Genomic DNA, 57,671 nt, shown 5'->3' with positions numbered 1-57,671 from the left:
TGGTGGGCGTCTTCGAGGAGGTCCTGCCGAAGTACGGGCTGACCATCGACCCGCACGGCTTCGAGCCCCGCGTCAAGGAGCGGCTCGACGTGGCCGACGAGGACGTGTACCTGGGCACGTTCGAGATCGGCGAGAACCACGGCCGGCCGCGCCAGGAGCCGGTGGAGCTGTACGTGCAGGCCCACGAGGACCGCGTGGCCGGGCTGCCCGGCGGCCTGTACCGGTACCGCGGCGGCGCGCTGGAGCCCCTGGGCGCCGACGTCGTGGAGAAGCGCCACGTCATCGCCATCAACCAGGGCGTGTACGACCGGTCCGCCTTCGGTGTCAGCGCGGTGTCCCGGACCGACGAGGAGTGGCTGCGCTACGTGGTGCTGGGCACCGCGCTGCACCGCCTCCAGCGCGTCCCGGGCATCGGCCTGATGTCCTCCGGCTACTCCTCCAAGACCGGCAACCCGCTGCCCGCCTCGCGCCGTCTGGACGACCTGCTGGCCGCCGCCGGCGAACCGGCCGCCGACGCCTCGTACTTCTTCGTGGGCGGCCGGGTCAGCGCCGAGCAGAGCGCCCACGAGGGCATGAACGAGGACGCGGTCCACACCAAGGGCCCGGCCGAGATCGTCCGCGACGACCTCGCGCGGTTCCTGCCCGACTACATGATCCCCGCGCGGGTGGTGGTGGTGCACGAGCTGCCGCTCACCGCGAACGGCAAGATCGACGCCAAGGCCACCGCGCTGCTGCCGGAGGTCTCCCAGGCCCGCACCTCGGCGCCGTACGTGGCGCCCGCGACGCCCACCGAGCAGTGGCTGGCCGTCGAGTGGGGCCGGGCGCTGAAGTACGACGACGTCTCCACGCAGGACGAGTTCTTCGCCTCCGGCGGCAACTCGCTGCACGCGGTGGCGCTGGTGAACCGGATCAACCGGGAGTTCGGGACGAACCTGCCGCTCCAGGTGGTCTTCGAGGCGCCGAGGCTGGCCGACCTCGCCGCCCGCGTCGACGGGGGCACCCCCCGCCGCGTGTCGCGCCTGGTGCCGCTGCACCCGGGCGCCGGCGAGCGGCCGGTGTTCTGCTGGCCGGGCCTCGGCGGCTACCCGATGAACCTGCGGCTGCTGGGCCGCGAGGCGGCGGGCGAGCGGCCCTTCTTCGGCATCCAGGCGCAGGGCATCAACGCCGGTGAGGAGCCGTACGGCACGATCCGCGAGATGGCCATGGCCGACGTGGCGGAGATCCGCCGGGTCCAGCCGTCCGGCCCGTACACCCTGTGGGGCTACTCCTTCGGCGCCCGCGTGGCGTTCGAGGCGGCCTGGCAGCTGGAGCAGTTCGGCGAGAAGGTCGACCGCCTGCTGCTGATCTGCCCGGGCAACCCCCGCGTGCGCACCGCCGACGGCCGCCAGTGGGGCCGCGAGTCCTCCTACGCCAACCCCGCCTACGTGACCATCCTGTTCTCCGTGTTCATGGGCACGATCAGCGGGCCCGAACTGGACGAGTGCCTGGAGCGGGCGGTCGACGAGGACGCGTTCGTGGAGTACGTGCACACGCTGCTCCCCCAGCTGGACGCGGAGACGATCCGCCGCATCACCCGGATCGTCGGCGGCACCTACGAGTTCGAGTACAGCTTCAACGAGCTGCGCGAACGCCGGATCGAGGCCCCCGTCACGATCTTCAAGGCGCGCGGCGACGACTACTCGTTCGTGGAGGGCAGCTCCGGCTACTCGGCCGCGCCGCCGCAGATCGTCGAGCTGGTGGGCGACCACTACGACGTGCTCAAGGAGCACGGCGTCGGGGAGCTCGTCGCCGCGATCGACCGCGTGACGGGCGGGCGGTAGCCGCCCGGCGGCGGCAGCCCCCTCGTCCCCGCACGGCCCCGGCGCGGGNNCGGGCCCCGGCCCGCCCCGCGCCGGGCGAACCGCCCCCTCACGTGAGAAAGGAGCCCCGCCGTGCCGCACGTCAGCGTCAAGCACTGGCCCCGTACGTTCACCGACGCCGAGAAGGCCCGACTGGTCACCGAGCTGACCGAGACGATCACGGGCGTCTTCGGCTGCGACCCGGGCTCGCTCTCGATCGCCGTGGAGGCCGTCGAACCGTCCCGCTGGACGGACGAGGTGCACGTACCCGAGATCGAGGGCCGCACGCACCTGCTGTGGAAGAGACCGAACTACACGCAGCCCATCCCGACCGACCCCACGCCCGAAGGAACCCGATGAGCACCACCATCCCCCTCGTCTTCACGGAAGAGGTCCGCGAGGCCCTGCACGAGGGCCGCCCGGTCGTCGCGCTGGAGTCCAACGTCATCACGCACGGCCTGAAGTACCCGCACAACGCCGAGACCGCCCACCGGGTCGAGGCCGCGGTCCGCAAGGGCGGTTCGGTCCCGGCGACGATCTGCATCGAGGACGGCGCGGTCCGCGTCGGCATGACCGAGCAGGACATCGAGCGGTTCGCGTCCGAGCCCGGCATCCCGAAGGTCTCCAGCCGCGACCTGCCCGTCGTCCTGGCGCGCGGCGGGCGGGGCGCCACCACCGTGGCGTCCTCGCTGGTGGCCGCGGAGCTCGCCGGCATCCCCTTCTTCTCCTCCGCCGGCCTGGGGGGCGTCCACCGCGGCGCCGAGACCACCATGGACGTCTCCTCCGACCTGATCCAGCTCACCCGCTCCAAGGTCGCGGTGGTGTGCGCCGGGGCGAAGATGATCCTGGACCTGAAGCTGACCATGGAGTACCTGGAGACGCAGTGCGTCCCCGTCATCTCCTACGGCTCCGACGACTTCCCCGCGTTCTACTGCGCCTCCAGCGGCGTGAAGTCGCCGCACCGCATCGACGACGAGGACCTGATCGCGAAGGTCGTGGCCCTGCACTGGGCCGCCGGCCACCCCGGCGGCGTGGTCCTGACCACCCCGCCCCGGGAGGAGGACGCGGTGGACTCCGCGGAGGCGGAGGCCGCCATCGCCGACGCGCTCGTCCAGGCCGAGCGGGACGGCGTCACCGGCCAGGGCCTCACCAAGTACCTCATGCACGCGGTCGACCGCGCCACCGGCGGGCGCACCGCGCAGGCCAACATGGCCGTCCTGATCTCCACGGCCGAGGTGGGCGGGCGCATGGCCGCGGCCTACGCCCGCCACCTGGCCGACCGCGCGTGATCGTCCGCATCCGCGCACCGTTCTCAGAGGCACCGGAAGGAAACCCCACATGACCTCGCTCTTCGACTCCGTGACCTTCGGCAAGATCCCGCTGGCCAACCGGCTCGTGATGGCCCCGATGACGCGCAACCGGGCCACGTCCTCCGGCGAGGCCACCGAGCTGATGGCCGAGTACTACGCGCAGCGCGCCTCCGCCGGCCTGATCATCACCGAGGGCGTCCAGCCCTCCCAGGTCGGCCAGGGCTTCCTCAACACGCCCGGCCTGCACACCCCGGAGCAGGTGAGGTCGTGGCGCGCGGTCACCGACGCGGTGCACGACAGGGGCGGGCGGATCGTCGTCCAGCTCATGCACTCCGGCCGCATCGGCCACCCCTCGCTGTACGACAGCGCCCACCAGTCGGTCGCCCCCTCGCCGGTGGCCGCCGCCGGGCAGTGCTTCACCCCGGACGGGATGCGGGACTACGAGGTGCCGCGCGAGCTGACCGTCGACGAGATCGCCGCCACCGTGCAGGACTTCGCCACCGCCGCGCGCAACGCCGTCGAGGCGGGCTTCGACGGCGTCCAGGTCCACGCGGGCAACGGCTTCCTGCTGCACCAGTTCCTCGCCGGGAACACCAACCGGCGCACCGACGCCTACGGCGGCCCGGTCGAGAACCGCATCCGCTTCACCGTCGAGGTCACCGAGGCCGTGGCCGCCGCGATCGGCAACGAGCGCACCGCCATGCGGATCTCGCCCGGCAACACGTACAACGACATCGCCGAGGACGACACCGAGGCCCTGTACGCGGCGCTGGTCCCGGCCCTGCCGGAGCTGGCGTTCCTGGAGGTCTGCGAGATCGTCGCCCGCCCGGTGACGCGGACCCTGCGGGACCTGTGGAAGGGCAACCTGGTGGTGAACCCGCACCCGGCGCAGGACTCCTTCCCGGCGACGCGGGAGAGCGCCCAGCAGGTCCTCGACGAGGGGCTGGCCGACGCCGTGTCGCTCGGCGCGCTGTTCCTGGCCAACCCGGACCTGCCCGCCCGCATCGAGGCCGGCGGCCCGTTCAACGAGCCCGACGAGGCGACGTACTACGGCGGCGACCACCGCGGGTACACCGACTACCCCGTCCTCTCCCGGTGAGCGCGGCCCGCCACCCCGACCGCTCCATGCTCCTCTTCTCCGGCCGGGCCCACCCGGACCTGGCCGGGCGGATCGCCGGTGCGCTGGGCGCGGAGCTGGTGCCCACGCAGGCCCGCGACTTCGCCAACGGCGAGATCTACGTCCGCTACGAGAAGTCGGTGCGCGGGGCGGACTGCTTCGTCATCCAGTCCCACACCGCGCCGATCAACACGTGGATCATGGAACAGCTCATCATGATCGACGCGTTGAAGCGCGCCTCGGCCCGGAGCATCACCGTCGTCGCCCCGTTCTACGGGTACTCGCGGCAGGACAAGAAGCACAAGGGGCGGGAGCCGATCTCGGCCCGGCTGCTGGCGGACCTGCTGGCGTCGGCGGGCGCCGACCGGATCATCACCGTCGACCTGCACACCGACCAGATCGCGGGTTTCTTCGACGGCCCGATGGACCACCTGTTCGCGCTCCCGATCCTCGCGGACCACATCGCCGCGCACACCGACCACGACCGGCTGACCGTGGTGTCGCCGGACGCGGGCCGGGTGCGGGTCGCCGACCGCTGGTGCGACCGGCTCGGCACGCCGCTGGCGATCGTCCACAAGAAGCGGGACAAGGACACGGCCCACCAGGTCAGCGTCCACGAGGTGGTCGGCAAGGTCGAGGGCCGGGTGTGCGTCCTCGTCGACGACATGGTCGACACGGCGGGGACCATCTGCGCCGCGGCCGAGGCCCTGTACGACGGCGGTGCCGAGGACGTCATCGTGGCGGCCACCCACGGCATCCTGTCCGGTCCGGCGGTGGACCGCCTGAAGAACTCCCGGGTCAGCCGGTTCGTCTTCACCGACACGCTGCCCACGGCCGCCGCGACCGGCCTGGACAAGGTGGAGGTCCTGTCCGTCGCCCCGGTCGTCGCCCGGGCGATCCAGGAGATCTTCGAGAACGGCTCGGTGACCAGCCTCCTCGAGGAGATGTAGCACCGCGCTCCGCGGCGGGGCGGCCCCCTGAGGGGTGCCCCGCCGCGGAGTGCGCCGGCCGGCGGCCGGTCCGGGAGGGTCCTTCGGTGCCTTCCCGGACCGGCCGCCGGCGCGTTCGAGCGGGGGCGCGTTCGGGCGGGGAGCGCGGACGGGCGCAGCGCGCGGGCCGCCGCTCCGCTCCGGCGTCCGCATGGGGACGGGGGTACGGGAACGGTGCACGGGAACGGGACACGACCCTGATTCGGTAATGGCATCCATTTTCATGTAGCGTGGTGCCACCCCATCGGACCTGGAGATTCGTCATGGCCGTTCCCAAGCGGAAGATGTCCCGCAGCAACACCCGCCACCGCCGCGCCCAGTGGAAGGCCGTCACGGCCCAACTGGTGCCGGTCACGGTCGACGGCGTCGTCCACCAGGTCCCGCAGCGCCTGGTGAAGGCGTACGAGCGCGGCCTGCTGCGCCCCGAGGGCTGACGGGCGTGGCCGGGCGACTTCCCGTCACCGTCCTGTCCGGCTTCCTCGGAGCGGGCAAGACCACGCTGCTCAACCACGTGCTGGGCAACCGCGAGGGCCTGCGGGTCGCGGTCATCGTCAACGACATGAGCGAGGTCAACATCGACGCCGCGCTGGTGCGCGGCGGCGAGGCCGCCCTGTCGCGGACCGAGGAGCGGCTGGTCGAGATGACCAACGGGTGCATCTGCTGCACCCTCCGCGACGACCTGCTGGAGGAGGTGGACCGCCTCGCCCGCGAGGACCGGTTCGACTACCTCCTCATCGAGTCCAGCGGCATCTCCGAACCCATGCCGGTGGCCGCCACCTTCGCCTTCCCCCGCGACGACGGCGCCACCCTCGGCGACCTCGCCCGCCTGGACACCATGGTCACCGTCGTCGACGCCGCGAACTTCCTGCCGGAGCTGGAGGGCGGGGACGAACTCGCCGAACGCGGACTCGACCAGTACGAGGACGACGAGCGCACCGTCAGCGACCTGCTCGTCGACCAGGTCGAGTTCGCCGACGTCGTCGTGCTCAACAAGCTCGACCTGGTCGGGCCGGAGGAGGCACGCCGGCTGCGCGCCGCGCTGTCCCGGCTGAACCCGGAGGCGCGGATCGTCCCCGCCGTACGCGGACGGGTGCCCCTGGAACACGTCCTGGGCACCGGCCTGTTCGACGTGGAGAAGGCGCAGCAGGCCCCCGGCTGGGTGAAGGAGCTCAACGGCGACCACGTGCCGGAGACCGAGGAGTACGGCATCTCCTCGCTGGTGTTCCGTTCCGACCTGCCCTTCCACCCCGGACGGCTGTGGGCCTTCGTCACCGAGGACCTCGACGGCGGCGCGTTCGGCCGGGTCCTGCGCTCCAAGGGCTTCTTCCGGCTGGCCAGCCGGCCCCGGGTGACCGGGCTGTGGTCCCAGGCCGGCTCCGTCGCCCGCTTCGAACCGTCCGGCGCCCACGGCCCGGAGACCACCCAGGGCCAGGAACTGGTCTTCATCGGCACCGGTCTGCGCCCCGGCGCCCTCCGCTCGGCGCTGGAGTCCTGCCTGCTGGCGCCGGGCGAGACCGCCCCCGCCGACGACTGCTTCCCCGCCTGGGAGACGTACGGCATCGAGGACGCCTGCGAGCACGAACGGCCCGAGCCCGTGCCGCGGGGATGAGGCTCCGGGGCGGGCGGTGGTCGCAGCCACGGCACCGCCCGCCCCGGCACTCCCTCCCGTACCGCNCCCCGGCGACGGGCGNCATCNCGNCCGTCCGCCCCCNGACACCCCTCCGCGCCCCGGCCGTCACGGCCGGGGCGCGGCGTCGTGTACGAGGCACGGCCGCCGTCCGCGGCCCCCGGCGTGGTGGCGTCAGTGGTCGTCCCAGTGGTCGTCGTGCGCCGCGTGCCGGTGGCCGTCGTGCACGTAGTCGACGTGGTCGCCGTGCGGCACCGCCACGTGACTGCAGCCCTCGCCGTGCGCGTGGTCGTGCCCGGGGTGCTCCCGGTGCCCGTCCGGTTCGCACTCGTCCACGTGGTCCTGGTGGTCGCGGTGCAGGTGGCCGTCGTGCGCGTAGTCGACGTGGTCGCCGTGGGGGAGCGCCACGTGGCCGCAGCCCTCGCCGTGCGCGTGGTCGTGCCCGGGGTGTGTCCGGTGCTCCGCCGTCTCCGTCATGCCGATCGCCTCCGCGGGTGTGCGCCGCCGCGGGCCCTGCCGGGCGAGGGCGGCCTCGGGATTCCTTTCCACCCCCTCCACACAGGCTGTCACGGCCGGCACGCACCGGCAAAAGGTGGCTCTCGCGTCCGCGGACGCACCCGGCGGAGGGCGCCGCCCCCTCCCCCGGCCCCGGGAAACACCCGTGTACGGGACGCGGGTTCGCGCCGGACCTCCGTTCCGGAGGTCCGGCACGGCACGGCGGGGCCGCGTCCGGATCGGACGCGGCCCCGCGGTCTCGGTGCGCTTCGGCCCTCGACCGGCCCCGATCAGCGCTTGAGTGAGCGCTCGGTCAGCGCTTGAGCGAGCGCAGGTACTTCGCGAACTTCTCCAGGCCGTCGATGTTCCTCGGCCCGCTGATGCCCTCGTTGTAGTCGAGGATGAAGAAGTTGTTCTTCTTGACGGCGGGCAGCTCCCTGGTGTGGGGGGACTTCTTCAGGAAGTCGATCTTCTTCTGGGCGGGCAGGTCGCCGTAGTCGAGGATCATGACGACCTCGGGCTCCGCCTCGGCGACGGCCTCCCAGTTGACCTGGGTCCAGCGCTGGTCGAGGCCGTCGAAGACGTTCCGGCCGCCGGCGTTCTTGATGATGTCGTTGGGCGGCACCTGGTTGCCGGCGGTGAAGGGCTGGTCGGTGCCGGAGTCGTACAGGAAGACCGGCACCGGGGTGCCGCCCTTGGGCGCCTGGGCCTTGACCGCCTCCACGCGCTTCTTCAGGTCCCCGACGACCTCCGCCGCCTTCTTCTCGACCCTGAAGATCTTGCCGAGCCGGTCGAGGTCGGCGTAGAGGGCCTCGAATGGGGCGACCTTCTCCGGGTACCGGGGGTAGTTGAAGCAGCTCTCCGTGTGCATGAAGCTCTGGATGCCGAGCTTGTCGAGGATCTCGGGGGTGATGCCCCGCTCGTCCTTGAAGCCGGAGTTCCAGCCCGCCACGACGAAGTCGGACTTGGCCTCCACGACGAGTTCCTTGTTGAGGAGGTCGTCGCTGAGCATCTTCACCTTGGCGTACTCCGACGCCCACGGCGACTCGCTCACCGGCGGGTTCGCGGGCGGCATCACGTACCCGTGCACGTGCTCGGTGAGGCCGAGGCTGAAGAGCTTGTCGGCGCTCCCCCCCTCGTACACCACGGCGCGCTTCGGGACGGTGTACTCGACCGGCTCGCCGCACCGCTTGACGGTGACCTTGCCGGACGCCTTCGCGTCCGGTGCGACCTCGGCGCCGCAACCGGTGAGCAGCAGGGTGACGGCGACCGCGGAGCCGAGGGCGGCGCGGCGGCGGGAGGAGCCGGGGAGTGGGGTCGTGCGCATGACGTGTGGCCTTTCACAGGGAGGGGTCGAGCGAATACAGCAGTTGGGGGGCGCCCGTGAGCGGGTGGGGGACGACGCTGGCCCGGACGCCGAAGACGTCGTCGACCAGTTCCGGCGTGAGGACGTCCGCGGGCGGGCCGGCCGCCACCAGGCGGCCCCCGCGGAGCACGCCGATGCGGTCGCAGGCCGCCGCGGCGAGGTTGAGGTCGTGGAGGACGACCAGGACGGTGAGCCCGGAGCCGCGCAGCAGGGACAGCAGCTCGATCTGGTGGCGCACGTCGAGGTGGTTGGTCGGCTCGTCCAGCACCAGGATCTTCGGCTCCTGCACCAGGGCCCGGGCCAGCAGGACGCGCTGGCGCTCCCCGCCCGACAGGGTGAGGACGCCGCGCCGGGCGAGGTGGCGGATGTCGAGCCGGTCCATCGCCCGCTCGCACAGCTCCCGTTCGCGCGGGCCGAGCGCCTGGTTGCCCCGCAGGTGGGGCGTGCGCCCGAGCGCGACGACCTCCTCGACCGTGAAGTCCAGTTCGACGGCGCCGTCCTGGGTCATCGCGGCGATGGTCCGCGCGCTGTGGCGCACCGTCAGGCGGGAGAGGTCCTCCCCGCCCACCCGGACGGTCCCGGAGCTGGGCCGCAGCGCCCGGTACACGCACCGCAGGGCGGTGGACTTGCCGCTTCCGTTGGGGCCGACCAAGCCCACGACCCGGCCGCTTCCCACCTCCAGCGACAGGTCGCGCACCAGGCTCTTGCCGTCGGTCACCACCGACAGCCCGTCGAGTACGAGATCCATCTCAGCGGCCTCCGAACATGTAGCCCCGGCGGCGCATCAGGACGATGAACACCGGTACGCCGACGAGCGCGGTGATGACGCCCAGCGGCAGTTCGCGCGGGGCCACCAGGGTCCGGGACACCAGGTCCACCCAGACCATGAAGACCGCGCCGGCCAGCGGGGCGACCGCGAGCACCCGGGCGTGGACGGCCCCGACGACCATCCGCACCACGTGCGGCATGACCAGGCCGACGAAGGCGATGGCGCCGCTGACGGCGACCATCACGCCCGTCACGAGCGAGACCAGGACGAGCAGACCCTTGCGGTGCCGGTCGGGGCTGACGCCCAGGCTGGCGGCGGTCTCGTCGCCGAGCGCCAGGACGTCCAGGGCCCGCCCGTACCGGTGGAGCACGACCAGCCCGGCCAGGACGACGCAGGACACCACGGGCAGGGCGCCCCAGGTGGCGGCGCCGAAGCTGCCCATCGTCCAGTACAGGACCATGCTCGTCGCCTCGCTGTCGGGCGCGAAGTAGATGATCACGCTCATCACCGCCTGGAACCCCAGCGACATCGCCACGCCCGTCAGCACCAGGCGCAGCGGCGAGAGGGAGCCGCGGTGCGCGGAGGCGGCGTACACCAGCAGCGAGGCCACCAGCGCGCCGACGAAGGCGCCGGCCGACACCGCGTAGATGCCCAGCGCCGCCAGGCCCCCGGTGACGGTGACGCCGACGGCGCCGACCGACGCCCCCGACGAGACGCCGAGGACGAACGGGTCGGCGAGCGCGTTGCGCACCATCGCCTGGATGGCGACGCCGATCGCGCTCAGTCCGGCTCCCACGAGCGCCGCGAGCAGCACCCGCGGGGTGCGGATCTGCCAGATGATCTGGTACGTGGTCACCTCGTCCGCCGCGATGGCGCCGCCGCTGAGGGCCGCCCACAGGTAGCGGGCGGTCTCCCCGGGGGCGATCACGGCGGAACCCAGCCCGATCGCCACGACGACGGAGACCAGGAGGACCGCGGACAGGACGGCGCAGACCGTCACCAGACCCGCGCGGGAGGCGACCCGGTCCTTCACGCCCGTACCGGGGTCGGGTTCCCGGTCGGGGGCGGGGGNGCGGGCGGGGNTGTCGGCCGATCCGGGCGCTTCGGCGCCGACCGGTGGTGGAGAGGTGGCGGGCGGAGGCATGGCCGGCCTTTCGTTTTCAGCAATGAGAATCGTGTTCAACGGCGGAACCTAGCACCCCGCGCCGTCCGGCCCCAGGGGGCGGACGGCACGGGATCCGCCGGCTACGCGGCGTCCTGCGCCCGCGTCTCCTCCGCGCCCCGGCGGGACACCAGGAGGGCGGCGCCGAGCGCCGCGACGACGAGGGCGCCGAAGACGGCGGCGATGCCCGGGTAGCCGGCCAGGCCGAGGCCCGCGCCGCCCAGCGCCGCGCCCGCGAAGACCCCGAGGCTCTGGCCCGCGGAGTTGAGGCTCAGCGCCGAGCCGCGCAGCGGACCGCAGCGCCGGACCAGCAGGCTCACGGCGCACGCGGCCACCAGCGCGTGGCTCGCCGCGTGGAGCGAGGTCATCGCCAGGGCGAGCGGCAGCCAGTGGGTGAAGTAGAAGCCCACGACCGACACCAGGGCCGCGACCAGGCCGAGGACGAGCAGCTTCTCGGTGCCGATCCGGGTCCGGTCGGAGTTGGTGATCCGCCCGGTCAGGAGGTTGCTCACGAAGAACGACGCGCCGCTCAGCGTCCAGACGAGGGCGAAGAGCTCGGGGTCGAGCCGGAACCGCTCGTCGTAGTAGGCCGCCAGGTACGCCAGGTACCCCATGAACACCGCCGTGCGCAGCAGGGAGACCAGCAGCAGCGGCACCGCCCCGCGGACCGCCGCCAGCGCCCTGAACGACGCGAGGTAGCTCAGGCGCTGCCCACCCCCGGCGCCCCCGGCCGCCTTGCGCCCGCCGCGGGCGAGGAAGACCGCGGCGAGGAGGAGCGAGAGCGCGGCCACCGCGACGAGGTCCCCCTCCCAGCCCCACAGGAGGGCGGGCAGGGCCACGACCGGCGCGGCGAGCATCGCGGTCATCGACTGCGTGGCCGTGACCAGGGTCGCCGCCCGGCCGGCCGCCTTGCCGTCGCCGAAGCGGTCGGCCGCCGCCGCGGTGAGGGCCGGGTTCAGCACGGCCGTGCCGGCGCCGACCAGCAGGCAGAACACGGCCAGCAGCAGGAAGTCCCCGCTCGCGCCCAGCGCCGCCGACACGCCGAGGGCGGCGAGTCCGCCCGCGGCGACCCACTCCTTGCGCACCCGGTCGACGAAGGGGGCGAGCGCCGTGCCGACCAGCAGGGCCGCCAGGCCGCCGAGGCCGCGCAGGCCGCCCATGGCGGCGACGCTGCTCCCGGCCTCGTCCGCGATCGGCACGAGGTAGGTGCTGAAGACGGTGAACGGCAGCAGGCCGACCGCCGAGGCCAGGAGGACCGGCCACAGGGCGCGGGCCATCCTCAGGTCGCCCGGCAGGGGCTCCTCCCCTTCCGGGGCCTTCCGGTCCGTCACGGAGCTCTCGGTGCCGGTGCTCACGAACCGTCCCCGTCCGTGCGGACCGGCCGGTCGGCGCGGTAGCGGTACATGACCGTCGAGTCGGCGCTGAACTGCGAGAAGGGGAAGGGCTCGGCGTTCAGCGCGGTGACCCCGCCGGACAGGAACGCCCGGGCGACGGCGCTGCCGGTCTGCGCGTAGACGACCAGGGGGACGCCCCGGTCCCGGCAGTGCCCGAGGATGCGGTCGAACGAGCCGTTGCTCAGGGTCATGCCGGTGGCCACGACGGCGTCGGCCTCCTCGAGGACCTCGGTCATGTCGTCGCTGACCTGGTCGCCCCACTGGGTGGTGCGCAGGTTCAGGTCGCAGGGGAGGCAGACGCCGCCCCGCTCGCGTATCGCCGCGACCAGCGGGTTGACCACGCCGATGAGCGCGACCTTCGCACCCGGCTCGATGTCGAGGAGGGCGGCGATGGAGGCGTCGCGGGCCTGGGCCCGCTCCTCCGGCGTCCCGGTCGGCAGGGCGACCGGCTCGGCCTCGTCCGCCTCGCGGTGGGGCCGCACCCGGGAGAGGTACGCGTCGAGGGCGGCGACGCGGACCGGGGTGGACTCGTGGCGCAGCAGCGTGCCCAGGGTGTGCCCGGAGGCGTTCTCGCAGAAGTCGGGGGCCAGTTCGCCGGCCTCGAAGGAACAGGAGCCGAAGGAGTGCCCGACCCGGAGCACGAGGTAGCGGTTGTGGTACGTCACCTCGCCCCCGGCCAGCCGGGTGGTGTGGTAGAGCCAGAAGGCGCTGGTGACGGAGAGGTCCTCCGGGTCAGGGCCGTAGGCGCCCGACAGGACGGCGTCGGTCAGTTCCGCGACGGTCCGCGGTGTGGGGTGTGACATCTCGGGTTCTTTCCTCGGGGTGGTGGGTGCCGTCGTGGGACGCGGTCGGCCGGTCCCGGCGGTGGCGGGCCGGTGGGAGTGGGCCGGTGGGGCCGGCGGGGGGTCAGTTCCGCTGCGCGGCGCGGACGTCGGACCAGGAGGTGGTCGACCAGGGGTGCCTGAGCTCTTCGAGGGAGGTGACCTCGTACGGCTTCAGGGTGTCGATGTCCTGGGCCTCGGTGTGCTTGGAGTAGGCGCTGTCGACGTAGCGGTGGCCCGTGTCGGCGGCGATGAACACGTGGGTGCGGGAGGTGTCCCTGCGGCGCTCCCAGTGGGCGGAGAGGTAGGCGGCGCCGGCCGACAGCCCGGCGAAGACCCCGCTGGTGCGCAGGAGTTCGACGGCGCCGGAGAGCGCGTGGTCGAAGTTGACCCAGTGGATCCGGTCGTACAGCTCGTGCCGGACGTTGCGGAACTCGATGGCGCTGCCGATCCCGGCGATGATCATGTCCGGGTCCGACACGTGCTCCGCGCCGAAGGTGACGCTGCCGAAGGGCTGCACGCCGACGAGCGTGACGTCCCGGCCCATCTCCCGCAGGTAGGTGCTGAGGGCGCCCGTGGAGGCGCCCGTGCCCACCCCGCCCACCAGGGTCAGGGGCCCCGCGGGGACCTCCCGGTGGATGGTCTGGGCCACGTCGCGGTAGCCGTGGTAGTGGATGCCGTCGTGGTACTGCTGCATCCAGTGGTACGAGGGGTTCTCCTCCAGGATCTCGGCGATGCGCCGCACCCTGAGCTCCTGGTCCAGGCGCAGGTCCTTCGACGGCCGGACCTGCTCCAGGGTGACGCCGAGGATCTCCAGTTGGGCGCGCAGGGTCCGGTCCACGGTGGTGGACCCCACGATGTGGCACTTCAGTCCGTAGCGGTGGCAGGCGAGCGCCAGGGCGTGCGCGTAGATGCCGCTGGAGCTGTCGACGAGCGTGTCGCCGGGCCGGACGGTGCCCGTCTCCAGGAGGTGCCGCACCGCTCCGAGGGCCGAGTAGATCTTCATCGTCTCGAACCGCACGCAGACCAGGTCGGGCTGGAGGCATATGAGGTCCGGCTCTTTGATCGCTTCTGCTATGTGTGCGTACATACCTGTCTTCCCGTCAGGCGGCCGTGCCGCGAAGCGTCGTGGGCGGGCAGGTCCGGACGCCGCCCCGGCACCGGGGCCGGTGTCCGCGGTGGTACCGGCGCCGGTTTCCGCGGCGGAGCGGGGCCGCCGGTCGCGGGCCGTCCGGCCGGCCTCCCCGGGCCCGCGGGGGCCGGGTGGAGGCGCGGGGGGCCGCCCGCCGTGCGGGGGCGTCCGGCGCGGGTGCGGACCGGGCGCGGGCCCGTCCGCCGCGAGGACCCCGTCCGCCGCGGGCACGGTCGGAAGGGTCCGGCGGGGCACCCGCGCCCCCGCGTCGGCGGGGGTGCCGGGAACGGCCGTCGTGCGGCCTCGGCTCCGCTCGCCCATGCTTCCTCCTCGTGCCGGATGTCGGTGGGATCGGCCGTGAGCATCACAGTAATTGAAAATGATTGTCAAGTTGGGTTCCATGGCGCCGCCGGGCGCGGGAGCCACCCCCAAGGGGGCGCTCGACCCGAAGTCGCCCCACCGGGAAGCCTCTTGCCCTCCACGTCGGACTCAGATAAAAATGATTATCACCTTCGCGGTGCGTTCGGTAGAGGGAAGCCCGCGAAGCCCTCCCGGTGGGCCGGGCGCGCCCGGTCCTGCCCACCGCCGGGGGCGACCGGCAGGGTGCGGCCGTTTCACCGCCCCTGCCGGCGCCCTCCCGGGCGCCACCGCTCCGAAGCCCGCACGACCCGGGCCCCTTGCCCGGGCGTCAACGGCGGGCACGGCGAGCGCGATGGTCCTGGCGGGTGCGGCGGGTGTGGTTGCTGCGGCGAACGCGGTGATGACGGTCACGGGCCGGAGCGTGCACCGCGCTGCCGGGCGCGGGCCGGCACCCGGGCCGCGACGCGAGCCACGAGACGGCCGTCACGCGGTCCGTGCGCGGGCCGGGGTGAGGACGGTTGCCGCCGCGCGGTCCCCGTACGTAGCGATTCGAAGCACCCCGGCCCTCCGGGAAGCACCGGGAAGCACCGGGAAGCACCGGCGGAGGCTCCTGGAAGGGAACGCGGCGGCGTTCGTGACCGCGTGGCACAGCGGCCTCCGCGGCCGCATGGCACGGCGGGGTCCTGCGGCAGGGGCGGGACGACGCGAAGCCCGTACCCGCCCNGCGCTCACCCCCGCCCGGCGCCCACCGGTTTGACGGCGCGGGCGATGACCGTGGTCTCCACGCTCTCGACGCCCAGCGGGCCGAGGACGCCCGTGGTGAAGTCGTACAGGGCCCGCAGGTCGCGGCAGTACACGGCGGCGACGAGGTTGCACGCGCCGGTGGTCGCGGCGACCGCGTGGGTGAGGGGGTGGGCGGCCAGGGCCTCGCCCGCCTCGTGCAGCCGCGCGGGCGGAACCCGCATCCACAGGTTCGCGTCGACCGTCAGGCCGAGGAGCCCGGGACGCACCCGGACCAGGGTGCGCACCTGTCCTCCGGCCGCGAGCCGACGCATCCGGCGCCGGACCGTCGTCTCCGGGACCCCCGCCAGGTGCCCCAGCTCCGCGAAGCCGAGCCGGGCGTTCCGGTCGAGGACGGCGAGCAGCCGCCGGTCCACGGCGTCGGGCACACCGTCCTCGGCCTCCGTGGACCGCACGAACTCCGCGCCACCTCCGCCCCCTTCCGCCTCCTCCGCCCCCGACGGGAGCAGCGCGGCGGTCTCCTCCGGGGTGAGCACGTCGGCCCGCCACTGCCGCGCGTCGGCGAACACGCGCAGGACGCTGTGGGCCGACACGGAGGTGATCGCCGCGGTGGCCGGGACCTGCCGGTACAGCAGGCGGCCCTGGTCGGCGTCGTCTCCGAGGAGCAGCACGCTGATCTCCTCGCCGCCGGTCACCAGGTCCACGGACAGGACGTCCGGCCGCGCGGCGAACGCCTCCGCGACCGCCTCCGCCCTGCCCCGTACGACCCGCACCCGCAGCGCCGTCGCCCCCACGACCTCCTCGGGCGGCGCCAGGCGCACGACGGAGACGGCCCCCGCGTCCCGCATCCGCGCCAGGCGGCGGGCGACCGTACGCGCCGAGACCCCGAGCGCCCCGGCGACGCGGGACGCCTCCGCCCGCCCGTCGACCTGGAGGGCGCCGACGATGCGCCGGTCCAGCCGGTCGAACGTGATGGCGCCATCCGCCACTGCCGCGCCCCTCCTGACCGATGTCCGCCGCTTCCCCCCGCCGCCCGGCGGCCTGGGGCACCGGTCACGGTACCCCTGTGCCGAAGGCCGCACGCGAGCGGCCGGCGACCTGCGACGAGAGGGAACGGAACCATGGCGACGACGGTGACGGAGGACTACGCGAGGCTGCTGCCGCAGCTCGTCGAGGCCGTACGGGAGGCCGGTGAGCTCGCCGATTCGGCGCACCGCGACCGGCCGGACGGCGGCACGACCGTCGAGGAGATGATGACCGCCTTCGCGGCCGTGGACGGGCCCGTGAGCGGCCTGCTGCGCGACCGCACGCGGATGCTGCGCCCGGAGGCCCGCTGGGCGGAGGGCGAGGTCGGCACCCGCGTGGCCGACACGGGCGAGTGGTGGGTGTGCGACGCGGTCGACGGCGCCGTGCACTACCTCCAGGGGCTTCCGTACTGGAGCGTGACGTCGACGCTCGTCAGCGGCGGCAGGCCGGTGCTGAGCGTGGTCTGGGCCCCGCGGCTCGACCTCCTCTACACGGCGGTGCGGGGCGGGGGCGCCCGGCTCGACGGCCGGCCCGTGGCCCCCTCCCGCAAGGTCCTCTCGGCCGCGCTGGCCACGACGAGCCAGCCGCCGTGGAACACCGAACCCGAGCGGGCCGGAACGTCGCTGACCGCGATGCTGCGCCGCACCCTCGCCGTCCGCAACCTCGGCCCGACCTCCCTGCAGATCGCCCAGGTCGGCTCGGGGCACGTGGACGTCTTCTGGGAGTTCGGCCGGGACGCCTCCAACCTGCTCCCCGGCTCCCTCGTCGCCGCCGAGGCGGGCGCCCTGGTCACCGACGCGACGGGCCGCGAGTGGACCCCGGACGCGACGAGCTTCGTGGCCGCCGCCCCCAGCCTGCACGGCGAGGTCCTCGACGCACTCGCCGCCAGCGCGGCCGGCACCTGCTGACGGCGGCCGGTACCTGCTGACGGCGGGCGGGCCCGGCCGGGCGGTCAGGCCGCCGTGCGCCCGTGCCGGGCGGCGGGCGGGCCGGGCGTTCAGACCGGGTCGGCCCCGGCCCGGGGGCCGTCGCGCACTCGGCCCAGACCGTCCTCCCACCCCGGGACCCGGCCGTGGAACACCGCGTTCGCGGCGAGTTCGGCGACGACCAAGGCGACGGCGTCGTGCGCCCCGGTGCCGGGCGGGTGGCCCCACTCGGCCAACCGCCGTGCGGCGAGCAGCCGGGTGAGGCGCGCACCACGGCGGGTGGCGGAGAAGCGTTGCGCAACCGGCCGGTCCCGGGCGGTGTTCTGTGTACGAGGGGCTTGCATGGCGGCCACCCTCCCCGGGGGCGGGGAGCCGTCGGCAGGTCCGACACCGATACAGATCACGCTGTACGGGCTCACGCACTGGACCGGGTCGGTCGCTGGGCGTGACGATGAGTGCGCCGGGCGTGGCGCAGCGCGCCCGTCACACGGTACGGGCCGCGTCCGGGCCCGGCTCGGACGCGGCCCGACGGCACGAGGGCACCAGGGGAAGGCGGCTGCGATGGCGGTGGACAACGGCGGCGGGACGGGTGAAGGCACCGGCCAGGGTGGGGGCGGAGGTACCGGCCCAGACGGAGGCGGGGAGAGGAACACCGGCCCAGGCGGGAGCGGGGGCATCGGCCCGGGCGGAGGCGGGAGTTGCGAACCGGAGCTCTCGGAGAGCCTGAGGACGTTCGGCGCGGTGCTCAAGGCCCTGCGTGAGGAGGCCCGCCTGACACAGGAGCAGTTCGCGCCGCTGGTGCGGTACTCGGTCGCGTACGTCGCCAAGATCGAACAGGGCAAGCGCTTTCCGCCGAGGGACCTGCTGGACCGCTCGGAGGAGGTCCTGGGACCGGTCGCCGGACGGGTCCTGGCCGCGGCGGCACGAAGCCTGACCCGCAAGGCGGGCCTGGCCTCCTGGTTCCGCCAGTGGGCGGGCATCGAGGAGGAGGCGATCTCGCTGTACGCGTACGAGTGCCGGGTGATCCCCGGACTGTTGCAGCCTGAGCCCTACATTCGGGTCCTCTTCGACCGGTACCTTCCTCCACTCACCGCGGAACAGTCCGAGCGGCAAGTGGCAGCGCGTCTAGCCAGGCAACAGCTCCTCGTCGAACGCCCCAATACAATGTTCAGCTTCGTCATCGAGCAAGCACTGCTGGAGCGTCGTATGGGAGAGGCCGCTGTGACGAAGGCCCTCCTCGACCACCTCATCGCAGTCGGCCGGTACCGCAACGTGGAACTCCAGGTCATGCCCCTGCTGCAAGAAGAGCACTCCGGCTTCGAAGGTGAGATGTACCTCGCCGAGCAGCCCGATCACCGCTGGGTGGGTTACACCGAAGGTCACGGGGCCAGCATGCTCATCAGTGACCCGAAAGCGGTAAGTCACATGCTCCAGCGCTATGGCAAGATGCGCTCGCAGGCTCTGAGCCACCAAGCCACGGCGGGTCTGCTGGAGCGGATGCGAGGAGCGCTATGAGCACCAGCGAACCCGATTGGTTCAAGAGCAGCTACAGCGGCGGTGGCGGTGACAACTGTATCGAGGTCGCCCTACGCCCCGACACCGTCCTCATCCGCGACTCCAAAGACACCCAAAGACACCCCCTCACCGTCTCTGCCGACGCCTGGTCGGCCTTCACCACCCTGGCAACCGACTCCCCCGCCTGAACCCCCGGTGGGACGGCGTCCGCGCTGTCCCACCGCACCTGCCACCAGTACCGCCCTCGGCTCGTCAGGCGCAGTGGCTCCGATCATCGGGACATGCGCTGCCCGAGACCTGTGCTCTTTCCCGTAGCACCGCGCCTCGCCGTTCACTCGCGTTCCGCCGATGAACCCCTGGTTCTACGCATCGAGCCCGTCGGTCTTCCGTCACAGGGAGCGGTGCATGCTCCATAGTTCACGCATCTCCTCTTGCGGGCATCCGAGTTCTCCGGCCTTGCGGATGAGGTCGGGTGCTTCCTCCGTCCGTCCGCGATCCGTGAGGAAACGGGCGAGGCCACCGGCCGCCCACGGGTCGCCGGCGGCGATCCCCGCACGCAGTTCGGCTTCCGCTTCCGCCTCCCTCCCGAGGTCTTCGAGGAGGTACGCGAAATTGAGGTGCGCGTTGGGTTCACCCGCTTCGATCGCCGCCCGGTACTCTCGCTCGGCTTCCCCGGACCTGCCCTGGTCCTTCAGCCAGTTGGCGTAGAGGAAATGGGCCGAGTCGTCCTCCTCGGCCGCCTCGCGGAACATCGTCTCGGCGCTGAGTCCGGGATGGTGTTCACCGAAGCGGGCGAGGTGAACAGCGCAGGCGAGCCGCGCCCCGTCCCGGTCCTCCTCGATCGCCGCGCGGGCATGTTCCCACGCCGCGTCCGCGTCACCGAGCTCCGTTTCCACACGGGAGAGGAGAGGCAGCAGATTCCGGTTTCCCTGCGCCACTCCCCGCCGTAGCCAGGGAAGGGCTTCGTCGTACCGTTCCGCGTCCAGGTACAGCCCGCCGAGGTTGCCGTAGGAAAGCTCGTCGCGGGCCTCCACCGCCCGCAGGAGCACCGCTTCCGCCTCGTCCAGTCTGTCGTCGTGCATCGACAGGAAGCAGCCGTAGTCGTTGAGCGCGCCGGGGATGCCCTCGTCCACCGCGACCCGGTACCACTCCTCGGCCTGCCTCTCGTACTCCTCGTCCCCGCTGACCGCCAGGACTTCGGCCAGGTAGAGCGCCACTCCCCCGGCGCCCGCCGCGGCACTCGCGCGCAGGACGTCGACCGCCTCCTGCTCCTCGTAGGCGTCCATCAGCATGTCCGCCAAGGCCAGGGCGGCACGGCCGTCCCCCTTCAGCGCGGCCCGGCGCAGCTCTTTCCTCTTCATCGTTCTTCTCCGCGCGAATCGTGTCCGGTCGACCAGGACGACCTGCGGGAAGGGGAGCGCCGCAAGAGGTGCCTCACGAGCAACCCCAGCCAGAACACCAGAAAGAGCACCGCGACGACCCTCGACCAGGGAGCGGTAGCACTACTGGCCGCTGTCCAACCGCAGAACACGATGTTCAAGCACATCCCGCCCGAACCGACGAAGGACTCGGCTCTCGGACTCCGTGACATCCCCACCNCCCCTGCCCTCCCGGGCTCCCCCGCGCCACTCCTGGCCCTGCTCGACATGAAAGCAGCCGTGCGGGCCGTCCGCCGCGCCCGGCGGACGAGAGGATCGTCCGGACGGTCATCATGGTGAACCGGGGAACGGCCCTGCCGTTCCGGGGTCCGTGTGAAGCGAACGGTGAGGGGAGCGGCAGATGCTGGGGGCCGTGACCGGCCTGCTCGACAGGGCCGTGGACGTGTTCACGGTGGTCGTGGGACTGGGCTGTACATGGCTGGGGTGCCGGGCCGTGGTCCGGCCACAGGGGCCGCACCGGCCACCGGCACCCGTCCGGGAGCCCGCGTGGGTGGTCCGCGTCTGGGGAATCGGCTTCGTCGTGCTGGGGATCTCCCTCGCCATCGAGACGGTCACCTTGATGGCCGGCGGGGAATCCGGCCGGGCGGGGGACGTGATCCGCTGGGTCGCCGGGCCGCTCGTGGTCGGTTCGATCGTGGCGGCGTTTACGGCCCGGTGGTGGGAACGCCACCGGAACCGAACCCCGAAGGGCGAGCGGCGAGCGTGAGGCGACCCGTCCTTTGGCACGAGGCCGCGCTGGTCTCTTCGGCCTGCTGGGCGGCCTGCGGCCTGGCGTACGCGGCGAGCACGGCCCTCGACGAGGATGCGCAACCGTCCGTTGCCTTCCTCGTCGGTGTCTGGCTCGTGCAGTGGTTCTGGGCGCGGTACCGCTACTGGCCGGCGGGGATCGCGGCCGGTCTCGCAGGGGTTGCCGTGCTGTTCGGGCTCGTCGACGTCCTGCGTCCGGAGCTGGGCCGGTATGGGGCGGACGCCCTGGCCACGGGTGTGGCGGCGACCGTCTCCGCAGCCGTGCTCACCCTGTTGAGCCGCGTCGGAGGGGGCCGTCGTGCCGCCGTACGGTGACCCGTGTGTGAGCCGCCGCGTCGGCCTGCCGTCGGCGGTTCGGGCCGTCAGTGGTTCCTGCCGTCAGCGGTTCCGGCCGCCTCCGGGATCTCGTAGGCTCCGGTCGGCACGGCGATGTACGTCCTGGTCAGGCGCGGCTTTTCCTCCCCGCTCGTGGCCTCGTCTCGTTCGTCACGGGACTCACCGTGCTCAACCGTGATCACCGGTACCCGTCGCATCCGACTCGTCCCCCTCGACCACAGGAGACTTCCGCCCGCATGATCTGGCACTGGGTCGGTCTGGCCTTCTTCTCGATCACTCTGCTCCCGGCCGGGGCGGCGATGGTCGCCGGCCGCGTGCCGGAGCGCCTGCGCCCCCGGCTTGCCCCGGTGCGGCCGCGCGGCTGGGCCGTCCTCGCGCTGTACGCCGCCGCGCCTCTCAACGCGATCCCCCGTCTGGCCGACGCCTCGCCGACGATCGTCTCGGCCGCCACCGCCGCCGCGGGCCTCGCCGCCGCGACCGGGTGCGCGGTCGCGGTCGTCGCCTCGTCCCGCGCGGCAAGGGCCGCGTCGTGACGAGGGGGCGGTCCTGGCGGCGTGGAATCGGGTCGGTCGGCCTCTGGTGGATCACGCTCGCACTCGCCCTCTGGCTGCTGGGTCGCGCCACCGGTCAGCCCACGGACCTGCTGCGCTGCGCCGCCTCCGCGGCCCTGCTGGTCGCGGTGGGGGAACTCGGCGACTGGCTGCGCCGACGCCGGCGCGCACGCCGTATCACCACCGAGATGCAACCCTGACGCCGCCGGGGTGTCCAGGTGGGGTCGCGGGAGGGGCGGGCCATGTGCGGCCCTAAGCCCACTGCGGGCCGAGAACCGGTCGCGGTGGGTGGCAGCCGGGTGTCGCCCCGGCGCGGCCGGTCCCAGCCGGGAGGGGCCAACGCGAAGTCGCGGGCGAAGCGGGAGGAATCCGCCCCGCGCTTCTCCCGACCCTGGGCGCGCGACTCCCGTACGGCTCGGCGGCGACCGCCCGGGGCGGACGGACTCCGCACGCGCCGGGTGCTGCGGTGTGCGCGCCGGGTACGGGGTGTCGCGCGTGTGCCCCGACCCCGTCGCGGCCGGGCGTCCCCGCGGGCCGCGCGTCCGCCCCTGCGGGTCCGGCAGCAGCGCGGGGAGCGGTGACCGGTCGAGGGGCCGCCGGGCGGAGGGGCCCGGGCGGTACCCGGCAGCCCGTACCCCGGCCCGAACAGGACATGTCGGATTACCCCGCACGTAGTTCTCCCGCCGGCGCGGCGGCCTGACCAGTCGCCGCACATGGGGGCGTCAGAGGTCTCGTGGGGCCTATGGGGCCGGTGGTATAACGATGCCCCCCCACCCATCCGTCCCCCCAGTCGGGCCCCTCCACGACGACAGGACGACTTGGTCATGCGCCAGTTCCCCCTCCCACGCCCCCGGGCCACGCACCGCACCGCGGGCAGAGTCCTCACGGCGGTCGCGCTGCTCGCCGGTCTCGGACCGGCGCCGAGCGCGTACGCCGCCGACAACCCGTACGAGCGCGGCCCCGCACCGACCGAAGCCTCCATCGAGGCGGAGCGCGGCCCGTACGCCGTGTCCCAGACGACCGTCCCGCGTGACTCCGTCACCGGCTTCGGCGGAGGGACGGTCTACTACCCGACGACCACCGGCGACGGGACGTTCGGCGCCGTCAGCGTGTGCCCGGGGTACATGGGCACCCAGTCGTCGATAGCCTGGCTGGGCCCGCGGCTCGCCTCGCAGGGGTTCGCCGTGTTCGTCATCGACACGATCACGCCACAGGACCAGCCCGACAGCCGCGGCCGTCAGCTCCTGGCCGCGCTCGACCACCTGACGCGCGACAGCTCCCTGCGGACCCGGGTGGACAGCACCCGTCTCGGCGTGATGGGCCATTCCATGGGCGGCGGGGGCAGCCTGGCGGCGGCGAAGTCCCGCCCGTCCCTCCAGGCCGCCGTCCCCCTCATGCCCTGGCACCAGGACAAGACCTGGCCGGAACTCCGTACACCGACGATGATCTTCGGCGCGGAGAACGACAACATCGCTCCGGTGGCCAGCCACGCGGAGCCGTTCTACGGCAGCCTGCCGTCCTCGCTGGACCGGGCGTACCTGGAGATGAACAACGCCACGCACAACGCCCCGTTGTCCTCGAACACGACGATCGCGAAGTACAGCACCGCGTGGTTGAAGCGGTTCATCGACGACGACACCCGCTACGAGCAGTTCCTGTGCCCGCTGCCGCAGCCCAGCGCGACGATCGAGGAGTACCGGGGCAACTGCCCCCACACCTCCTGACCGCGGGCCCGTCCGCCGCCCCGTCGCGGAGACGCCGACGGGGCGGCGGGCGGGCCGGCCCGCCCTCCCGGGTCCCGCCCGGCCGGCCGCGGTATCGCCCGGCCCGTACCGACTACGGGTCCACCCACTCACCGGCCCGGCGGGTTCCGCCACACCCGGCCCGGCGAGGCGGGTCGCTGCCGTCGTGGACGCCGCCCCAGTCCCTCCACGCCCGGTCTGGCGGCCCGCGCCCGCCGGCAGTGCCCGCCGAGTCCGGCGCGGTGAGCGAGTCCCGCGCAGGGTTCGCGTGCACCCGCCGGACACCTGGGGCGCGCACGGCGCACGCGGATTCCTCGCGGAGCCGTCCGGCCGGGGTTCGGAGGCTCCCGGGTCCGTGCAGCGAAGCCCCGGGTTCACCGCGCCGGGGCGCCGCCGCCCGCGCACCACCCCTGGAGCGACCGTCGCGGGCCGGACCTTCCGAGGGCCCGGCGCCCGCTGGCTCGCCGTAGCAGACGCGGTCGAGGAGGAACCCCCCTGGTCACCATCGCGCCCGGTCCGCCCGGCGTGGTTGCCGCGCCGGGCGGGGCACGCACCCGCCTCCATCGGACACGCGCTGAGCCCGGCAGGGTGATCGGGTACCGCTTCCCGCAAATCCCTCCCCCTTGGCGTCGCTTCCCCGAGCACCCCGGGTCTCGGTCTCCGGGTGACCCCGACCCCGGCCGCGGGGAAGCCTCAGTCGAAGCGCGGCCCGCGCCCCGGCACGGCGGCCCCCTATGGGAGCCGGTCGCCGTTCCCATTGCCCTCGAACAGTTCCCGGGTGCGGCGCAGCAGTTCCTCCCGTACGGGGTCCGGGGACAGGACCCGTAGGGGGGTGCCCAGGCCGAGGAGGTACGTGACGAGCTGGTCGACGTCGTTGCCGCCGATCTCGACGACGGTCGCGTCGGGGCCGTCCGGGCGGTGGGTGCCGATCGTCGGCGGGACGAGCTTCAGCGCCCGGTCCACGGGGTGCGGGAGCAGGATCGTCGTGTAGAGCGGGTACACGACGCCGGCGATGCCCTGGGAGACGAGGAGGGCCGGGTCGGGCGGGTCGACGAGTTCGACCGGGTGCCCGGTGGGCCGTACCCGCACCACGCGGTCGGCCCGGAACGTCCGCCACTGGCCGCGCGCCACGTCCCGGGCGACGAAGTACCAGCGCAGGCCCGTGTGCACCAGACGGTAGGGGTCGACGTCCCGGACGGTGTCCTTCCCCGCGTGGTCCCGGTACGACAGGCGGGTGCGCTCGCCGCGGCGGCAGGCGGCGGCCAGTTCCGGCAGCACGCCGGGCGGGATCATCCGGTGGCCCTCGGGCCGAGGCGTGTGGACGAAGGTGGAATCCATCTCGCCCAGCCGCTCCGCGATCCGGGACGGCAGGACCTGCCGCAGTTTCAGCAGCGCCGACAGCGCGGCCTGGTCGCCGCCCAGGACGCCGCTGAGCGCGGCCTCGCGCAGGGCGACGGCCACGGCGAGCGCCTCCTCGTCGTCGAGGCTCAGCGGTGGCACCCGGGTCCCGCCGCCGAGGCGGTAGCCGCCCCACGGGCCGGGGTCGGACTCGATGCCGTAGCCGAGTTCCCGCAGCCTGGCGACGTCCCGCCGGATCGTGCGGTCGGTGACCGCCATCCGTTCGGCCAGCTCGCGGCAGGTCCACACCGGCCGTGCGGACAGCAGCGAGACCAGGCGCAGCAGGCGGGCGGAGGTGCTGGTCACATCCCGGATTGTTCACCATGACCAGGACCGGAACTGTCCTGGTCCCGTCGTAGCGTCCCGCCCATGAGCACCGAACCCGCATCCGCGCCCGCATCCGCATCCGCATCCGCATCCGCATCCACGTCCGTACCCGCGCCCGTGTCCGCACCCGCGATCCGCCTGCTGTCCGTCGACTTCGACTGCCCGAACCCGATCGAACTGGCCCGCTTCTACGGCGAGGCGCTCGACCTGCCCGTCATCTACTCCAGCGACGACTTCGTCCTCCTCGGCCGCGACGGCTCACCCGGGCTGGGCTTCATCCGGGTGGCCGACTACCGGCGCCCGACCTGGCCCGACCCCTCCCAGGGCAAGCAGGCGCACATGGAACTGGGCGTCGACGACCTGGAGGCCGCGCACGCCCGGATGCTGGCCCTCGGCGCCACGGAACCGGCAACCCAGCCGCACCCCGAGGAGCGCAGGGTCCTGCTGGACCCCGCGGGCCACCCGTTCTGCCTCTCCACGGGAAGCTGACCGCCGCCGACCGGCGACCCCACCCCACCGTGCGCCCGCACGGGACGACGACCTCGCCGCCGTTCCCGTACAGGTCGAACGGACGGGCCGCGTGGCTCCGCGAGCCGCGCGGCCCGCCCAGTCGGTCGCCCGGTCGGCCGGGGACGCCGCCGACCCGGATCCGGCACATCGCCTCGTACTCGGGACTGTGCGCCGGACTTGGTACGCCGCCCTGGACTCGGTACGTCGACCCGAACGCGGGGATGCCTGCCGGATCCGGGGATGTGTGCCAGGCCCGGGTCGGCGGGCCGACACCATCACGGGCTCGCCCACCATAAGTTCACCCAACGCAGCCCCGCCCCCCTGCAGGCCACCCCGTGCCACTTCGACGCCGGTGGTGATCTTGGCGATCTGGTCCCTCACCTTCGCCGTGCCGTCGGTCGGGCGGCCCGCGCCGTACTCGTATCCGGTCTTCAGTGGTGGTATATGGGTGGGCGGATGATTTGTCGTCACCTGGAAGTGAGGCATGACGGCATCCCGGCCAACCGGCGGCCAGGGTGTGCTCGGCTGATCGTCATGAGCGAGCGTAAGCCCTGCAAGACCGACCTGCCCCATGGGCAGTGGTGCACAGGTCGAACAGGAGGTCGCGGCCCGTCCCGGCGCTTGTCCCGGGACGGGCCTTGCTCAGCGAGTGAAAGCGTCCTCATTATGCCGAGTAAGGCGCGCTCACTTGTTCACCTGCTGTGGGCGATCCGTAGGGCAGCTCCTACGGTCGTGAGTACTACACCCAGAATGAGGATGGGGAAGCCAGAGCCCGGAAGGACGTACATGAGGGCTCCGGCCACGATGGCCACAGCACCGACCGACATCAGCGCGACGCCGGCAGAGGACTTGGACACACGGGTCTCCTATTGATCCGAAATGCTTGGGTTCAGGCTGATTGACTGTATGTGAGTGATCTGGTGGGGGACGCGCGGACTAGTCGCCGGACGTGCAGAAAACCGCGCGGTTGCTGGCGGTGTCCGCGCCGGTGGAGGGCCGGGACCGGGCGAAGGTCGTGGCCTTGTTCAGGGGGTCGGTCAGGGCCGTGGACGGGCCTCGACCCGGAATCCTGGACACGGACACGGGGGTAGGACCCGGTAGGCTGCTTCACCTGGAAACTGCCTCCGAAAGGAGCGGGAACAAGTACCTCAGCAATCTTCATTCTCGCTGACCAGAGGCACTTTTCGCTTACCTGACCGCCTGTCGGACAGCCCACTTCAGGAAAGCACGACGTTAGAACCGTGCTCTACCTGGACGCCCCGCACCCCGTTGCCGATGCCGCTCCGGAGTTGTGGGCAGCTGAGCCGGGGTGGTCCCGCCGCCCGTGATCGCGCTGCCGGGTCCGGTGCTGCACACGAGGTCGGCCCACTCCGGGTAGCCCTGGCAGGCGCCGGTGCCGGTCGCGGACCAGTGGGTGGTGACCCGGGTCGCTGCGTCGGTGCCGGTGGCGCCGGGCAGCGGCTGCTTCACGACGTGGCCCTGGGCGTTGTACTGCATGGTGGTCAAGGCCAGACCGGCCGAGTCCTGGATCGTCTTCGTCGGCAGGCACCTTGGCCCAGTCGATAATGGTCTGGTCGAACTGCCGGAGCGGCCACCGTCCACCGCTACGAGCGCCCGCCCCGCGACCTGCAGAACTACGTCCCGGATCGCGCGGCGGGCCTCTGACCGGAGCGGCTCAGGGGGTGGGGGTGCCCTTGATGAGCCGCTTCAGGGACGGGAGCAGCGCGTCCAGACCCTGGTCGGTACGGAAGGCGATCACGGTGGTGCCGCCGTCGGTTCCCGAGCACGCCGGGAACAGGGCGAGCACCTCGCACATCGCCTCGTCGATCGGGTCCGCGGACTCGCCCCGCAGCCAGTGTCGCAGCACGTGGTTGTGGGGCCGCGACGACGAAGGCCGCCATCAGCTCGGCGCGCAGCGAGACGGAGGCGGTCGGGGGCGCCCATCCACTCTGCGATGAACTCCCGGAACAGCCGCTGATAGCGCGCCACACTGGCGATCTTCCGGTCCCACAGGGCGGCCACCTTGCTGGTGAGCACGTATCGTCTGCGGACCAGCTCGCCTTCGCCGAGGTAGTGCAGCAGCACCAGCCGTACCGCGTCCGGCACGGCCACCAGGGCGGTGCCGTGGCTGAGGTCGCCAGCCGATCCCTGATGAGTTCGAGCAGCCGGTCGTGGTCGGGGAAGATGATCGCTTCCTTGGACCGGTAGTTCCGGGAGAACGTCGTACGTCCGATGCCGGCGTGTTCGACGATGTCGTCGGTGGTTGTCTGCTCGTAGCCGCGCTCGTCGAACGGCGCGAAGGCCGCTTCGGCGAGTCGGAATCGTGCGATGAGGCGTGTGGGTGCCTTGCTCATGACCACCCGTCCTCGTCCCCCGCCCCNCNCNCNNNCCGCCCGGACTGACAGGGCCTTGTGGCGGGAGCCGGTGATCGCCGGAGCGGCAGTCGGCAGGACCGGCCGGCCCGCCTGCCCCCCGCCGGGCGGACGCACGACGGCCCCGGCAGGAGTTGCCGGGGCCGTCGTGGTGGGGTGCGGGTCATCCATCAGGGCATGACCCGGGTTCCTCAGGCCAGATACCGCTCACGCAGGTTCGTGAGGTCCTCGGCCACGGCGTCGGCGTGACTCCGGCGCTTCAGCATGCGGGCGATGTTGGCGCGCTGGACCGCCCAGCAACGGACCTCACGGCTGTCGGCCAGCTCGATCACGAGGCGATCCTCGGCTCGGAAGCCCCGGATCTCCCGCCAGGCGAACCGCTGGGTCCTGAGCGGATTGCGGACCTGCACTCCCCGCTCGTCGGCAACGACCGCCGTCCAGATGAAGGACCGGGAGGCCAAGGCCACCGCCCCGGCACAGAGGAGCGTGTAGAACGTGAGGTCACCGCCGCTCCGCGCGCCCGCCGTCATGTCGAGGTAGGCGAGGCCCACCACGGCGATCACGAAGAGCCCGGCGAACGGGTACACGCCGTTGCGGAACGTTGTACGGCTCTTGGTCACGGGCACCTCTTCGTCACCCAACAGGCTGCGCCGGGGGCGGTGTAGTAGCTGTTGAAAGCGTACTTGCCCCAGCGCCTCTTCCCTTTGATGTTGCGCGTGACGTAACCGACCTTGAAGCCGATGCCCAGAGTGACGGCGTTGAAGGCCATGCCGCGCTTGCTCCAGCGCTGCCGGCGCTTCTTGGCCATCTCACCCGCGACGTAGGCGCCGACCGAGGCGGCGGCACACAGGCCGGCGCTCGCGACGACGCAGACCCCGAGGGCCGCGAGGCCCGCACCGCGGGCGATCCGGTTGCGGTGCCTGTAGGCCCACTTGCCGACCCGCGAGTTCGTGAACCGGCGCCAGGTCTTGCGGCCCCAGCTCCAGCGCCCGACGAGGTCGTAGCGGTTGACCGGGTCGCCGTTGACGTACTCGTAGGCGTTCGCGTTTCCACCGTAGACCGGGTCCATGGACAGGAAACGTCCCGTGGCCGGGTTGTAGAGGCGGACGCCCATGAGGGTCAGGCCGGTGAGGGTCTCGGTGGAGCGCTGCTTGGCGCCGAGCCAGTTGTAGCGGACGGCCGCCTGGCCGGCGCGGGGGTTTCCGTACTCGTCGGTGTCGAGGGCGACGGGTGCCTTGGTGGCGTCCAGCGGGAGCTGGAGGGCGATGTCACCGTGAATGGTGGTGAACTGCAGGACGGTGTCGCCGGTCTTGCTCGTGGTGGCGGCGAGGTCGCCGGTGGCGGACTCGACGTTGCGGGTCAGCGCGCCGGTGGCGGTGTCCTCGACGATCCAGCGGGGACTGTCGCCGTCACCGTCGTAGTGGTTGAGCTTGGACGCCGTCTGAGTCCAGGTGGAGCCGCTGCCGATTTCAGTCTTCCCTTTCGACCGACGCTCGGATCCGCGATAATCCCCTTACTTTCCACAGAAAACCCCACCGAGGGGCGCGACCCAAAATGTGCCCTCGGATCGCGCCCCTCTATCTGTTCAGTCACCCCTTTCAGTGGTGACCGCACTCGAACCAGAGATTAATCCGCTCGACGCTCCAGAATCCAGGCGGCGGCGAAGACGACGGCAGCACTGCCGAGAATCGGCGCCCCATCCGACCTGCTAAAAAGGAGCGACACCGCGACCCCTCCGGTCAACGCGAGGCAGCCGAGAGCGAAGAACGTCAACGAGTTCTTGCCCTGGTCGAACTGACCCATTTACCCTCCCATTTTGGATCATTTTACTACCAGCGACGCCACCACGGCTTCCTTTTATGAGAGTTCGGCTTGCGGTAGACATGGCGCCCCGTAGACGGATAGTACTTCACAGCCCAGCGCCTGAGGGCTTTGCGGCCAAAATGCCGCCCCAGGGCACCGATGGCGGAACCACCGCCTCCATACCCCATCATCCCCTTGACTCCTGCCAGGGCAATATCACGACGAGACGCTTTACGGTTCCAGTACCATTTCGCACCAGCCCCGGCGAGGCCGCCTGCAATTACCCCACAAGCGCCAGCAGCTATACCGGCCGTGACGACACCACAGGCAAAGCCAGCCGTAAAGGAGGCGATGATTACACGGTTCCTCTTGACGAACCTCTTGATTCGCTTCCAGCTCCACCTTTTGCCGTCGAGGTCGTACTGGTTGACGGGGTCGCCGGGGTAGCCGTAGCGGTTGTCGCCGCCGCCGTGGACCGGGTCCATGGACAGGAAGCGTCCGGTGGTGGGGTTGTAGAGGCGGACGCCCATGAGGGTGAGGCCGGTGAGGGTCTCGGCGGAGCGCTGCTTGGCGCCGAGCCAGTTGTAGCGGACGGCCGCCTGGCCGGCCCGGGGGTTTCCGTACTCGTCGGTGTCGAGGGCGACGGGTGCCTTGGTGGCGTCCAGCGGAAGCTGGAGGGCGATGTCACCGTGGATGGTGGTGAGTTGCAGGACGGTGTCGCCGGTCTTGCTCGTGGTGGCGGCGAGGTCGCCGGTGGCGGACTCGACGTTGCGGGTCAGCGCGCCGGTGGTGGTGTCCTCGACGATCCAGCGGGGACTGTCGCTGTCACCGTCGTAGTGGTTGAGCTTGGACGCCGTCTGGGTCCACGTGGTGCCGCTGCCGGTCTCGACCTTCCAGGAACGGAAGCGGTGGGCGGCGTCGAGCAGCCAGGTCTGGCGCTTGCCGTCGGCGGTCTGCTGGTGGACCAGGTCGTTGGCGTAGTAGCCGACCGTGCCGTTCTGCGGGACCGACGTGGTGCGGCCGAAGGCGTCGTAGACGTAGCCGGTGTCGACGAGGCGGTCGGCGCTGTCGTAGGCGTGGCCGGTGACGGTGCCTCCCGTCGTCGGGCAGTCCGCACCGGGAGCGCCGGCCGCGCTGGTGAGCGACGTGCGGTTGGTGCGGTTGTCGAAGGCGTACGTCCGCCTGGTGCAGATCGTGTCGGTGGTGTCCTCCACGGTGGTCAGGCGGCCGGTGGCGTCGTAGCGGTAGGTCTGGTCGGACCAGCCGGCGTGGCTGGTGACCTGGCCGTGGACGGACTCGGTGACGGTGTCGGAGTAGACGACCGTGCCGTCGCTGTCCCGCGTGTAGGTGCGGTCGAGCACCGAACCGGTGGTGTCCTCGGTCTGCTTGACCGTGTAGCCGCCGGGCAGCTTCTCGCTGCTGACGGAACCGTCGGCGTCGTAGGTGGCCCTGAAGGTGCCCGCGACGGAGTCGGTGGTGCTGGTGGCCATGCCGCGCGGCTCGACCGCGTGGTCGTAGGTGTGGGTGACGGTGGACGGGGTGGTGTCGGTGGTCTTGACCGGCCGGTCGAGCAGGTCGTACTCGGTGGTGGTCGTACCGCCGTCGGCGTCCGTGTAGGAGACGAGGCGGCCGAGCTTGTCGAACTGCTTGGTGATGGTGCCGCCGGTCGGTGAGACCGTCTTGACGGCCTGGCCGGTGGCGGGGTCGTACTCGGTCGTCGACTCGGGGACGGCCTGGCCGATGCCGCCGGTCATCGCGGTCTTCACCACGCGGCCGGCGTTGTCGTAGGTGGTCGTGGTCGTGCGGGTGACGCCGTTGGCGGTCTCCGTGACCTTCGCCGGGCTGCCGAACCAGTCGTACTCGGTGGTGGTCGTGGGCAGTTGTGCCGGGTTGCTGCCGCCGTTGGTGATGGCGCCGGCGGGACCGGTGGAGCACACCAGGTCGGCCCACTCGGGACGGCCCTGGCAGGTGCCGGTGCCGGTGGCGGACCAGTACGTCGTCACCCGCGTGGCGGCGTCGGTGCCGGTGGCACCGGGCAGGAGCTGCTTGGTGACACGGCCCTGGGCGTCGTACTCGGTGGTCTCGGTGATCGCCAGGCCGCCCGGGTCCTTGACCGTCTTGACCGGCAGGCCCTTGACCCAGTCGTAGACCGTCTGGGTGATGCGTGCCTCACCCATGATCGACGGGTGCTCGCGCACTTCGGCGCCGGTGGTGACCTTGGTGACCTGGTCCTTCACCTTGGCCGTGCCGTCGGTCGGGCGGCCCGCGTCGTACTCGTTGACCGTCCAGGTCCGGGCGGTCACGGACGTGCCGGCCGGGACGAGGGTCGTGGTGCCCGACTTCAGGTCCGCGGTCAGCTCGCTGCGGCGCAGCGGGCCGAACTCCTCCAGCTCGCGGGTGCCGGTCTCGTTGTAGAGCGACTTGGTGGAGAGCGCGTCGGCGCGCTCGGCGGTGGTGAGCTGACCGATGCCGAGGCCGGCCTGGGTGGCCCTGTCGTCGGCGGTCAGGCCGAGCGCGACGGCCCGGTTGGCGGCGGTGAGCTCGCGGACGGTGTTGCCGAAGCGGTCGTACTCCGTGGTGGAGACGTGTCCGCCGGGCGTCGCCGTGTTGACGCTGCGGGCCGACACGCCGAGGTAGGTGATGTTGGCTCGCCGGTAGTCGGTCGCGGTCAGGTCGCCACCCGTGTGCGAGGCGGGAACGGCGTCGGCGGGGAAGACGGCGGTCGCGTCCGTGGGCGCGTCCGTCTGGCCCCACGCCTTCACGTCGGCGGCGCCCATCTGGTACGGGGCGGTGGTGCCGGTCAGCGGGACGTCGTAGACGACGCTGGTGGCGGCGGTGCCAGCCTCGGTGCCGGTCGTGCCCTGCTGGAGACCGGGGCGGGACGCCTTGAGGAGCATGCCGTCACCGGCGGTGGAGGCGTTTCCGGCCTTGCCGTAGGTGAACGTCCAGGGCAGTTCGCCGGGCGGGGTGAGCTTGGTGACGCGGCCGGCCGCGTCGTATTCGTATCCGGTCTTCAGCGCAGGGCTGATCTGCGGGTTCCACGCCTGGCGCAGCCGGCCCTCGGTGTCGTACTCGTACGTCTGCACGGTCCTGGAGGTCGCCGCGGTCGCGCCGGGGGCGGTGGCCCACAGGCGGATCTCCTTGACCTGGCCCGCGTAGTCGCCGAACGCGCCCGCGGTGGCCGTGGTCGTGGCCGCGTAGACGAACTCCATCACCCGGCAGCCCTTGGTCGCCGGATCGGCGGTGCAGGCGGCGGAGGTCGCGGCGGAGGTCGGGGCGATGATCCGCTTGGGCCGGGCCAGCTTCCTGCCGTCGACGGTCACCGTCTCGGAGACCACGGTGGTGGTGGAGTTCGACAGGCCGTCCAGCAGCGTGCTGGACACCTGCCAGCTGGTCGCCGCGGCGTCGGGCTTGGTGAACTCCGTCACCGTGCCCTCGGTGTCCGACAGCGTGAACGAGCCGGTGGTGCTGCCCTTGAGCGTCAGGTCCTCCGCCCCGGGCTCGGGGATCCAGGCCGTCCTGGCCGCGTTGGCGGTGAAGTGGGTTTCCTCGCCTTCGGAGTCGACGAGCGCGACCGCGGTGTCCGAGACCCTGCGGACGTGCGAGAAGTCGGATTCCGTCATCTCGGCTTCGGTGCCGGACACCCACTCCTTGCCGAAGATCGCCACTTGGCCTTCCTGCCTGGCGCCCTTGTCGGGGAGACGGGAGGAGGCGGTCCGGTTGACGGACAGGCCGAAGGCGGAGGCGTCGGCGCCGGAGAGGGTGTAGTCACCGGTCAGCAGGTTGACCGAACCGGGACCGACCTCGCTGGTGGCGGCGCCGGAGGCGTTGCGGTCGACGACGACGGTCAGGGGCAGGGTGGCGCCGGTGGCTCCGTTGGGGCCGGTGAAGTCGGCCTTGATCTGCACGCTGCCGTCGGGGTCGACGGTGTCGGTGGCGTTCCACACCAGCGGGGCGTTCTTGCCGCCGGTCATGGGGACGGGCCACGCGGTCAGCGGGGTGCCGCCGGAGGTGACGTCGCCGGCGGGGATCCTCACCCACGGGTCGGCCTCGGAGCGGCGCCAGGAGAAGGACACCGCGTCGTACTTGCCCGCTTCGGCCTCGGCGACCAGGGGCAGGCGGCGTGCGGTGCGCTCGCCCTCGGTGGGCTGGACGAAGCCGCCGGGGCCGGCGTGGAAGAGGTACTCGATCGCTTCGGACTTGTTGTCGGCCTTGTCGACCTGACGCACCTGGAGGGTGTGGCTGCCGTCCTTCGGCGGGGTGACGCTGATGGCCTTGGCGGCGGTGGAGCCGCCGGTGGCGACCTTGGTCCAGGTCACGCCGTCCAGCGACCACTCCAGCCAGTGGTGGTCGGTGCCGTTGGGGGTCACCGTGAACGTGCCGGCCTGGCCCGCGCCCTTGACCCACTGGCCGGTGGGGTAGTCCGTCGAGACGATGCGCGCCGGGGCGGAGGGGTTGGTGGTGTCGACCGTGAAGGTCTTCCACTCCGACCAGCCCAGGTTGTAGTGGACGCCGTCGTACGGGCTGGTGCGGAACTGGTACGTCTTGCCGTTGGTCAGCACGCCGGCCGGGACCGTGACCGGGGCGGGCTGCCCCGACGGTACGAACGCCGAGCGCAGCACGGCGCCGACCTGGGTGTTCGTGGCGGTGTCGAAGATCTGGTACGCGCCCTGGATCTTGTCGCCGTTGGGGTCGACGAAGGTGTCGCGCAGGGTCGGCGTCACGGTGTTGACCGTGTAGGCGCCGCCGTAGGAGAAGTACGGCGGGCCGGCCTCCTGCTTGGTGCCGGTGCGCGGCCGGTAGTTGTAGGTGACGACCAGCTTGGGCGGGTTGGCGGCGGCGTTGGCGGAGTTGACCCGCTTCCACTGCCCGGTCACCGTCTCGTCCGCGGCGCGGATGCCCATGCCGGCCTGGGACCACTTGTTGTTCGACCAGTGCTGGGCGAGGTCGGTCACGTCGGCGTTGATCCAGCCGTCCGGCTGCGTGGAGCAGCTCGCGTTGCCGCGCGTCTCGGAGGAGGTGGCCATCCGGGTCACCATCGCCGGGCGGTTGGTCCACCGGGAGGCGGTGGTGGCGTTGTTCGCCGTCCACACCTCCCACGGCTGCGCCGGGCAGGAGGAGCCGGTGTAGTTGCCCGAGTGGAAGTTCCACAGCGACAGCTTCGCGCTGGAGACCAGCGCGTCGGCGAACGGCGCCGTCCGCCAGGTGATGTAGGTCTGGGCGATGCGGGGCGTGCCGTCGGCGTTCTTCGTCCCCGGGTTGCCGAAGTCCAGTTCCTGCTCGGCGGAGGTGTCGTAGGTGACGCCCTGCTGCACGTAGGTGTCGAACAGGTTGCCCAGCGACGAGGTCGACGGGTCGACCGTCACCGGGTACTTGGTGGCCGGGTCGGCGAGGAACTTCGCGTCCGGGGTGACGACCAGGTCGATCGTCGCGCCCTTCTGCACGACCTTCATCGCCACCGGCACCTTGCGGGTGTGCTCACCGGAGACCGGGTCGACGGTGGCGTCCCACATCACCGGCGCCGGCATCAGCGCCCGCTCGGTGCCCTTGGCGTCGGTGAACAGCACGCCGCCGTCCGCCTGCGGCACGGCCTTCAGCCCCTTGGCCTTCAGCGGCAGCGTGTAGGTGTAGCCGTCGGTCGCCGGCCGCTGCTTGATCTCGACGAACTGCTCGAACCCGGTACGCGTCGCCTCGACGACCACGTCCGCGCCCGGCACGGCGTCGACGTACTCGGCGCGGTTGCCCTCCAGCTTCGGCGCGGGCAGGCCGCCCTTCCACTGGAGGGTGATCTGCTCCTCCCCGTCGCCGAGGGTGACCAGGTCGACCGGCTTGGCCTGCCCGGTGGCCGCCAGCGACCTGGCGGGGGCCTGCGCGGACTTCCCCGCGAGCCGCAGTCCCTGGGGGTGCGCGATCGGGGCGACGGAACCGTCCGGACCGGAGACCATGTCCAGGTCGACGTCCCGCCACTGGCCCGTGGCCTTGTCGGTGAACCGGACGGGGCCCGCGACGATCTCACTCGTCAGTGAACCGTCCTTGTTCACCCACGTCGTCGACGTCTCCGTGCGCTCCGAGAGGGCCTCCACGCGCTTGCCCGACAGACGCGCGGCCACCCGGGCCGAGGCGATGTCGGCGGCCTGCGTGACCGCCGTCTCCCGCGGCTTCGCGGGAGCCTCCGGCGGATCGGCCGCCGCGACGCCCTCCGTCAGGGTCACGGCCAGGGCGAAGGACAAGCCTCCCGCTATCCAGCGCAGGCTCCTCCCCGTCCAAAGCCGCCCGCGCTCATGTGGCGCGGGTATGTGAATCGTCATGATTCCCCGGTCTCTTGTGACTGTCCGCGTCACTCCTGTGACGCGCCGGTGAAGATACCGATCGGAGACGAACAAGCGGGGGAGAAGATTTCCGCACATGTATGACACAACCACTCAATGGTTGCTGTGATCTGACACACAATCACATCGAGGGGCGCCCGTTTACCCGGGATTCGCCGGTCCATGCACGCAGTCGCGAGGAAAGCCCCGAGACGCTGCTCACAGCGGAATCGGCCGTGCGGACGGCGGACGCAAAAACGCGGGGCCGCACGACGCACACACCGAAGGCGGCTGGACCCTCGCGTCTCGGTCTCCGGTGTCCGCGATCAGGGAAAAGCCCTAGCCGAGGCCCTTTACCGCCAAAGGCCGAGGCCGACCCCAGCGCTGCGTATGGGGAGGAACCCGGGCCGCCGAGTGGAGGGCGGGGTCAATCGGCGGTCTCGGTCAAGTGGCCGGAGTGGTCGGTTCGCCGCGTGGCCGCGCGGGTGTCCGTATGGCCCGGGGGCCGAGCGAACGGCGGGCGGCAGACAGGCCGGTGGGACGGATGGGTGGGAAGGGACGAGCAAGCAGACGGACGGGCCGGGCGTCGCCCTCAGTCGCCGGCGTCGACGATCCGCAGCGTTCCCGCGCCGGCTCGTCTCGCGGCGTCGACCAGTCCCCGCGCTTCCCCGTCGCCGAGGCCGAGCCAGAGCGGGGTGTACGGCCCCGAGGCGGACAGCAGTTGGCGGTTCCCCGACCAGGACTCGCAGTGGATCACGCGGTGGGCCAGCAGGGCGAACCGGCGCAGGTCCGCCTCGTCGGTCAGGTCGATCTCACGGCCCATGTACGGATCGGGGCGGTTCAGCAGCCTGCGCAGCGGGAAGGACCGCTCTCCTTCATGGGGTTCCGCGTCGGCCCGGTCCCTCAGGGCCCTGAACGCCGCCTCCGCTTCCTCGGGGAGGTCGTCGTCGGCGTAGAGGTCGATCGTGGTCGTCGCCCCCGACCGTCCCACGTGCGCGCCGAGAACCGACAGGAAGACCTCCAGGTCGCGTTCGTCGTGAGCCGTCACCAGCACGATTCCGATTCCTCTCCGATGTGGTGCGCCCGCGCCCCGCCGTGCGTGGTCTCCTATCGCCCGGCCGGGGCGCGCCGGCGGTGGCCGTCACGCGGCCAGCAGTGTCACCGCACGCAGTTTCGCACCGAGTCTCGCCGGGTCGGATGGGACGCCGCCGCGCAGCAGGTCGATCCAGTGCTCCCCGTGGCGGATGTGCAACTCGGCCGTGCCGGCGAAGAGGCGGCGGCGGCGTGACACGAGGATGTCGCGTGACAGCTCGCGTTCGACGGCCGCGGCCATCCGCGCGACGGGGGCACCGTGCGCCGTGAACGTCTCGGCGGTCGGGGCTTCGCACAGGTCGCCGCCCCAACCGATGGTGAAGGAGTGCCCGGTCAGCAGAAGCCCGAGGGCGATTTCGCGGTCCCACGTCAGGGATGCGGTGATCTCCAGGTTGTTCTCTCCCCTGAGTGCCGTGCCGAGGTACCAGAGGGCCTCGTCGCGGATGATGCCGGGCGGGTCGGCATCGGTGAGGACGCCGTCGAGGGCGTCGATCAGTTCCCGCTCGCAGTGCGTCGGTTCTTCCCTGGCGTTCAGCCGGTCGTCGGTGTGCAGGTAGGGCATGTCTCCGGTCTCCTCGGAAGGGGGTGTTCCCGGACGGCCGGAACCGTGTCCGTCCCCGCCCGGGCCCTTGCGGAGGAAGGGTCAGCCGTTGAGCAGGTCCACGGCGAGGACGGCCGTGAGGAGCAGGACGAAGGCCAGTCGTACCGCGATCAGTCCGTTGACGGCATGGCGGACGACGCGCCGGGGGGCGAGGCGGAGCGACCACGTGACCGCCAGTGAGGCGAGTGTCCCCAGGGCCGAGTACGCGAGTTCCGCATGGCCTCGCGGCTGCCCGGGAGCGCTGGGGTCGAGGTCGTAGGACTCCATGTACATCGCGAGCGCCAGCAGCAGCCAGCACAGCGACACCACGGCCGTGATCGCGGTTTCGGCGGTGGCGAAGACCAGCAGGGCCGTGCTGCGGCGGTCGGGCTGGGGAGCGGGCCGCCGGATGGCGCCGTCAGTCATGTGAAAGGACCCCCGTTCCTGGCGTTCGGCGCCGCCCGCGCCTGCGGCGAGTTTCGCACGAGGGCGAGGGCAGGGTTCCGGGGCGGGCCCGGACCAGGGGTGATCGGTGCCGTTGCGCGCCGGCCGGTCGTCGGACTGCCGAGACCGGGCGTTCCCGGTCGCCGTCCTTCGATCGGCGGGGCCGCGGCGAACGGCGGGGCCTCTGCGACTTCCGGCCGGAGCGGGAAGAACACCCGGGTGGAGAGGACTCTCCGCGGCCGGGCTCCGAACCGGTGGGCACCCGCCGGTCGGTCGCCCCGTGAATCCGCGTCCCGCGCGGCGGAGCCGGTCGCGGAAGTCGGCCCGGACGAGATGGCCCGGGTCGCAGCCGGCTCCTCCTCGGGGCGCGTTCCCGTCCGGAACGGGTGACGGGTCAGGGGCGTTCCTCGTCGTGCGGCCTCTCGGACGGCGCCCCGGGGATCTGCTCGACGGTCCAGTGCTGATCGCCGTCGACCAGGCCGTGGAGCGCGTACGCCTCGAAGGGGGTGTCGTGGGTGAGGAGCACGTGCGCAGCCTGGGCGGCGCTGTCCAGTTCCACGGCGCAGTCGGTGGCGCCGAGGTCCTCCAGCCTCCGGGTGACGTGCGCGAACCATGCTTCCCGGTCCGCCACGACGAAGTCCCAGCGGCCCGTGACGCTGATGCGCTCGGCGGACTCGGGCACCGGACCGGCACCGGTCGCGGTGTCCTCCTCGGTGTCCTCCTCCATATCCCCCTCCGCGTCCTCCTCCATGTCCTCCTCGAACAGGTCGGAGAACGGACTGCTCCAGCCCGATGCCTCGAAGGTCTCGTCGGAGTAGCGCGCCGCGGCGGCACGTACCCGCTCGATGGCATCGACGGCCCTCCGAGGTGGGACGTCTTGTCCGGACATCACCTCGGCGTGCTCGGTCAGGGCTGCCACGAGTTCGTTCAGCGCGGCGGAGATGTTCGCGCTCATGGTTCCGTTCCTCTTCTTCCTGCGTCCGGATCTCCGGTACGGCTCCGACGGCTTCCGTCACCGGTTGTGGGGAGGGGTGTGGGAGATCTGCCCGCGCCTGCCGGAGTGCCGGATGCGAAGGGGCGCTGCGAGGTGGGATTCGGAGGGCGGGCGTGACCGTGACCCGTCGGGATTCGGGAGCGGCTTCCGTCTCGGGGTGGCTCCCGAGTCTAGGGGCTCTCGCGTCGGGGTGGACGAGGCGGTGTTCCCGGTGGTGCGGTGCGAGTTCGACGGCTCCGGGGAGCCGGGCGACCGGGAGGTGATCGAAGCGGCCGGAGGAGTAGTGGCCCTCCCCGCCGGCCCGGGCGGGACGACCCCAAAGGGCACCCGCTTCAAGGCCGGGCGGGCCGAAACGGCCCGGCGGGAGCGGCTCGCGCCGCTTGCCGGCGGCTCACCCCGTGGTCCGGTGCGCCGCTTGCCGGCGGCTCACCCCGTGGCTCGGTGCGCCGCTTCCCGGGCGAGGTCGGTGTGGAGGCGGAAGAGGGCGGGGCGGGCCCCGCCGTGGTCGCGTTCGCGCAGGGCGGTCCAGCACCGGGCGACGAGTTCCCTGGCCTGGGCACCGGGCCAGGGGCGGGGCAGGAGTTCGGGCGGCAGCAGCGGGTCGGGCTCCATGGCGCGGGTGAGTTCGGCCGCCAACTCCACGGTGATGGTGAGCAGTTCGGACGGGGAGAGTTCGGCGGGGCCGGTGAGGCGGTCGAGGCGGGGCCGGGCGACGCGGGCGAGGCGGTGGTAGCGGTCGGCGACCTCCTCCAGGGGCCACAGGCGGCGGGCGAGTCCGGCGGGCTCCCGGACGTCGCCCCTGCGCAGGTCGGTCGTGCTGAGGAGGGTGAGGGTGTCGTGGGCGCCGAGGCGGTGGGCCGCGTCCTCGACGTACGGCTCCCAGGCGTTGGCGCAGACGTACAGTCCGCCCTGGAGCGGGGCGCCGCCGAGGCGGACGAGCGTCTCGCGCAGGGCGTCCCGGGCCGTGCGCGCCGATTCGGGTACGGCGAAGGCGGCCAGGTGCCAGACGCCGTCCCAGGGGGCGAGCCCGGCGTCCTGGCGGAACGCGTGCCGCAGGAAGTCCGCGTTGGGCGCCAGGGCCCGCACGGTGTCCTCGGTGGCGTGCAGGACCGCCTTGCGGCCCCGGCCCTCGTGGGTGAACCGGTTCTCGGCCACGAGGCGTTTGACGCACAGCCGCACCTGCTGGTCGCTCATGCCGAGGGTCGCGGCGACGGTGTACAGCTCGTCCGCGTCGACCGTGCCGTCCTCCCGGACCAGCGCGTGGACGAGCATGCGGGTGGGGATCTCGACGTGGTCGCTCACGGTGCGCTCGGCCCTCCCGGCCCGTTCGCCGCGACGGGGCGGCGCATGGTGGTCACTGCACCGAACCCCAGCAGCCCGCGGAAGTAGGGCGTGCGCTCGGTCCGTACGGCCGTGAAGCCGCACCGTTCGTACAGGGCTCTGGCGCGTGGATTGGTGTCGATCACGTCCAGTCTGACCTCCCGGCAGCCGTGCTCCGCCGCGACGGCGGCCACTTCCTCGACGAGCAGGCTTCCGATGCCGCGGCCCCGCATGTCCGGGGCGACGGCGATGCCGTCCATGACGAGCTGCCTCGGGGTCGGGTGGCGTTCGAACAGGGCGAGGAGCAGGAGCCGGGGCAGTCCCGCGAGGTGCCCGTACGTACGCAGCACGTCGAGGGCCGATCCCCCGGTGAGGGCCCGCCCGCCGAGCTGGTAGCCGGCGAGGCCGACGAGCCTGCCGTCGAGGAGCGCGCAGACCGCGCGGTCGGCGTTGAGGTGGGCGGCGATGAAGGGCACCGCCTTGTCCGGCGGGTTCAGCGCGGGGCCGAGTTTGCGGCCGAAGGCCTCCCAGTACAGCTCGGCCGCCCGCCGCTCGGCCCCCGCCGGGAGTCCTCGCCCGACCACCACCGGCCCGGCTCCGGATGCTGTGTCCCGCTCCATGCGGTGCTCCTTCTTCTCGAGAACCAGAAACTATCAGATCGGTTACGATCGTTTTCACGATGATAGTTTGCGTGGAGGCGGTTCGCGCGACGGCAGTTCGCGCGGTGAGGGTTCGCGTTCCCGTGCAGGATCGAGCAGAGGTGGTCGTCCCATGTGTCCGAAGATCCGGCCCCGGCGACGCGGGCTCCGCGTCGCGGCGTGGCTGCTCGCCGTGGTCCTGTCGGCGGCCGCCGGCCTCGTCGGCGTGGTGCTGTGGCAGCACTCCTACGACATGGACGAGCGGCGGGTGGTGATCCGCCACGGCGGCCACACCCTCAACGGCGTGCTGACCACCCCCAGGAACGGCCGCGAGCGCCACGGGCTGGTGGTGTACGTCCACGGCGACGGCCCCGTCGACGCCACCCACGACGGCGGCTACCGGCCCCTGTGGGAGGCGAACGCCAGGGCCGGGTACGCCTCCCTGTCCTGGGACAAGCCCGGTGTCGCGGGCGCCCCGGGCGACTGGCTCGACCAGTCCATGGAGGACCGGGCCGACGAGGCGGCCGCCGCCATCGCCTGGGCGCGCGCCCGCCCGGACGTCGACGGCGACCGCATCGGCCTGTGGGGTGCCAGCCAGGCGGGCTGGGTCCTGCCGAAGATCGCGGCCAGGACCCCGGTGAGGTTCGCCGTCGCCGTCTCGCCCGCGATCAACTGGCTGCGGCAGGGCCGCTACAACCTCCTCGCCGAGCTGCGCGCCGACGGCGCGTCGGCGGCCCGCACCCGGGCCGCGATCGCCCGGAGCGACGCCGTCCGCCGGCTGCTGGAGCGCCGGGCGACCTTCGAGGAGTACGTCGAGGCCGTGCGCGGCGACACGGACGGCATGACCGCCGACCGCTGGAGCTTCGTCTCCAGGAACCACACCGCCGACGCCACGCGGGACCTGCGCGCGCTGCGCGGCACACCGGTGCTGCTGGTCCTCGCGGGCCGCGACCTCAACGTGGACGTCGCCGACACGGAACGCGTCTACCGCGAAGTGCTGGGCCCCGGTGGCGCGTTGACGGTCGAGCACCACCGGGACGCGACCCACTCGCTGCTCAGGCCGTCCGTCGAGCGGTCGGGCGCCAGGACCGTGCTCACCGCGCTGTTCTCCCCCCGCTCGCTCTTCGCGGACGGATTCCTGGACGGCCAGCGGCGGTTCCTGGAGGGAATCGGCCGGGGCGGCGGCACCCCCTGACCGTCCCGCGGGGGCGGCGGGTATGCCATTACGGCATCTCGAACACATGGACGCCTGGGTGAAGTACCTTTTCGGACATTCTTTTTGCAGGGACGGACACGCCCTTCGGTGACGGACCCGACTTCGGGGACGGACCGGCCTTTCGGGGACGGACCCGTTCCTCGTAGGGCACCCGTTCCCCGTACGGCACTCCTCCCCCGTACGGCACTCGTCCCCGTGCGACGCCCACCCCTCGGGTGACGGGCCCGTCCCGGGCGGTGGGGCGGGGCGCGGTGGCCGGTCCCGAGTCGGGGCGGCCTTCGCGGGACGGCGGCCGTGCGCGGGTCCGGGCCGCCGTACCGGGCGGTGCGGGAGCGGAGCCGGGTGCCCGGCGGGGGCCGGGGGCCCGCGTGGGGCATGTCCCCGGACCGTCGTGGGTACCGGAGCGGTGCGCCGCCCCGACCCGTACCCGCGGACGGCGCCCACCAGGGCCCGGAACCGGCCCGTCCGGGCACGGGACCGGCGGCCGCGCCGGCCCCCGCGAAGCCCCTCCCCCGGCGTTGTCACACCGCTGTCAGTGGGTTGTGGGCCCGTTGTCAGAGCCCTCCCGGAGGATCCTTCCCGGACCCAAGGAGGCCCCATGACACTCGCGATCCAGGCAGAGGGCCTGGTGAAACGGTACGGCTCGCACACGGCGCTCGCAGGCGTCGACCTGTCCGTACCCGCCGGCACGATCCTCGGCGTGCTCGGCCCCAACGGCGCCGGCAAGACCACGACCGTGCGCATCCTCTCCACCCTGCTGCGCCCCGACGAGGGCCGGGCCGTCGTCGCCGGGTACGACGTGCTGCGCCAGCCGGTCGCGGTGCGCCGCCGGATCGGCCTGACCGGGCAGTACGCCTCGGTCGACGAGGAGCTCACCGGTTTCGAGAACCTCGTCCTCGTCGGCCGGCTGCTCGAGATGCCGAAGGCCGAGGCGCGGGCGCGCGCGGCCGAGCTGCTGGAGCGGTTCTCGCTCACCGACGCCGGCGGGCGCCCCGTCAAGACGTACTCGGGCGGCATGCGCCGCCGGGTCGACCTGGCCACCAGCCTGGTGGGCCGGCCGGAGGTGCTGTACCTGGACGAGCCGACCACCGGCCTGGACCCGCGCAGCCGCAACGAGGTGTGGGACGTCGTGCAGGAGCTGGCCAACGACGGCGTGTCCGTGCTGCTGACGACCCAGTACCTGGAGGAGGCGGACCGCCTCGCCGACCGGATCACGGTCATCGACCAGGGCCGGGTGGTCGCCGAGGGGCGGGCCGACGAGCTGAAGAAGCGCACCGGCGGCCAGACCCTCCAGGTGCGGCCCTCCGACCTGCGGGACGTGCCGGAGGTGGTGCGCATCCTCGGGATGCTCACCGACGCCGCGCCGACCGCCGACACGGACACCGGCCTGATCAGCACCCTGGCCGACGACACCGTGCTGCTGTCCGCGCTGGTGCGGCGGCTGGACGAGGCGGGCATCGCGGTGGACGAGCTCGCGCTGCGGCTGCCCAGCCTGGACGACGTCTTCCTCTCCCTCACCGGCAAGCCCGCCGCCGGAAACACCGACGGCGCCACCGAACCGATCACCGAACGGAGTGCGGTATGAGTGCCGTCGTCAAGTCGGCAGCCATCGAGCGCGTGGGGCCGATGCGCGGCCTCGGGCACGGCCTCACCCTGGCGGCCCGGAACATCCGCTACATCCTGCGCTCCCCCGCCACCCTGGTGGACACGATCATCCAGCCGGTGCTCTTCCTCGTGGTGTTCGCGCTGCTGTTCGGCGGCGAGATCGCGGGCGACTGGCAGGCGTACCTCCAGCCGCTGGTGCCCGGACTGATGATCCAGATCATCCTCTACGCCAGCGCCGGCACCGGGCTCGCCCTGAACACCGACGTCGTCAAGGGCGTGTTCGACCGCTTCCGCAGCCTGCCCATCGCGCGCTCCGCGCCGCTGGTCGGCGCCGTCCTCGGCGACGTGGTGCGCTACGCCCTGGCGCTGGTCGTCCTGCTCGGCCTGGCCTTCGCGATGGGCTTCCGGGTGAAGACGGGCCCGATCGAGGTGCTGCTCGCGATGCTGCTGGCGATCGGCGTCGGCCTCACCATGTGCTGGCTGTCGGTGCTGATCGGCATGGCCGCGCAGAGCCCGCAGGCGGTTCCGGGCATCACCATGGCCCTGGTGCTCCCGCTGACGTTCGGCAGCAACATCTTCGCCTCGCCCGAGACGATGCCCGGCTGGCTTCAGTGGTGGGTGGGCGTCAACCCGGTCAGCCACTTCGTGGACGCCACCCGGGCCCTGCTCCTCGGCGGGGACGTGTCGGGTCCGCTGGTGGCCAGTTTGATCTGGATGGCTGTCCTGTTCGCCGTACTGTTCCCGTTGGCCGTACGCACGTACGCCCGTCGGACCAGGTGAGTTCACTCCCGGTTGGCATATTGGTCGTCGGACTCAGAGCAGGAGGACATGCGTGCTGACCGTGCACTTCACTCACGAGGACATCGCCAAAGCCCATATGTCGCCCATGGCCTGTCCCGAGGCGGAGGCGCTGTACGCCCTCGGCCACCTGGAGCGCTCCGCGCGCCAGAGCAGGGGCGTGGGCAGGTGGGTGGCGCACGCACGTGCCTGGGTGGCGGCGCGGCCGTCGCGCCACCCGGCCCTGCAGCACGCGCTGCACCTCGGCGACGATCTGATGCCGTTACTGCTGTCGCGCCGCGCCCCGGACCGGGGCGCGGCGGTGTCGGAGGAGACCCGAAGAGCGCTGGCCGTGCTGGCCGAGTTCCGCAAGGCGTGCATCACCCCGTACGAGACGAGCATCCGGGAAATGCTCGACGAGACCCGCCACCGCTACTCGAACATGGTCGCCCGGCTGGGGCTCGCGGAGACGCTCGAACGGCTGCAGTGCAGGGCCAAGTGGGAGGCCGGCAGGCTGACGGTCGACGAGGGCCCGGACCGCGAGGTCTTCCTCGACGGGCAGGGTCTGGAGCTGGTGCCGTCGGTGTTCCTCAGCGGTGCCCCGCAGTTGCACACCCGGCAGGACCGTGCGGCCCGGCCGGTGAACGTCATGGTGTTCCCGGTGTGTTCGCACGGCCTGGCCACCACCGCGCTGGTGAAGGACGCGCAGCGGCCCACCAGGCCGCTGCCGCAGCTGCTCGGGCGGACCCGGGCGGCGGTGCTGGAACGTCTCGCCCAGCCGCAGTCGACCAGTGAGCTCAGCGCGGCGCTGCGCATCTCGGTGACCACGGCCAGCGAGCACGCCTCGGTGCTGCGCAGTTCGGGGCTGGTCTCCACGACCAGGGACGGCAGCCGGGTGCGCCACGAGGTGACCCCGCTGGGAGCCCTGATGCTGAACTCGCCGACGGAGCCGGCGCGCACGTGGTGCCGCGAGTGCGACGAGCGGTGCGACGTGGGCGGCGGGGCCAGGGAGCTGGTCGCATGACATGATGACCCGCGAATGAGCGAGAGGTGTGCCGGGAGAGTGGCGAGCGTGCGTTTACTGCTTCTGGGTCCACTCGAACTGCGTGACGGCGACGGGCGGCCGATACCGCCGGGCGGTCGCCGTGTCGGCCTCCTCCTGGCCCGGCTCGCGCTCACCCCGGCCGAGCTCGTCCCCACCGGCACCCTCATCGCCGACCTGTGGGAGGACGAGCCGCCGGCCGCCGGCGGGATCAACGCACTGCACCGGCTGGTCTCGCGGGCCCGTCGCGCGCTGCACCAGGCCGGCCACGACGACGTGGGCGTGGTCTCGGGGCCCGGCGGCTACACGCTGGCCGTCGGCCCCTCGGACGTGGACGTGCACCGCTTCGAACGGCTCGCGGCGGAAGGCCGCCGGCTGCTGCGCGCGGGCACCCCCGAGCAGGCCGCGTCGGTGCTCCGGGAGGCCCTGTCGCTCTGGCGCGGGCCGGTCCTGCCCGAGTTCGCCGACGTCGGGTTCGCCGGGCGCGCCGCCGCCCGGCTGGAGGAGCTGCGGCTCGCCGCCGTCGAGGACCACATCGAGGTCCGGCTGCAACCGGGCCGCGCGCCGGAGCTCCTGTCCGAGCTGTACGACCTGACCACCGCGCACCCCCTGCGGGAGCGCGCCACCGGGCTCCTCATGCGCGCCCTCCAGCTCTCGGGCAGCCCGGCGGAGGCGCTCGCCGCGTACGAGCGGCTGCGTGCCGCGCTCGCCGACGAGCTGGGCGCCGTGCCGTCGGCCGAGCTGCGGCGCCTCCACGCCGAGGCGCTGACCGACGGCGCCCGGCGGGGTGCGGCCGACGCGCCCGGCGGGTCCGCCGGTGCGCGGCCCCGGAGCGCCAGGCCCGGTGCTCCGGCCGCGGCGCCCGCCCCGTCGCCCGGTGCGCCCGCGTCGTCGCCCGGTACGCCCGCGCCGGCCGGGAAGCCGGGCCTGCCCAGCCCCATCACCCGCTTCGTCGGCCGGGCCGGCGAGTTGCAGCGGGTGGCGACCTCGCTGCGGGGTTCCCGGCTGGTCACGCTGTACGGGCCGGGCGGGGTCGGCAAGACCCGGCTCGCCACCGAGTTCGCCTCCCGCGCCGACTCGGACACCGCCGATCTGGTGCGCCTGGTCGAACTCGCCGGGCTCCGCCCCGGCGACGACCTGCCCGACGCGGTCGCGCGGGCGCTCGGGCTCCCCGGCACCCCCCTGCTGGAGCAGTCCCACTCCGGGCGCAGCCGGTTCGACCGGCTCACCGCCTTCCTGTCGGCCCGGCGCGTCCTGCTGGTCCTCGACAACTGCGAGCACCTGATCACGGAGGTCTCCCGGTTCGCCGCCGAGTTGCTGGCCGCCTGCCCGAGGCTGCTGCTCCTCGCCACCAGCCGCGAACCGCTGATGATCACCGGTGAGGCGATGTGCCGGGTCGGCCCGCTGCACCTGCCGTCCTCGGAGGCCGAGGCCGAGCACTCCACCGCCGTGCAGCTCTTCTGCGACCGGGCCGCGCTGGTGAGCCCCGGCTTCGCCCTCACCCCGGCCAACGCGGCGCAGGTGGTGGAGATCTGCCGCAAGCTCGACGGGCTGCCGCTCGCGATCGAACTCGCCGCCGCCCGGCTGCGTTCGATGTCCCTCCGGCAGATCACCGAGCGCCTCGACGACCGCTTCCGGCTGCTGGCGGCCGGCAACCGCACCACCGCCGCCCGGCACCGCACCCTGCGCGCCACGATGGACTGGAGCTGGGCGCTGCTGACCGAACCCGAGCGCGCCCTGGCCCGGCGGCTCTCCGCGGCGGGGAACGGCGTGACCCAGGACGCGGCCGTCGCCGTCGGCGTCGGCGCGGGCGAGGGCCTGACCGAGGAGGACGTGCCGTACGTCCTGTCCTCGCTGGTCGACAGGTCCCTGCTGCACCTGTGGGAGACCGAGGGCGGCGAGATGCGCTACCGCATGCACGAGACCACCCGGGCGTACTGCGCGGAGCGCCTCGCGGAGGCCGGTGAGCGCGAGTCGGCGGAGGCCGCCTGCACCCGGCACTTCCTCGAACTCGCGGAGCACGCCGCCGGGCAGTTGCGCGGCGCGGGCCAGCCGCGCTGGATCGCCCGGCTCGACGCCGACCACGACAACGTGCTGCTGGCCCTGCGCCGGGCCGTGGACGGCGGGGACGTCGACACCGCGGTCCGGCTGGGGCTGGCGCTGAGCTGGTACTGGGTCATGCGGGGCCGGTACACCGAGGCCAACAGCCGGTGCGCCGAGCTGATGCGGTTCGGCGCGCGCGTACCGGAGAAGGCCGCGGCGCTGTTCACCGCGCTGCGGCTGCTGCTGCCCGCGCCCGCCGGCCGCGACCCGGACGGCGCCGGCCGCGACCAGGGCGTCGCCGAGGCGGCCCGGCGGGCCCGCGACTGCGACGCCATGGGCGAGCACCCGCTGCTGGCCCTGCTGGAGCCCAAGTGCTGGCAGCTCGCGGGCGAGCACGAGGAGATGGAGCGCAGCGCCCGGCGGGCCTGCGCCCACCCGGACGCCTGGGCGCGGGCCTCGGGCCGTGCCGCGCTCGGTTTCGCGGCGGAGACCGCGGGCGACGTCGGCGCGGGCGAACGGCACCTGCGGGCCGCGCTGGAGTCGTTCCGCGAGCTGGGCGACCAGTGGTCCACGGGCCAACTCACCTCCATGCTGTCCCGGTTCGCCTCGCTGCGTGGGGACACCGGAGGGACGCTGGCGCTGCTGCACGAGGCGCAGGCCGCGATCGAGGCGGTCGGCTCGGCCGACGACATCGCGCAGATCCGGGTGCGGCTCGGCTTCGAGCAGCTGCGCTCCGGGGAGTACAACGCGGCGGAGGTGAGCTTCCGCAGCGTGCTGCGCGGTCCGCGGCGCACCATGCCCGAGTACGAGGTGCTCGTGGCCGCCGGCCTGGCCGAGCTGGCCACCCGGCGCGGGCAGCCGTCCATCGCCTCCGCCCGGCTCGAACGGGCGCGGCGGCTGCTCGACGACACGCTCATCGACAAGGAGTACCTGCACATCGAGGTGCTGCGGCGCACCGCGGCGCTGGAGCTGTCGCAGGACGCGGGGGACGTCGCCGCGGCCCGGTCGGCGGCGGCCGGGGCGCTGCGGCTGGCGCTGCCGCTCAACGACATGTGGGTGCTGGCCACCGTCGCCGAGCTGCTGGCGGTGGTCACCCTGCACGAGGGCGGACCGGAGCGGGCGGCGCGGCTGCTCGGCACGGCGACGGCGCTGCGGGGCCTGGCGGACCTGGGGAGCCCCGAGGTGCGGGCCCTGGACGGGGAGCTGACCGCGCGGCTGGGCGCGGAGGAGTTCCGCCGGGTGCGCGCGGAGGGCGAGCGCCTGTCCCGGGAGGAGGCGGTGCGCGCGCTGGTGGCCGCGGTCTGAGGCCCCGGCCGCCGGCCCGGCCCGCCTACCGGTTGAGGAAGGCCAGGACCGCCAGGACCCGGCGGTGGCCGGTCCCCGAGGCGGGGAGACCCAGCTTGGTGAAGATGTTCTTGATGTGCTTGCTCACCGCCGGTGCCGACAGGCCCAGCAGTTCGCAGATCCGCCCGTTGTCGTGGCCCTCCGCCATCAGGCCGAGGACCTCGCGCTCGCGCGGGGTGAGCTGGTCGAGCGGGTCGTGGGTGCGGCGCCGGCCGAGGAGCTGGGATATCACCTCGGGGTCCATGACGGTGCCGCCCGAGTGGACGCGGTGCAGTGCCGACATGAACTCGGCGACGTGGCCCACCCGGTCCTTCAGCAGGTAGCCGATCCCGCTCGCGTCGTCGCCGAGGAGTTCCGTCGCGTAGTTGTCCTCCACGTGCGCGGACAGCACCAGCACCGGGAACCCGGGGCGTTCGCGGCGGAGTTCGGCGGCGGCCCGCAGGCCCTCGTCGCGGTAGGTCGGGGGCAGCCGCACGTCGAGCACCACCACGTCGGGCGTCAGGGACTCCACGAGCGCGGGCAGTCCGTCGGCCCGGTCCACCGCCTTGACGACCGTCATCCCCTCGGTCGCCAGCAGCAGTTCGAGCCCGGCCCGCAGCAGGGCGTCGTCCTCAACGATCAGCACGCGCATGGAAGTTCCACCCGGATGGTCGTGGGCCCGCCCGGCGGGCTGGACACCTCGGTCGTTCCGTCGAAGGCCGCGACCCGGCCCCTGATGCCGGCGAGTCCGCTGCCGCGGGTCTCGTCGGCGCCACCGCGGCCGTCGTCGGTCACAGTGACGTACAGGGTCTGCCCCTCGGTTCCCACGGCCACACGGATCCGGGAGGCTCCGCTGTACTTGACGGCGTTGGTGAGCGTCTCGGCGACGACATGGTACGCGGCCACCTCCACCGCGGCGGGGGCGCGGGTCAGTTCGCCGATCTCCAGGTCGCACGGCAGGGGGCAGCGCAGGGCGAGGGCCGAGACGGCGCCGGCCAGGCCGCGGTCGGCGAGCACGGGCGGGTAGATGCTGCGCACGACGTTCCGCAGTTCCGCCAGGGCCTCCTCGGCCGCGGCCTGGGTCACCCCGATCAGCTCGCGGGCCTTGGCGGGGTCTCCGTCCATGAGGCGTTCGATGATGCCCAGGTGCAGCCGCACGGCGACCAGCCGGTTCTGGGTGGAGTCGTGCAGGGCGCGTTCGATGCGGCGCAGTTCGGCGGCGTGCGCCTCCAGGGCCTCCGCCCGGGAGGTGGTGACCTCGGCGAGCCGGTGGGCGAGCCGCACCCGGCCGGCCGCGGTCAGGTGGCGGACCCGGAGCCGGGCGTGCAGCAGCGCCACCGGCGGGGCCAGGTACACCAGGAGGGCCAGGTGCGGGACCGCCGCCACGGGGGTGAGGAGCGCGGTGGGCCAGTCGCGGACCTCGAAGAGGGCGGGGCTGAGCACGACGTACGGCGGGAGCAGCCACCACCACAGCGGCAGGGTGAGGGCGACGGCGGCGGTGAGCATCGGCACGAGGACGAAGATCCCCGCCGGCAGCCCGGCCAGCGCGTTGACCACGGACCGGCCGAGCTCGCGCCGCAGCCGGGCCATTTCCTCCCGGGGGCCGGGCGCCAACTCCTTGGGGACCGGGATCTCCCTCCGCATGAAAACGGAGACGCTGGCGTCCAGATCCCTGGCCCGTTTCCTACTGGCCCCCTCCAGCACGGTGGGAACAAAATCGGTGCGCACCCCCACCGCGGAGAGCACGCAGGCGAAAAGGAGAAGGGGGAGCGCGAACCAGGAGCCTGCGGCCGAACGTGCGGCGGCGATCAGGTAGCGCACCTCGGGCCGCGCCTCGTGGACCTTTTCTCTCAGTATCGAGACGGCGTTCTGCTTCCCGGGTATATCTGGGTGCACCTTTTCGGGTGTATCCGGCTCTCCGTTGTCGGGCTTCGCGGCCTCGTGATAGCTTCCCGGCGTCATTCTGAGCGGGGGTTTCCTCTTGTCCGGCGTTTCCATGAATTACAGCGCACCCGACGCACCTGCACTGGTCCTGCGTGACGTAACCAAAAACTATGGCTCCAAAGAAAATTCGGTGCAAGCTCTTCGGGGTATTTCCGTAGAACTTGCACGGGGCAGCTTCACTGCGGTAATGGGCCCGTCCGGTTCCGGGAAGAGCACATTCCTGCACTGCGCCGCCGGACTGGACCGCCCCAGCGGGGGCGAGGTCCGGCTCGGCGGCGTCTCGCTGTCCGGCATGGGCGAGACCGAGCTGACCGGGCTGCGGCGGGACCGCATCGGGTTCGTGTTCCAGGCGTACAACCTGCTGCCCTCGCTGAGCGTGCAGGACAACATCACCATGCCGCTGCGGCTCAGCGGCGCCTCCCTGGACCGCGCCTGGCTGGAGGAGATCACCGAGCGCGTCGGGCTGACCGGCCGCCTGCGCCGCCGCCCGTCCGAGCTCTCCGGCGGCCAGCAGCAGCGGGTGGCGATCGCCCGGGCGCTGATCAGCCGGCCCGACGTCATCATGGCCGACGAGCCGACCGGCGCCCTGGACTCCCACACCGGCAAGGAGGTGCTGCGGCTCTTCCAGGAGCTGGTCCACGAGCTCGGGCAGACCGTGCTGATGGTCACCCACGACCCCGTCGCCGCGTCGTACGCGCACAGCGTGCTCTTCCTCGCCGACGGCAGGCTCGTCGAGCGGCTCGACTCCCCGACGGCCGAGACCGTCGCCGAACGCATGGCGCGGCTCGGGGGCCGGTGACCGTGCTCGAGATCGCGTGGAAGACCCTGCGCGCCCGCAAGGCGGCGTTCCTCGGCGCCTTCGTGGCGCTGTTCTGCGGTACGGCGGTGCTCGCCGCGTCCGGCATCCTCGTCGAGTCGGGGATGCGGACGTCGGTGCGGCCCGAACGCTACGCCGGCGCCGCGGTGATGGTCGGCGGCAACCAGACCCTGCGCATCCCCGGCGGCGACTTCACCGTCCAGGAGACGCTGCCCGAGCGGGCCCGGCTGAAGGCGGACACCGTCCGCGCGGTGGCCGGCGTCCCCGGGGTGGAGCGCGCCGTCGGCGACTACAGCTTCGCCGTCGTCCTGGGGGGCCCGGGTGCCCGGCCGCTGTCCGGGCACGGCTGGGACAGCGCGGCCCTCGGCCCGTTCCGGCTGACCGAGGGCAAGGCGCCCGCGTCCGCCACCGACGTGGTGCTGGACTCCGCCACCGCCGAGGCGGCCGGTGTGCGCACCGGGGACCGGGTCCGCGTCGTCGTGGAGGCCGTACCCGCCGAGTACCGGGTCTCCGGCGTCGCCGAGCCGGCCGGCGGGGCCGCGCTGGAGCGCCGGGGCGCGGTGTTCTTCGCCGACGCCACCGCCGCCCGGCTGTCCGGCCACCCCGGCTCCTTCGACGCCGTCGGCGTGCTCGCCGAGGACGGTGCCGACGCCGACGACCTGGCCGACCGCGTCGAGGACGGTGTCCCCGGCACCGTCGTCTACACCGGCAACGACCGGAGCATGCTGGAGTTCCCCGACATCGGCTCCTCCAGCGGGCTGCTCATGCTGGTCGCCACCTCCTTCGGCGGCATGGCGGCCTTCGTCGCCATGTTCGTGGTCGCGGGCACCCTCGGGCTCTCCGTCAACCAGCGGCGCCGGGAGTTCGCGGTGCTGCGCGCCATCGGCTCCACCCCGCGGCAGGTCTACAAGCTGGTCCTGAGCGAGGCGCTGCTGGTCGCGGTCGTCGCCGGCGTCCTGGGCTGCGTCCCCGGCGTGGCCGTCGCGGAACTGCTGCGCGGCCTGTTCGCCGGGTTCGGCGCGATCCCCCACGACCTCCCCCTGGTCATCGGCCCCGCGCCGATGGTGGCGGCGCTGGTCCTGGGCGTCGGCACCGCCCTCCTGGCCGGGCTGATCGCCGCGTACCGCCCCGCGCGCATCAACCCCGTCGACGCGCTCGGCGAGGCGGCCGTGGAGCGCCGCGGACTGCCCGTGTGGCGCGTGCTGCTCGGCCTCTTCCTCTTCGGCATCGGCACCCTCGCGGCGCTGATGCCGCTGGTGATGCGCAGCGAGCTCGGTGCCGCCGGGGCCGGCGGCGCGGCGCTGCTCGGCCTGGTCGGGCTCGCCCTGCTGGGGCCCCTGGTGGTCCGCGCCATGGTCGCCGTGATCGGCCTGCCGCTGCGGGCGAGCCGGGTCAGCGGCTTCCTCGCCGCCTCCAACAGCCTCACCTCGGCGCGGCGGCTGAGCTCCGCGGTCATGCCGCTGGTGCTCGCCATCGGCTTCAGCGTCACCCTCGTCTACACCCAGACCACCCTGTCCGCGGTCTCCGGCCGGCAGGTCGCGGAGGGCCTGGGCGCCGACTACGTGGTGGGCGACGGCGGTTCGGGCGGCCTGGCGCCGCAGGTCGTCGACCGGATCCGCGGGGTGAAGGACGTGGAGGTGGCGACCGCGGTGTCCACGTCCAAGGGCTTCATGTCCGTCACCGTCTTCGAGGACAAGGAGATCGCCGGCTTCTCGCTGCGCGGCGTCACCCCCGAGAAGCTCTCCCGGACCATCGACCTCGGGATCGTCGACGGCGACATCGGGGACCTGCGCGGCCGGACCCTGGCCATGGAGGACTCCCAGGCCACCCTGCTGGGCACCTCGGTCGGCGAGCGGGTCCCGCTGTACCTCGGCGACGGCACCCTCGTCGAGCTGAAGCTGGTGGCGACGTACGAGCGCGGCATCGGCTTCGGCGAGATGACCGTCCCCCAGGAGGTCCTGGCCGGGCACACCACGGCCCGCTCCCCCGGGCAGCTGCTGGTGCGGGTCCGGGACGGCGGCGACCGCGAGGCGGTCGGCGCCGAGCTGCGGAAGCTGGCCGGGTCGCACCCCTCGCTGTCGGTGCAGGACCGCGGCGGCTTCTCCGCCGGGGTGCGGGAGGAGGCGACCACGGCCGCCTGGGTGAACCTCACCGGTCTGGCGCTGATCCTGGCCTACATCGCCATCGCCGTCGTCAACACCCTGGTCGTGGCGACCGCGGCGCGCTCCCGCGAGTTCGCCCTGATGCGGCTGATCGGCATGACCCGCCGCCAGGTGGTGCGCACCCTGCGCTGGGAGGCGCTGCTGATGTGCGCGATCGCGGTGCTGCTGGGCACCGCGATGACCCTGCTGCCGCTCGGGGCGCTGAGCGTCGCGTTCCTGGGCCGTCCGCTGCCCGCCGGGTCCCCGCTGATCTACGTGTCGGTGGTCGGCGCCACGGTGGTCCTCGGCATCGTGGCGACGATGCTCCCGGTGCGGCTGGCCCTGCGGGCCAAACCGGTCGAGGCCATCGGCGTGCGCGAGTAGCGACACGACGGGTGTGGTCGCGGAAAAGGGGGCGGGGCCCCGGCCGGTGGTCCGGCCGGGGCCCCGCCCCTCGTGTGCGCCCGCTCAGGCGCCCATGGCCTCGACGAGGCTCTTGGGCCGCATGTCGGTCCAGTGGGTGTTGATGTACTCGACGGCCTCGGCGCGGGAGGTCTCGGCCAGGGCGGTCTCCCAGCCGGCCGGCACCTCGGCGAAGGACGGCCACAGGGAGTGCTGGCCCTCGGCGTTGACCAGGACCAGGTAGGTGGCGTTCTCGTCCTCGAAGGGGTTGGTCATGGGATGTTTCCTTTCGTGTGTCCCGTCCGCTGTCCGCGGGGTGTGCCTGCCGTGGGTGGTCTGTCTGCCGCGGGCCCGGTCGCCGCGGGGTCTGCTCGCCGGACGGTCTACCTGCCCGGTGCCGCGGCCTCCGCGATCTCGCGCAGGCCGTCGCTGAAGCCCTGGGCGAGCCGTTCGACGGTCTCACGCCGGTGCAGCGCCGCCGAGTACGTCCAGGAGAACTCCAGGCGATCCCCGGACACACTGCCGGTGACGTCCAGGATGTTCGTACGCAGCTCGGCGGGCGCGTGGTCGCCGCCGGGGCTCGGCAGGAACCGGCGGTAGAAGCCGTCCCCGCCGTCCTGGCCGCCGAACTGCCCCAGGTAGTTGAAGGAGACCGGCACCATCGGCAGGTCCCTCAGTCCGGCCCGCTGCTCCTCGGTGCCCAGGTGGGCGAGGGCGCCGAAGCCGATGCCGTTGCGGGGCACCCGGCGGAGCTGCTTCTTCACGGCCGAGACCGTGCGGCGCCAGTCCGCGTCACCGGGCAGGTCCAGGGCGACCGGGTAGACGGTGGTGAACCAGCCGGCCGTGCGGGAGAGGTCGACGTCGTCGAACAGCTCCTCGCGGCCGTGGCCCTCCAGCTCCACCAGCACCCGGGAGGACCCGGTCCACTGCTGGAGGGTGCGCCCGAGCGCGGCCAGCAGCACGTCGTTGATGCGGCTGCGGAAGGCGCCGGGCACCCGCTGGAGCAGCAGGCGGGTGTGCTCCTCGGTCAGCGCCGACACGACCGTGTCCTGGGAGGCGACGGTGTTGTCGCCGCCCGGGTGGTCCAGCGGCACCTCGACCGGCGCGCCGTCCAGGACGGCCGCCCAGTGGCCGGCCTCCTCGTCGAAGCCGCCCTCGCGGGTGAAGTCCGCCAGGCGGTTCGCCCACTGCGGGAAGGAGGTCGACTTGGCCCCCAGGTCGGGCTGCTTGCCGGCGGCGAGCTGCTGGTAGGCGGTCGACAGGTCCTCCAGGAGCACCCGCCAGGTCACCCCGTCGACCACCAGGTGGTGGGCGGACAGCAGCATCCGGACGGGGCGGGCGGTACCGCTGTCGAAGGCGACCGCCTCGAACAGCGGGCCGGTCTCCAGCCGCCCGGCGGGCCGGGGGCGGTGCGCCCGCTCGTGGATCGCCGCGTCGAGGGCGGCGTCGTCCAGCCCGGAGGCGTCGACGGTCTGCCAGGAGCCCGTCGCGTCGCCGTGCGGGGCGATCCGCTGCCGCCACGCGCCGTCCTCGCGCGTGACGCGCAGCCTGAGCATGTCGTGCTGCGCCAGGAGGGCCTCGACGGCCCGCGGCATCAGGGCGAGGTCGACGGCCTCGTCGAGTTCGACGAGCAGCGTCATGTCGAAGTGCTCGGGCGCCTTGGGGTGGCTGTCGAGGAACCAGCTCTGCACGGGGGTGAGCGGGACCTCCCCGGTCACCGCGCCCTGCTCGGCCGCCGTCCCGCGGGACCCGCCCGACGGCGAGTCCCCGGCCGCGTCGAGCCCGGCCGCGAGCCCGGCGACGGTCTGGCGGACGAACACGTCCTTCGACGTCAGCTCCAGACCGGCCTTGCGGGCCCGGGACACCAGCTGGATGCTGAGGATGGAGTCGCCGCCGAGTTCGAAGAAGTTGTCCTCGACGCCGACGCGCTCCACGCCGAGCAGTTCGGCCCAGATGCCGGCGAGGGCGCGTTCCGTCGCGGTGCGCGGCTCCACGTAGGCGGCGCCGGCGAGGGCGTCGTGGGACGGCTGCGGCAGGGCCGCGCGGTCCAGCTTGCCGTTGGCGTTGAGCGGGAGCTCGTCGAGGAGCACCACGGCGGCGGGGACCATGTACTCGGGCAGCGCCGCGGAGGCCGCCGCCCTGACCTCGCGGGCGGTGACGCCCTCGGCCACCACGTAGGCGACCAGGCGCCGGACGCCGGGCGAGTCCTCGCGCACGACGGCGACGGCGTGCCGGACCCCGGGGGCCGCGGCCAGGACGGCCTCGACCTCGCCGAGCTCGATGCGGAAGCCGCGGATCTTCACCTGGTTGTCGGCGCGGCCGATGAACTCCAGCTCGTGGCCGGCCGTCCAGCGGACCACGTCGCCGGTGCGGTAGAGGCGGCTGCCGGCCGGGCCGAAGGGGTCGGCGACGAAGCGTTCCGCCGTCAGGTCGGGCCGCCCGGCGTACCCCTGGGCCACGCACGCGCCGCCCAGGTACAGCTCGCCGTGCACCCCGACGGGCACCGGCCGCAGCGAGGCGTCCAGCACGTGCGCCCGCACCCCCGGCATGGGGCGGCCGATCAGCGGCTTCTCGCCGTCCCGGATCGGCCAGTACACGCTGTTCACGGTGTTCTCGGTGGGGCCGTAGAAGTTGTACCCGGCGGTCACCCCGGCCGCGCGCAGCCGGGCGAGCAGGGCCTCGTCGAGCGCCTCGGCGCCGACGGTGACCACCTGCGGGCGGTGGCGGTCCTCGTCGAGCAGCCCGGCCGCGACGAGCTGGGTGAGGTACGAGGGGGTCGCGTCGAAGTAGTCGATGCGCCACTCGTGCAGGGCGCGGCACAGCTCCTCGGCGTCCAGCCGGGTCCGCTCGTCCACCACGTGCAGGTGGTGGCCGTTGAGCAGCCACACCAGGGGGTCCCAGGAGGCGTCGAAGGAGAACGCGGCGATGTGCGCGGCGCGCCGGGGCGTCCCGGGGTCCGGCAGCGCGTCGAGCACGACCGCGCGGTAGCCCTCGACCATGGCCCGCAGGTTGCCGTGGGTGATCACGACGCCCTTGGGGGTGCCGGTGGAGCCGGAGGTGTACATCACGTACGCGGGGTGGGCGTCGGTGAGCGGCCGGATGCGCTCGGCGTCGGTGAGCGGCGAGCCGTCGCCCTCGGCCAGGGCGGCGGCGAGGTCCCCGTCCAGGGACC

Annotated in this window: 48 protein-coding genes and 5 pseudogenes (2 of these 53 cut by a window edge); 24 read left to right on the top strand and 29 right to left on the bottom strand. The window is 72.9% G+C overall.

Annotated elements, in window-relative coordinates; translation table 11 throughout:
* The 7 genes from MW084_RS16845 to MW084_RS16815 all read left to right on the top strand — a co-directional run.
* Positions 1-1,820: the final stretch of a non-ribosomal peptide synthetase family protein gene (locus MW084_RS16845; protein WP_029553607.1), read on the top strand. 2,053 nt of this gene lie to the left of the window's left edge; only the last 1,820 of its 3,873 coding nucleotides appear in the window; the start codon falls outside the window, past its left edge; the stop codon is at positions 1,818-1,820.
* A 111-nt stretch (positions 1,821-1,931) separates the two neighbouring features.
* Positions 1,932-2,198 carry a tautomerase family protein gene (locus MW084_RS16840; RefSeq protein ID WP_010475243.1) on the top strand — a complete coding sequence of 89 codons (267 nt, stop codon included), beginning with the start codon at positions 1,932-1,934 and terminating at the stop codon, positions 2,196-2,198.
* Positions 2,195-3,127, top strand: coding sequence for a pseudouridine-5'-phosphate glycosidase (locus MW084_RS16835; RefSeq protein ID WP_010475241.1), 933 nt, complete (start codon positions 2,195-2,197; stop codon positions 3,125-3,127). Before MW084_RS16840 ends, MW084_RS16835 begins: the two co-directional genes overlap by 4 nt.
* 49 nt (positions 3,128-3,176) lie before the next feature.
* Positions 3,177-4,247, top strand: coding sequence for an alkene reductase (locus MW084_RS16830; protein ID WP_010475239.1), 1,071 nt, complete (start codon positions 3,177-3,179; stop codon positions 4,245-4,247).
* Positions 4,244-5,215, top strand: coding sequence for a ribose-phosphate diphosphokinase (locus tag MW084_RS16825; RefSeq protein WP_010475237.1), 972 nt, complete (start codon positions 4,244-4,246; stop codon positions 5,213-5,215). The genes MW084_RS16830 and MW084_RS16825 overlap by 4 nt, the downstream gene beginning before the upstream one ends.
* Positions 5,216-5,517: 302 nt before the next feature.
* Entirely contained in the window at positions 5,518-5,688 is a 171-nt protein-coding gene (gene rpmF, locus MW084_RS16820; protein ID WP_010475235.1) for a 50S ribosomal protein L32, read from the top strand.
* Positions 5,689-5,693: 5 nt separating this feature from the next.
* A complete protein-coding gene (locus tag MW084_RS16815; protein WP_010475232.1) occupies positions 5,694-6,863 on the top strand; it encodes a GTP-binding protein in 1,170 nt (389 codons plus the stop codon).
* Between the two features lie 192 nt (positions 6,864-7,055).
* Here MW084_RS16815 and MW084_RS16810 read toward each other — a convergent pair whose 3' ends face one another.
* The 8 genes and pseudogenes from MW084_RS16810 to MW084_RS16775 form a co-directional block, all read right to left on the bottom strand.
* Positions 7,056-7,358 (bottom strand): hypothetical protein, encoded by a 303-nt coding sequence (locus MW084_RS16810; protein ID WP_029553860.1) that lies wholly within the window; start codon positions 7,356-7,358, stop codon positions 7,056-7,058.
* Positions 7,359-7,689: 331 nt separating this feature from the next.
* Positions 7,690-8,703 carry an ABC transporter substrate-binding protein gene (locus MW084_RS16805; RefSeq protein WP_010475229.1) on the bottom strand — a complete coding sequence of 338 codons (1,014 nt, stop codon included), beginning with the start codon at positions 8,701-8,703 and terminating at the stop codon, positions 7,690-7,692.
* 13 nt (positions 8,704-8,716) lie between these two features.
* The gene (locus MW084_RS16800; RefSeq protein ID WP_010475227.1) at positions 8,717-9,490 is read right to left on the bottom strand and encodes an ABC transporter ATP-binding protein; all 774 of its coding nucleotides are present in this window, start codon (positions 9,488-9,490) and stop codon (positions 8,717-8,719) included.
* 1 nt (position 9,491) lies between these two features.
* Positions 9,492-10,582 (bottom strand): annotated as a pseudogene (locus MW084_RS16795) (FecCD family ABC transporter permease); the annotation flags it as partial.
* Between the two features lie 174 nt (positions 10,583-10,756).
* Complete coding sequence (locus MW084_RS16790) at positions 10,757-12,028, bottom strand: MFS transporter (protein WP_010475224.1); 1,272 nt, start codon at positions 12,026-12,028, stop codon at positions 10,757-10,759.
* On the bottom strand, positions 12,025-12,870 hold the full coding sequence (locus tag MW084_RS16785; protein ID WP_010475222.1) for a Rossmann-like domain-containing protein: 846 nt from the start codon (positions 12,868-12,870) through the stop codon (positions 12,025-12,027). Before MW084_RS16785 ends, MW084_RS16790 begins: the two co-directional genes overlap by 4 nt.
* Positions 12,871-12,973: 103 nt before the next feature.
* Positions 12,974-13,978, bottom strand: coding sequence for a pyridoxal-phosphate dependent enzyme (locus MW084_RS16780; protein ID WP_275563657.1), 1,005 nt, complete (start codon positions 13,976-13,978; stop codon positions 12,974-12,976).
* A 1,130-nt stretch (positions 13,979-15,108) separates the two neighbouring features.
* A complete protein-coding gene (locus MW084_RS16775; RefSeq protein WP_010472528.1) occupies positions 15,109-16,110 on the bottom strand; it encodes an Lrp/AsnC family transcriptional regulator in 1,002 nt (333 codons plus the stop codon).
* A gap of 132 nt (positions 16,111-16,242) precedes the next feature.
* Here MW084_RS16775 and MW084_RS16770 point away from each other — a divergent pair, with 132 nt between their 5' ends.
* Entirely contained in the window at positions 16,243-17,055 is an 813-nt protein-coding gene (locus MW084_RS16770) for an inositol monophosphatase family protein (RefSeq protein WP_010472527.1), read from the top strand.
* Positions 17,056-17,144: 89 nt separating this feature from the next.
* On the opposite strand, the gene MW084_RS16765 is transcribed toward MW084_RS16770, so the two are convergent.
* Positions 17,145-17,417 carry a hypothetical protein gene (locus MW084_RS16765; RefSeq protein WP_420833745.1) on the bottom strand — a complete coding sequence of 91 codons (273 nt, stop codon included), beginning with the start codon at positions 17,415-17,417 and terminating at the stop codon, positions 17,145-17,147.
* A 397-nt stretch (positions 17,418-17,814) separates the two neighbouring features.
* Here MW084_RS16765 and MW084_RS16760 point away from each other — a divergent pair, with 397 nt between their 5' ends.
* On the top strand, positions 17,815-18,588 hold the full coding sequence (locus tag MW084_RS16760; RefSeq protein ID WP_010472525.1) for a helix-turn-helix domain-containing protein: 774 nt from the start codon (positions 17,815-17,817) through the stop codon (positions 18,586-18,588).
* Positions 18,585-18,776: a DUF397 domain-containing protein gene (locus tag MW084_RS16755; protein WP_010472524.1), complete on the top strand. Its 192-nt coding sequence runs from the start codon at positions 18,585-18,587 to the stop codon at positions 18,774-18,776. Before MW084_RS16760 ends, MW084_RS16755 begins: the two co-directional genes overlap by 4 nt.
* Positions 18,777-18,977: 201 nt before the next feature.
* On the opposite strand, the gene MW084_RS16750 is transcribed toward MW084_RS16755, so the two are convergent.
* Positions 18,978-19,949 (bottom strand): tetratricopeptide repeat protein, encoded by a 972-nt coding sequence (locus tag MW084_RS16750; protein ID WP_010472523.1) that lies wholly within the window; start codon positions 19,947-19,949, stop codon positions 18,978-18,980.
* Between the two features lie 418 nt (positions 19,950-20,367).
* Here MW084_RS16750 and MW084_RS16745 point away from each other — a divergent pair, with 418 nt between their 5' ends.
* The 5 genes from MW084_RS16745 (at position 20,368) to bdeA (ending at position 23,385) form a co-directional block, all read left to right on the top strand.
* Complete coding sequence (locus tag MW084_RS16745) at positions 20,368-20,733, top strand: hypothetical protein (protein WP_010472522.1); 366 nt, start codon at positions 20,368-20,370, stop codon at positions 20,731-20,733.
* Complete coding sequence (locus MW084_RS16740; RefSeq protein ID WP_010472520.1) at positions 20,730-21,089, top strand: hypothetical protein; 360 nt, start codon at positions 20,730-20,732, stop codon at positions 21,087-21,089. The genes MW084_RS16745 and MW084_RS16740 overlap by 4 nt, the downstream gene beginning before the upstream one ends.
* A gap of 257 nt (positions 21,090-21,346) precedes the next feature.
* Positions 21,347-21,643: a hypothetical protein gene (locus tag MW084_RS16735; RefSeq protein WP_010472518.1), complete on the top strand. Its 297-nt coding sequence runs from the start codon at positions 21,347-21,349 to the stop codon at positions 21,641-21,643.
* Complete coding sequence (locus tag MW084_RS16730; protein ID WP_010472517.1) at positions 21,640-21,861, top strand: hypothetical protein; 222 nt, start codon at positions 21,640-21,642, stop codon at positions 21,859-21,861. The genes MW084_RS16735 and MW084_RS16730 overlap by 4 nt, the downstream gene beginning before the upstream one ends.
* A gap of 624 nt (positions 21,862-22,485) precedes the next feature.
* Entirely contained in the window at positions 22,486-23,385 is a 900-nt protein-coding gene (bdeA, locus tag MW084_RS16725; RefSeq protein ID WP_010472515.1) for a bis(hydroxyethyl) terephthalate hydrolase, read from the top strand.
* A 750-nt stretch (positions 23,386-24,135) separates the two neighbouring features.
* Here bdeA and MW084_RS16720 read toward each other — a convergent pair.
* Complete coding sequence (locus tag MW084_RS16720) at positions 24,136-25,107, bottom strand: helix-turn-helix transcriptional regulator (protein WP_010472513.1); 972 nt, start codon at positions 25,105-25,107, stop codon at positions 24,136-24,138.
* 138 nt (positions 25,108-25,245) lie between these two features.
* Between MW084_RS16720 and MW084_RS16715 the strand changes: the two genes are divergently transcribed.
* A complete protein-coding gene (locus MW084_RS16715; RefSeq protein ID WP_010472511.1) occupies positions 25,246-25,617 on the top strand; it encodes a VOC family protein in 372 nt (123 codons plus the stop codon).
* Positions 25,618-26,574: 957 nt separating this feature from the next.
* On the opposite strand, the gene MW084_RS16710 is transcribed toward MW084_RS16715, so the two are convergent.
* A complete protein-coding gene (locus tag MW084_RS16710) occupies positions 26,575-26,715 on the bottom strand; it encodes a hypothetical protein (RefSeq protein WP_158684344.1) in 141 nt (46 codons plus the stop codon).
* Positions 26,716-26,925: 210 nt separating this feature from the next.
* Positions 26,926-27,211 (bottom strand): annotated as a pseudogene (locus tag MW084_RS16705) (hypothetical protein); the annotation flags it as partial.
* Between MW084_RS16705 and MW084_RS24615 the strand changes: the two are divergent.
* Positions 27,209-27,303 (top strand): annotated as a pseudogene (locus MW084_RS24615) (polyphosphate kinase 2); the annotation flags it as partial. The pseudogenes MW084_RS16705 and MW084_RS24615 overlap by 3 nt on opposite strands.
* 10 nt (positions 27,304-27,313) lie before the next feature.
* Here the strand turns inward: MW084_RS24615 and MW084_RS24745 are convergent.
* From MW084_RS24745 to MW084_RS16650, 12 genes and pseudogenes are all read right to left on the bottom strand, one after another.
* The gene (locus MW084_RS24745; protein WP_029553639.1) at positions 27,314-27,505 is read right to left on the bottom strand and encodes a hypothetical protein; all 192 of its coding nucleotides are present in this window, start codon (positions 27,503-27,505) and stop codon (positions 27,314-27,316) included.
* A gap of 376 nt (positions 27,506-27,881) precedes the next feature.
* Positions 27,882-27,992: pseudogene (locus tag MW084_RS24740) on the bottom strand (hypothetical protein); the annotation flags it as partial.
* Positions 27,993-28,201: 209 nt separating this feature from the next.
* A complete protein-coding gene (locus MW084_RS16695) occupies positions 28,202-28,630 on the bottom strand; it encodes a PH domain-containing protein (protein ID WP_010472503.1) in 429 nt (142 codons plus the stop codon).
* Positions 28,627-29,487, bottom strand: a pseudogene (locus MW084_RS16690) (RHS repeat-associated core domain-containing protein); the annotation flags it as partial. The pseudogene MW084_RS16690 and the gene MW084_RS16695, both read right to left, overlap by 4 nt.
* A gap of 149 nt (positions 29,488-29,636) precedes the next feature.
* Complete coding sequence (locus MW084_RS16685; RefSeq protein ID WP_158684342.1) at positions 29,637-29,813, bottom strand: hypothetical protein; 177 nt, start codon at positions 29,811-29,813, stop codon at positions 29,637-29,639.
* Between the two features lie 26 nt (positions 29,814-29,839).
* A complete protein-coding gene (locus MW084_RS16680; RefSeq protein ID WP_420833768.1) occupies positions 29,840-36,031 on the bottom strand; it encodes an RHS repeat-associated core domain-containing protein in 6,192 nt (2,063 codons plus the stop codon).
* A 682-nt stretch (positions 36,032-36,713) separates the two neighbouring features.
* Positions 36,714-37,175 (bottom strand): hypothetical protein, encoded by a 462-nt coding sequence (locus MW084_RS16675; protein ID WP_010472497.1) that lies wholly within the window; start codon positions 37,173-37,175, stop codon positions 36,714-36,716.
* Between the two features lie 87 nt (positions 37,176-37,262).
* Positions 37,263-37,775 (bottom strand): hypothetical protein, encoded by a 513-nt coding sequence (locus tag MW084_RS16670; protein ID WP_010472496.1) that lies wholly within the window; start codon positions 37,773-37,775, stop codon positions 37,263-37,265.
* 81 nt (positions 37,776-37,856) lie between these two features.
* Positions 37,857-38,219 (bottom strand): hypothetical protein, encoded by a 363-nt coding sequence (locus tag MW084_RS16665; RefSeq protein WP_010472494.1) that lies wholly within the window; start codon positions 38,217-38,219, stop codon positions 37,857-37,859.
* Between the two features lie 412 nt (positions 38,220-38,631).
* Positions 38,632-39,192, bottom strand: coding sequence for a hypothetical protein (locus tag MW084_RS16660; protein ID WP_010472492.1), 561 nt, complete (start codon positions 39,190-39,192; stop codon positions 38,632-38,634).
* Positions 39,193-39,657: 465 nt separating this feature from the next.
* Positions 39,658-40,533: a PaaX family transcriptional regulator C-terminal domain-containing protein gene (locus MW084_RS16655; RefSeq protein ID WP_010472491.1), complete on the bottom strand. Its 876-nt coding sequence runs from the start codon at positions 40,531-40,533 to the stop codon at positions 39,658-39,660.
* Positions 40,530-41,171, bottom strand: coding sequence for a GNAT family N-acetyltransferase (locus tag MW084_RS16650; RefSeq protein ID WP_010472490.1), 642 nt, complete (start codon positions 41,169-41,171; stop codon positions 40,530-40,532). The genes MW084_RS16655 and MW084_RS16650 overlap by 4 nt, the downstream gene beginning before the upstream one ends.
* Positions 41,172-41,322: 151 nt before the next feature.
* Here MW084_RS16650 and MW084_RS16645 point away from each other — a divergent pair, with 151 nt between their 5' ends.
* The 5 genes from MW084_RS16645 (at position 41,323) to MW084_RS16625 (ending at position 49,177) form a co-directional block, all read left to right on the top strand.
* A complete protein-coding gene (locus MW084_RS16645) occupies positions 41,323-42,384 on the top strand; it encodes an alpha/beta hydrolase family protein (protein WP_010472489.1) in 1,062 nt (353 codons plus the stop codon).
* Between the two features lie 619 nt (positions 42,385-43,003).
* On the top strand, positions 43,004-43,990 hold the full coding sequence (locus MW084_RS16640) for an ATP-binding cassette domain-containing protein (RefSeq protein ID WP_010473315.1): 987 nt from the start codon (positions 43,004-43,006) through the stop codon (positions 43,988-43,990).
* A complete protein-coding gene (locus tag MW084_RS16635) occupies positions 43,987-44,790 on the top strand; it encodes an ABC transporter permease (protein WP_010473314.1) in 804 nt (267 codons plus the stop codon). Before MW084_RS16640 ends, MW084_RS16635 begins: the two co-directional genes overlap by 4 nt.
* A 52-nt stretch (positions 44,791-44,842) precedes the next feature.
* A complete protein-coding gene (locus MW084_RS16630) occupies positions 44,843-45,811 on the top strand; it encodes an ArsR/SmtB family transcription factor (protein ID WP_010473312.1) in 969 nt (322 codons plus the stop codon).
* A 48-nt stretch (positions 45,812-45,859) separates the two neighbouring features.
* Complete coding sequence (locus MW084_RS16625) at positions 45,860-49,177, top strand: AfsR/SARP family transcriptional regulator (protein WP_010473310.1); 3,318 nt, start codon at positions 45,860-45,862, stop codon at positions 49,175-49,177.
* 25 nt (positions 49,178-49,202) lie between these two features.
* Here the strand turns inward: MW084_RS16625 and MW084_RS16620 are convergent, their stop codons facing one another.
* Together MW084_RS16620 and MW084_RS16615 are read right to left on the bottom strand one after the other, a co-directional pair.
* Positions 49,203-49,847 (bottom strand): response regulator, encoded by a 645-nt coding sequence (locus MW084_RS16620; RefSeq protein ID WP_010473309.1) that lies wholly within the window; start codon positions 49,845-49,847, stop codon positions 49,203-49,205.
* Positions 49,835-51,091 (bottom strand): sensor histidine kinase, encoded by a 1,257-nt coding sequence (locus MW084_RS16615; protein ID WP_255114211.1) that lies wholly within the window; start codon positions 51,089-51,091, stop codon positions 49,835-49,837. The genes MW084_RS16620 and MW084_RS16615 overlap by 13 nt, the downstream gene beginning before the upstream one ends.
* Before the next feature lie 100 nt (positions 51,092-51,191).
* On the opposite strand from MW084_RS16615, the gene MW084_RS16610 reads away from it, so the two are divergent.
* Complete coding sequence (locus MW084_RS16610) at positions 51,192-51,938, top strand: ABC transporter ATP-binding protein (RefSeq protein WP_010473307.1); 747 nt, start codon at positions 51,192-51,194, stop codon at positions 51,936-51,938.
* 2 nt (positions 51,939-51,940) lie between these two features.
* Complete coding sequence (locus MW084_RS16605; protein WP_029553702.1) at positions 51,941-54,481, top strand: ABC transporter permease; 2,541 nt, start codon at positions 51,941-51,943, stop codon at positions 54,479-54,481.
* An 84-nt stretch (positions 54,482-54,565) separates the two neighbouring features.
* On the opposite strand, the gene MW084_RS16600 is transcribed toward MW084_RS16605, so the two are convergent.
* A complete protein-coding gene (locus MW084_RS16600) occupies positions 54,566-54,775 on the bottom strand; it encodes an MbtH family protein (protein ID WP_010473305.1) in 210 nt (69 codons plus the stop codon).
* 107 nt (positions 54,776-54,882) lie between these two features.
* Positions 54,883-57,671: the 3' portion of a non-ribosomal peptide synthetase gene (locus MW084_RS16595; protein ID WP_010473304.1), read on the bottom strand. The gene runs 5,008 nt beyond the window's last position; only the last 2,789 of its 7,797 coding nucleotides appear in the window; the start codon falls outside the window, past its right edge; the stop codon is at positions 54,883-54,885.

It is taken from the genome of Streptomyces sudanensis (assembly GCF_023614315.1).
GTDB classification, from domain to species: Bacteria; Actinomycetota; Actinomycetes; order Streptomycetales; family Streptomycetaceae; genus Streptomyces; species Streptomyces sudanensis.
The sequence above is the reverse complement of the archived record's forward strand: the minus strand, read 5'-3'. Positions and strand labels throughout refer to the sequence as shown.

Excerpts from the sequence above, each read along its gene's own strand:
- MW084_RS16770 (WP_010472527.1), top strand. The coding sequence starts at position 16,243 with ATGGCGACGACGGTGACGGAGGACTACGCGAGGCTGCTGCCGCAGCTC.
- MW084_RS16785 (WP_010475222.1), bottom strand. The coding sequence starts at position 12,870 with ATGTCACACCCCACACCGCGGACCGTCGCGGAACTGACCGACGCCGTC.
- MW084_RS16735 (WP_010472518.1), top strand. The coding sequence starts at position 21,347 with ATGATCTGGCACTGGGTCGGTCTGGCCTTCTTCTCGATCACTCTGCTC.
- MW084_RS16750 (WP_010472523.1), bottom strand. The coding sequence starts at position 19,949 with ATGAAGAGGAAAGAGCTGCGCCGGGCCGCGCTGAAGGGGGACGGCCGT.
- MW084_RS16685 (WP_158684342.1), bottom strand. The coding sequence starts at position 29,813 with ATGGGTCAGTTCGACCAGGGCAAGAACTCGTTGACGTTCTTCGCTCTC.
- MW084_RS16640 (WP_010473315.1), top strand. The coding sequence starts at position 43,004 with ATGACACTCGCGATCCAGGCAGAGGGCCTGGTGAAACGGTACGGCTCG.
- MW084_RS16810 (WP_029553860.1), bottom strand. The coding sequence starts at position 7,358 with ATGACGGAGACGGCGGAGCACCGGACACACCCCGGGCACGACCACGCG.
- MW084_RS16755 (WP_010472524.1), top strand. The coding sequence starts at position 18,585 with ATGAGCACCAGCGAACCCGATTGGTTCAAGAGCAGCTACAGCGGCGGT.
- MW084_RS16620 (WP_010473309.1), bottom strand. The coding sequence starts at position 49,847 with ATGCGCGTGCTGATCGTTGAGGACGACGCCCTGCTGCGGGCCGGGCTC.
- MW084_RS16745 (WP_010472522.1), top strand. The coding sequence starts at position 20,368 with ATGCTGGGGGCCGTGACCGGCCTGCTCGACAGGGCCGTGGACGTGTTC.
- MW084_RS16650 (WP_010472490.1), bottom strand. The coding sequence starts at position 41,171 with ATGGAGCGGGACACAGCATCCGGAGCCGGGCCGGTGGTGGTCGGGCGA.
- MW084_RS16600 (WP_010473305.1), bottom strand. The coding sequence starts at position 54,775 with ATGACCAACCCCTTCGAGGACGAGAACGCCACCTACCTGGTCCTGGTC.
- MW084_RS16610 (WP_010473307.1), top strand. The coding sequence starts at position 51,192 with ATGAATTACAGCGCACCCGACGCACCTGCACTGGTCCTGCGTGACGTA.
- MW084_RS16805 (WP_010475229.1), bottom strand. The coding sequence starts at position 8,703 with ATGCGCACGACCCCACTCCCCGGCTCCTCCCGCCGCCGCGCCGCCCTC.
- MW084_RS16835 (WP_010475241.1), top strand. The coding sequence starts at position 2,195 with ATGAGCACCACCATCCCCCTCGTCTTCACGGAAGAGGTCCGCGAGGCC.
- bdeA (WP_010472515.1), top strand. The coding sequence starts at position 22,486 with ATGCGCCAGTTCCCCCTCCCACGCCCCCGGGCCACGCACCGCACCGCG.
- MW084_RS16665 (WP_010472494.1), bottom strand. The coding sequence starts at position 38,219 with ATGACTGACGGCGCCATCCGGCGGCCCGCTCCCCAGCCCGACCGCCGC.
- rpmF (WP_010475235.1), top strand. The coding sequence starts at position 5,518 with ATGGCCGTTCCCAAGCGGAAGATGTCCCGCAGCAACACCCGCCACCGC.
- MW084_RS16800 (WP_010475227.1), bottom strand. The coding sequence starts at position 9,490 with ATGGATCTCGTACTCGACGGGCTGTCGGTGGTGACCGACGGCAAGAGC.
- MW084_RS16660 (WP_010472492.1), bottom strand. The coding sequence starts at position 39,192 with ATGAGCGCGAACATCTCCGCCGCGCTGAACGAACTCGTGGCAGCCCTG.
- MW084_RS16645 (WP_010472489.1), top strand. The coding sequence starts at position 41,323 with ATGTGTCCGAAGATCCGGCCCCGGCGACGCGGGCTCCGCGTCGCGGCG.
- MW084_RS16830 (WP_010475239.1), top strand. The coding sequence starts at position 3,177 with ATGACCTCGCTCTTCGACTCCGTGACCTTCGGCAAGATCCCGCTGGCC.
- MW084_RS16670 (WP_010472496.1), bottom strand. The coding sequence starts at position 37,775 with ATGCCCTACCTGCACACCGACGACCGGCTGAACGCCAGGGAAGAACCG.
- MW084_RS16780 (WP_275563657.1), bottom strand. The coding sequence starts at position 13,978 with ATGTACGCACACATAGCAGAAGCGATCAAAGAGCCGGACCTCATATGC.
- MW084_RS16765 (WP_420833745.1), bottom strand. The coding sequence starts at position 17,417 with ATGCAAGCCCCTCGTACACAGAACACCGCCCGGGACCGGCCGGTTGCG.
- MW084_RS16635 (WP_010473314.1), top strand. The coding sequence starts at position 43,987 with ATGAGTGCCGTCGTCAAGTCGGCAGCCATCGAGCGCGTGGGGCCGATG.